At 58.1% G+C, this 43,513-nt stretch carries 28 protein-coding genes and 6 pseudogenes; 18 read left to right on the forward strand and 16 right to left on the reverse strand.

Annotated features, from left to right (window positions below; translation table 11 throughout):
* Positions 1 to 237 (reverse strand): annotated as a pseudogene (locus tag OWC48_RS44060) (IS3 family transposase); the annotation flags it as partial.
* A 62-nt stretch (positions 238 to 299) separates the two neighbouring features.
* On the opposite strand from OWC48_RS44060, the pseudogene OWC48_RS44065 reads away from it, so the two are divergent.
* Positions 300 to 1,351 (forward strand): annotated as a pseudogene (locus OWC48_RS44065) (IS110 family transposase).
* Between the two features lie 236 nt (positions 1,352 to 1,587).
* On the opposite strand, the pseudogene OWC48_RS44070 reads toward OWC48_RS44065, so the two are convergent.
* The 7 genes and pseudogenes from OWC48_RS44070 to OWC48_RS44100 all read right to left on the reverse strand — a co-directional run.
* A pseudogene (locus OWC48_RS44070) lies at positions 1,588 to 1,851 on the reverse strand (transposase); the annotation flags it as partial.
* Between the two features lie 231 nt (positions 1,852 to 2,082).
* Positions 2,083 to 2,814, reverse strand: a complete 732-nt coding sequence (locus OWC48_RS44075) for a peptidase C39 family protein (protein ID WP_282525631.1) — start codon at positions 2,812 to 2,814, stop codon at positions 2,083 to 2,085.
* A gap of 9 nt (positions 2,815 to 2,823) precedes the next feature.
* Positions 2,824 to 3,729 (reverse strand): ABC transporter permease, encoded by a 906-nt coding sequence (locus tag OWC48_RS44080; protein WP_282525632.1) that lies wholly within the window; start codon positions 3,727 to 3,729, stop codon positions 2,824 to 2,826.
* Positions 3,730 to 4,665, reverse strand: a complete 936-nt coding sequence (locus OWC48_RS44085) for an ABC transporter permease (protein ID WP_282525633.1) — start codon at positions 4,663 to 4,665, stop codon at positions 3,730 to 3,732. It lies immediately after the preceding gene.
* Between the two features lie 7 nt (positions 4,666 to 4,672).
* Positions 4,673 to 5,572, reverse strand: coding sequence for an ABC transporter ATP-binding protein (locus OWC48_RS44090; RefSeq protein ID WP_282525634.1), 900 nt, complete (start codon positions 5,570 to 5,572; stop codon positions 4,673 to 4,675).
* Positions 5,573 to 6,703, reverse strand: a complete 1,131-nt coding sequence (locus OWC48_RS44095; RefSeq protein WP_282525635.1) for an ABC transporter ATP-binding protein — start codon at positions 6,701 to 6,703, stop codon at positions 5,573 to 5,575.
* Complete coding sequence (locus OWC48_RS44100; protein WP_282525636.1) at positions 6,646 to 8,202, reverse strand: ABC transporter substrate-binding protein; 1,557 nt, start codon at positions 8,200 to 8,202, stop codon at positions 6,646 to 6,648. The genes OWC48_RS44095 and OWC48_RS44100 overlap by 58 nt, the downstream gene beginning before the upstream one ends.
* Positions 8,203 to 8,445: 243 nt before the next feature.
* Between OWC48_RS44100 and OWC48_RS44105 the strand changes: the two genes are divergently transcribed.
* Entirely contained in the window at positions 8,446 to 9,945 is a 1,500-nt protein-coding gene (locus OWC48_RS44105) for an alkaline phosphatase family protein (RefSeq protein ID WP_282525637.1), read from the forward strand.
* A 19-nt stretch (positions 9,946 to 9,964) separates the two neighbouring features.
* Entirely contained in the window at positions 9,965 to 10,765 is an 801-nt protein-coding gene (gene phnF / locus OWC48_RS44110) for a phosphonate metabolism transcriptional regulator PhnF (RefSeq protein ID WP_282525638.1), read from the forward strand.
* Positions 10,766 to 11,017: 252 nt separating this feature from the next.
* Here the strand turns inward: phnF and OWC48_RS44115 are convergent, their stop codons facing one another.
* A complete protein-coding gene (locus OWC48_RS44115; RefSeq protein WP_282525655.1) occupies positions 11,018 to 11,809 on the reverse strand; it encodes a phosphocholine cytidylyltransferase family protein in 792 nt (263 codons plus the stop codon).
* A gap of 321 nt (positions 11,810 to 12,130) precedes the next feature.
* Positions 12,131 to 12,988 carry a phosphoenolpyruvate mutase gene (gene aepX, locus OWC48_RS44120; protein WP_282525656.1) on the reverse strand — a complete coding sequence of 286 codons (858 nt, stop codon included), beginning with the start codon at positions 12,986 to 12,988 and terminating at the stop codon, positions 12,131 to 12,133.
* Positions 12,989 to 13,590: 602 nt separating this feature from the next.
* Here aepX and OWC48_RS44125 point away from each other — a divergent pair.
* Together OWC48_RS44125 and OWC48_RS44130 are read left to right on the forward strand one after the other, a co-directional pair.
* A pseudogene (locus OWC48_RS44125) lies at positions 13,591 to 13,791 on the forward strand (helix-turn-helix transcriptional regulator); the annotation flags it as partial.
* 775 nt (positions 13,792 to 14,566) lie between these two features.
* The gene (locus tag OWC48_RS44130; RefSeq protein ID WP_282525639.1) at positions 14,567 to 14,773 is read left to right on the forward strand and encodes a cold-shock protein; all 207 of its coding nucleotides are present in this window, start codon (positions 14,567 to 14,569) and stop codon (positions 14,771 to 14,773) included.
* A gap of 1,199 nt (positions 14,774 to 15,972) precedes the next feature.
* Here OWC48_RS44130 and rpoN read toward each other — a convergent pair.
* On the reverse strand, positions 15,973 to 17,424 hold the full coding sequence (gene rpoN, locus OWC48_RS44135; RefSeq protein WP_282525640.1) for an RNA polymerase factor sigma-54: 1,452 nt from the start codon (positions 17,422 to 17,424) through the stop codon (positions 15,973 to 15,975).
* Between the two features lie 1,050 nt (positions 17,425 to 18,474).
* On the opposite strand from rpoN, the gene OWC48_RS44140 reads away from it, so the two are divergent.
* Positions 18,475 to 18,732: a hypothetical protein gene (locus OWC48_RS44140; RefSeq protein ID WP_282525658.1), complete on the forward strand. Its 258-nt coding sequence runs from the start codon at positions 18,475 to 18,477 to the stop codon at positions 18,730 to 18,732.
* A gap of 839 nt (positions 18,733 to 19,571) precedes the next feature.
* Here the strand turns inward: OWC48_RS44140 and OWC48_RS44145 are convergent.
* The 3 genes from OWC48_RS44145 to OWC48_RS44155 all read right to left on the reverse strand — a co-directional run bounded on the left by OWC48_RS44145 (position 19,572) and on the right by OWC48_RS44155 (position 22,917).
* Positions 19,572 to 21,458 (reverse strand): trehalose-6-phosphate synthase, encoded by a 1,887-nt coding sequence (locus OWC48_RS44145; RefSeq protein ID WP_282525641.1) that lies wholly within the window; start codon positions 21,456 to 21,458, stop codon positions 19,572 to 19,574.
* Between the two features lie 374 nt (positions 21,459 to 21,832).
* A protein-coding gene (locus OWC48_RS44150; RefSeq protein WP_282525642.1) for an IS5 family transposase occupies positions 21,833 to 22,601 on the reverse strand; the annotation gives its coding sequence in 2 pieces (ribosomal slippage) (positions 21,833 to 22,277 and positions 22,276 to 22,601; 771 coding nt in all).
* Between the two features lie 58 nt (positions 22,602 to 22,659).
* Complete coding sequence (locus tag OWC48_RS44155) at positions 22,660 to 22,917, reverse strand: hypothetical protein (protein ID WP_282525643.1); 258 nt, start codon at positions 22,915 to 22,917, stop codon at positions 22,660 to 22,662.
* Between the two features lie 1,017 nt (positions 22,918 to 23,934).
* On the opposite strand from OWC48_RS44155, the gene OWC48_RS44160 reads away from it, so the two are divergent.
* The 4 genes from OWC48_RS44160 to OWC48_RS44175 all read left to right on the forward strand — a co-directional run bounded on the left by OWC48_RS44160 (position 23,935) and on the right by OWC48_RS44175 (position 29,772).
* Positions 23,935 to 24,234: a hypothetical protein gene (locus OWC48_RS44160; RefSeq protein ID WP_282525644.1), complete on the forward strand. Its 300-nt coding sequence runs from the start codon at positions 23,935 to 23,937 to the stop codon at positions 24,232 to 24,234.
* Positions 24,235 to 24,880: 646 nt separating this feature from the next.
* Complete coding sequence (locus OWC48_RS44165; protein ID WP_282525645.1) at positions 24,881 to 26,716, forward strand: hypothetical protein; 1,836 nt, start codon at positions 24,881 to 24,883, stop codon at positions 26,714 to 26,716.
* A gap of 510 nt (positions 26,717 to 27,226) precedes the next feature.
* Positions 27,227 to 28,525, forward strand: coding sequence for a glycoside hydrolase family 28 protein (locus OWC48_RS44170; RefSeq protein ID WP_282525646.1), 1,299 nt, complete (start codon positions 27,227 to 27,229; stop codon positions 28,523 to 28,525).
* A gap of 242 nt (positions 28,526 to 28,767) precedes the next feature.
* Positions 28,768 to 29,772 (forward strand): pectinesterase family protein, encoded by a 1,005-nt coding sequence (locus OWC48_RS44175; protein ID WP_282525647.1) that lies wholly within the window; start codon positions 28,768 to 28,770, stop codon positions 29,770 to 29,772.
* An 823-nt stretch (positions 29,773 to 30,595) separates the two neighbouring features.
* Here OWC48_RS44175 and OWC48_RS44180 read toward each other — a convergent pair.
* Positions 30,596 to 31,219 carry a J domain-containing protein gene (locus tag OWC48_RS44180; RefSeq protein ID WP_282525648.1) on the reverse strand — a complete coding sequence of 208 codons (624 nt, stop codon included), beginning with the start codon at positions 31,217 to 31,219 and terminating at the stop codon, positions 30,596 to 30,598.
* A gap of 923 nt (positions 31,220 to 32,142) precedes the next feature.
* On the opposite strand from OWC48_RS44180, the gene OWC48_RS44185 reads away from it, so the two are divergent.
* From OWC48_RS44185 to OWC48_RS44205, 5 genes are all read left to right on the forward strand, one after another.
* On the forward strand, positions 32,143 to 32,334 hold the full coding sequence (locus tag OWC48_RS44185) for a hypothetical protein (RefSeq protein ID WP_282525649.1): 192 nt from the start codon (positions 32,143 to 32,145) through the stop codon (positions 32,332 to 32,334).
* Between the two features lie 950 nt (positions 32,335 to 33,284).
* Positions 33,285 to 33,611 (forward strand): hypothetical protein, encoded by a 327-nt coding sequence (locus OWC48_RS44190; protein WP_282525650.1) that lies wholly within the window; start codon positions 33,285 to 33,287, stop codon positions 33,609 to 33,611.
* Positions 33,612 to 33,697: 86 nt separating this feature from the next.
* Positions 33,698 to 33,955 carry a hypothetical protein gene (locus tag OWC48_RS44195; RefSeq protein ID WP_282525651.1) on the forward strand — a complete coding sequence of 86 codons (258 nt, stop codon included), beginning with the start codon at positions 33,698 to 33,700 and terminating at the stop codon, positions 33,953 to 33,955.
* A gap of 212 nt (positions 33,956 to 34,167) precedes the next feature.
* Positions 34,168 to 34,761 carry a DUF6088 family protein gene (locus tag OWC48_RS44200; protein WP_282525652.1) on the forward strand — a complete coding sequence of 198 codons (594 nt, stop codon included), beginning with the start codon at positions 34,168 to 34,170 and terminating at the stop codon, positions 34,759 to 34,761.
* Complete coding sequence (locus OWC48_RS44205) at positions 34,751 to 35,767, forward strand: nucleotidyl transferase AbiEii/AbiGii toxin family protein (protein ID WP_282525653.1); 1,017 nt, start codon at positions 34,751 to 34,753, stop codon at positions 35,765 to 35,767. Before OWC48_RS44200 ends, OWC48_RS44205 begins: the two co-directional genes overlap by 11 nt.
* A gap of 230 nt (positions 35,768 to 35,997) precedes the next feature.
* Here the strand turns inward: OWC48_RS44205 and OWC48_RS44210 are convergent, their stop codons facing one another.
* The gene (locus tag OWC48_RS44210) at positions 35,998 to 37,824 is read right to left on the reverse strand and encodes an NEL-type E3 ubiquitin ligase domain-containing protein (protein ID WP_282525654.1); all 1,827 of its coding nucleotides are present in this window, start codon (positions 37,822 to 37,824) and stop codon (positions 35,998 to 36,000) included.
* 740 nt (positions 37,825 to 38,564) lie between these two features.
* Between OWC48_RS44210 and nopM the strand changes: the two genes are divergently transcribed.
* The 3 genes and pseudogenes from nopM (at position 38,565) to OWC48_RS44225 (ending at position 43,232) form a co-directional block, all read left to right on the forward strand.
* Positions 38,565 to 40,310 carry a T3SS effector NEL-type E3 ubiquitin ligase NopM gene (gene nopM / locus OWC48_RS44215; RefSeq protein ID WP_282525657.1) on the forward strand — a complete coding sequence of 582 codons (1,746 nt, stop codon included), beginning with the start codon at positions 38,565 to 38,567 and terminating at the stop codon, positions 40,308 to 40,310.
* Positions 40,311 to 40,525: 215 nt separating this feature from the next.
* Positions 40,526 to 42,081 (forward strand): annotated as a pseudogene (locus OWC48_RS44220) (ISL3 family transposase).
* Between the two features lie 127 nt (positions 42,082 to 42,208).
* A pseudogene (locus OWC48_RS44225) lies at positions 42,209 to 43,232 on the forward strand (IS110 family transposase).
* Positions 43,233 to 43,513 lie beyond the last annotated feature (281 nt).

Below are 43,513 nucleotides of genomic sequence, written 5' to 3' on the forward strand. Positions count from 1 at the left end.
GGTTGATAAGCACGCCTTCACTGCGGATCATGAGAAGCAGACGGCGATAGCCAAAGCGCCGGCGCACCGACGCCAACTCGCGCAGCCGGACGCGAATGGTCGCGTCGTCAGGCCGAAGGCTGAGATACGCACCGAGGACCGATCAGCCCCAACCACTTCACACGCCCGCCGCTGACTGACCTCAAAACTCGAACAAAGGTGAGCCACAGCCTGCCGCCTTGCAACGGGCGTCACCATTAATGGGATGACCCGCCCCATCCTCTCGGTCAGACTGAGTTGGCTTTTAAAAGGAGGAAGCAATGAGGACACGGAACAAACCCAGGCCGGCAACGGTGTTTGGGATCGATATTGGCAAGAACCTTTTCCACGTCGTTGGGCTCGACGCCGCCGGAATGCCGATCCAGAAGGCGACGTTTCGGCGCGATACACTCTTGCAGTTCTTCGAACGCGCCGGGCCGGCTCTGGTGGGGATGGAAGCCTGCTCCGGCTCGCAATGGTTGGCACGCAAGATCGCCGCGATGGGGCATACCGTCCGCATTATTCCGGCTCAATTCGTCAAGCCTTATGTAAAGTCCAACAAAAGTGACATCATCGATGCCGCAGCGATCGCGGAAGCAGTGACGCGACCAACAATGCGCTTCGTCGAGATACGGTCGCCTGAACACATTGACCTACAAGCGCTGCATCGTGTTCGCGATAGGATGATTTCGCAACGGACGTGTCTCATAAATCAGATGCGCGCTTTTTGCCTGAAATATGGGATCGCTATTCACCAGGGCGCCGGCAAGTTCAAGGCAGATCTGCCGAGGGTTTTGGCAGATGAATCGAATGATCTAACGTCGGCCATGCGTCGCATTCTGGCATCTACATTCGACGAGCTGCGGCGGCTGGAGCTGCGGATTGCTGAAGTCAACCGCGAGATTGAGGCGGTTGCCTCTCAAAGCGATACCGCACGTCGATTAATGACTATCCCGGGCATTGGTCCACTGCGGCGACCGCGCTTTTGGCAGCAGCTGGATCTGCCCGACAGTTCAAAAAGGCCCGCGATATGGCAGCTTGGCTGGGTCTTGTTCCCAGAGAATACTCTACGGGAGGCAAAACGAAGCTGCTGGGGATAAGCAAGCGCGGCAACCGATATCTGCGCCGGATGATCATCCACGGCGCCCGCTCCTGCGTGACACATCTTGATCGCTCGCGATATCACCTTGGCGCCTGGCTTGATGGACTTCAGGCACGCATGCACACCAACAAAGTCACCGTCGCCTTGGCGGCAAAGATTGCGCGGATCGCATGGGTAGTGATGACTAAGCCCGGCGCAAGCTACGAACGGCGGGATCCGGCCTTTAGCTGATCCCGTTTGTTCCAGACTGCGAGGCTCGTGAAAGTGATGACGAGACAGTCGATCGGCGCGCCGTAAGCCCTGTGCAAAAAAGCGGGTTTTGAGCCCGGACCATTTATCTGGGAACGGCACGCGCGGATCTCATCATGGCCTGGCCGCAACAGCGGCCCACTTGCAAGAGGCCGGATACATTTGTGCAGGCTGCATCGTCCTGATCGAAACGACCCTTGCACGGGCGGGGCGGGTCATACATTTTTTGAATTGAGGTCCTTTAGCATGGCGTTGTCGAGCATCGCCTCGGCCAACAGCTTCTTCAGCTTCGCATTCTCGTCGGCAAGGACCTTGAGGCGTCGAGCTTCGGATACGTCCAGGCCACCATACTTGGCCTTCCACTTGTAGAACGTCGCGCTGCTGATCCCGTGCTTCCGGCAAACATCACCGGTCTTCGATCCTGCCTCGTGCTCCCGCAGCACCGCAATGATCCGCTCTTCCGTGAACCTCGACTGCTTCATCTCCGTCTCCCTCAAGGTGGACGGATTCTACCCATTTTTGGAGGAAGTTCAGGGGCTCAGGTCAGCTCAGGTCAGGGCGCGCGGAAAAACGCTGGGCGGGCGTCCTGGTGGCTGTTTATGCTGCTTCCTAACTCGGTGTATACCGGTGCTGCTTACCGAGGCCACTCGATGGCATTATGCTAGAACTGCTGATGGTGGGTATGTTGGGCTTTTAGCGGCTACCAAAATGCATCAGCGTCCGAAGCCAGGAGCGCTCGGCGTGTCAGGCCGTGGTTGATGGCTAGCATAAATCCTGGGAAGAGGAAGCGCGACATTCGCCATTTTTGGAAGGCCCGCAAGAATGACCGCCTTTTCCCGGCTGGGACCGAACTCGGTCATGCTGGCAAAGCTCGCGTGATCGACGCGCTTGGCAGCATCTTCCTCAGCGGGATCTTTGAGAGGATCATTGAAGAACACGTGATCGGCGTCGGCCCCGGTCACCACCACCCAATGAGTGATCGTCTTAGCTTCGAACTCAATGCTGACCATCACGATGGGATACCAGCCCACCGCCATCCATTTCGAGAGGTCGTCAAGGCTGTAAGTTCCAACATGGACAGGGATGCCGCGCTGGTCTGCTTCGGCGAGATCTCGTTCCTGGAGAATCTGCATCACCTCAATCTCGCCGTCTTGTGAGGCGCGAGACTTAAGAAAAAGCCCATCATGGCTCACGACAACAAGCGCTGCGAACCCGCGGCGTTTGAGGGCCAAGGCCAGACCAACCGGTCCGCAGCCGCCGTGAATGGTCGTTGCCTCTCGCCAGATCTCGAGCTCAGCTGTTTCATTCGGCCGATAGCGCTCGTCCAGCGCGGACATCACCATCATCAGGGAAGATGGTCCACAAGTGAACTTCCTCCTTTGCCGATACAGGGGCACGTTTTTGACCGTTTTATTCGTTGAGCCGTCGAGGTCGGGATGCGGCATGACTTCGTCTCAGATAGGCATGAAAGAAGCTACGCGAGGTCCCGTCCGGCGCAGAGACTCGCTGATTGTCATGAGCGACATCGCTGTCGCTGCGATGACGAGCCCGGGCGCGAGGGCGATCCACCAGGCGGTCATCAAATAGTCTCTCCCGTATCCTACCATATTGCCTAAGCTCGACATCGGCGGTTGTATCCCTAGTCCCAGAAAGCTCAGGGTGCTTTCCAGGAGAACCGTCTCGGTGAGCCCAAGGGTCATGCCGACCACGATGGTCGGTGCACACGCTGGGAGAATATGGCGTGCGTAGATATGAACCCGCGAAGCGTTATAGGTCCGCGCCGCCGTTACATGGAGCCGGTTGCGTGCGGTCAAAGCCAGTCCTCTCGCGATGCGGGCGTGGCGCTCCCACCCGTGCAAGCCCACAAGACACACAAAGAGGGCCAGCGAATTGCCAAATATCGTTATGATAAGCAGTGCGGTCATCATGAACGGCACAGCAGCCTGCATATCGACCAGTGCCATGACTCCCTCGTCCACCAATCCGCCAAGCTCGGCAGAGAGGAAGCCTAACGAAACGCCGAGTAGCGTACTAATGAAGGTCCCGCCCACCGCAACGAGCATGCTGATCTGGATCGAATATATCAAGCGAGCCAGCACGTCGCGACCGAGCTCGTCAGTGCCCAATAAATGGTCCAGCGTGCCACCAAAGAACAGTGGTGGCGAAAGCCGAGCATCCAGGGAGATCTGTGCGGGATGATAGGGCGAGATCACCTGGGCCAGCGCGGCAATCAACAGACATCCGACAATCCATATGGCGGCGCCATGGAATCCCATTTTGGGCGGCTTACGCGGGCCGAGTCGAGCTTTCGAAGACCGAAAGATGTTCCAGGTCCATTCATACGCCCAGGCGATGCTCATCTATGTCTCCGAGGATTTCGAGCGCGGATCGAGCCAGGTGTAACCGAGATCGACGGCCAGGTTGGTCATGATCATCGCAGTGCCAGCAAGGAGGACAATTGCCTGCACCACTGGAATATCTCTGTTTCCGACGGAAGTGACGAAGAGATTTCCGATACCCGGCCATGAGAAGACCGTCTCGACCACGGTCGAGCCGGTTACCGCTCCGCCGATGAGCAGGCCAAGTATGGTGAGGATCGGCACCGCCGCATTGGGCAGTACGTGGTGGATCAATATCCGCCAGAACGGAATGCCGCGCGCAAACGCAGCCAACACATACCGGCTGTCCAGCGATTCGCGAACGGCCACGCGGGTGTAGCGGGCAAGCACGGCGGAGCTTGCGGCCGCCATGGTTACTGCCGGCAGAACCAAGCTGCGCCAGCTCTCCGCACCGCCGGTCGGCAGCCAATTGAGCTGAATTGAGAACACCAGCATCAGGACGATCGCCAGGAAGAAGCTGGGAACACACAGTCCCACGACGGTTCCGACCGTGCACGCACGGCCTATGAAGCTCGAGGGAAATACCGCGGCAGCTATTCCTGCCGCAACGCCTGCGAGCGCCGCCAAAGTAAGAGCAGAGCAGGTGAGTGTCAGCGTCAGTGGAAGGTGGCTGAGGACGACACCGAGTGCATCCTGTCGATAGACGTAAGAGACGCCTAAGCTTCCTCGGACGATGTTATGAAGATAGGCCAGATACTGCGCTAGGATAGGGCGGTCGAGCCCCAATTCGCCGGAGTATGCGGCCCGCATGTCCGCCGTCGCGTCCGGCCCGAGTAAGACGGTGACCGGATCGCCCGCGCAGCGCATAAGAACGAATACGCTTGTTACCATCAAAACGACTGTGACCAATGCGCGAGCAATTTTGCTCGCAAATATCTTCCGCGTGTTGCGCCTCATGCGGCTATCACCCCTCCGCCGGCAAGTCGCGACGCCCTGCTGGCTGCGAACAAGGCTTTGAAGGTGATGCCGTTTGAAGGCCGAGCCCAGAATTGGGCACCGCCTCGAGTAGGGACTTCATGTAACCCGTCTTTGGGTCGAGCAGCACCTCATCGCGTGAACCGCTCTCAACGATGCTTCCGCGCTTCAGGACGGTGATCTCTGAGCAGAGATAGGCAACGGATCTGATATCATGACTGATGAACAAGAGGGACAGGCCCCGGCTCTCGCGCAGATCCGACAGAAGATTTAGGATCTGAGCCTGAACGGTCATGTCAAGCGCGGAGACGGGCTCGTCACAAATCAGAACCTCGGGATGGAGAATAAGTGCTCGAGCTATGTTGACCCGCTGCGCCTGTCCGCCGCTTATCTGATGGGGCAATTTGCCAAGGATCTCGCCCGATAGGCCGACGGCGGAAATTGCTGCAGCGAGCCGAGCCTGACACTCGGAAGATTTCATTTTGAAGTTCACGAGCAGAGGCGCGATGATTTGTTTGCCGATCGGGGTAATTGGGTCCAGTGCGTCGAGAGGGCTCTGAAAGACAGGTTGGACACGAAGGCGGAACGCAGCCAATCGATCCGGCGTCAGCAGCTCGCCGTCAAAAAAGATCTGACCCGCTTCTGGCGCTATCAGCCCAAGCAGAAGCTTGGCGATGGTGCTTTTGCCGCTGCCGGACTCTCCTATCAGCCCATGGGCCTTGCCACGACGGATGATCATGTTGATCTTATGCAGCCTCGAGCCGCCAAGGACCTGCGCAGCGGAGCGCCGAGCAGCCGGGTAGGAAAAATCGACATTGCGCAGCTCGAGAATGGGTTCGGACGACGCGCGCGCTGTATGAACGTGAGGAGGCTCGATCGGTAATGCCATTCATGCCTCCAAGTTGTGGCATGCCACCACTTGTTGTGGAATGCCCTGCAAGGTAGGCCTTGTGTGCCGGCAAATGTCCAACCTTCCGGAGCACCGAGATGCGAAATTGCAGCCGGCCTGGCGCTGAGTAGGTTCAGGGAGGCTGCCTGCTGGGCTGTGCAGACGCCGGGGACGCCCTGAGAGTGGGGGGACAGCGGAGAAGAGCGCGCGCGTATAGGGATGCAGGGGAGTTCGAGCGACGAGATCGGCGCGCCCGATTTCGACCAACTGGCCGGCATAGAGAACGCCGATGCGGTCCGATCGTTGCAGGGCAACGCCCAGGTCATGGGTCACGAAGAGGATTGCCATGTCTGAGCGGAGCCGTTCGAGCAAGTCAAGGATCTGCTTTTGCGTAGTGACGTCGAGGGCCGAGGTCGGCTCGTCAGCGATGAGAAGCTTCGGCTTCATCGCCAGCGCCATTGCAATCATGACGCGCTGATTCATTCCGCCCGACATCTCGTGCGGGTATTTTCTCATCGTCTCATTGGGGTCATTGATCCCCACATCGCGGAGTAGATCTGCAGCCCTTTCGCTCGCCTCTTTCTTGCTCAAGCCGTCGAGCACCTGGACCGTCTCGCGAAGCTGGAAACCAATGTTCCGGACAGGGTTAAGATATAGACTTGGCTGTTGGTAGATCATTGCACGCTGGCGCCGATCGACATCAGAAAGACGCCTGCCTTCGATATGGATGTCGCCGAGACATCTCAGTTCGGAACTAGCTACTCCCATGATGGTCGAACACAGCACGCTCTTTCCGCTGCCGCTTTCGCCGACAAGCGCGAAAAACTCACCCTTCCGCAGCTCGAACTGAACGGCCTCCAGGAGGCGCGTCTCGGGCTGCTCTGCGAGAACAACAGTCAATCCAGTAATGCTAAGAATCGGCGCGCCGCCAGCCGCGATGGCCGGGCGTCCGGCACTCCCGTGCTCAAGAGTTCGAGCATAAGGTGCTTCAAGTGCATGCGAACTGGTTTGGTCCATGATTCCACCTTCCGAGCAGACCATAGTCTTCTGCGTCTGGCCCAGGGCGTTCTCGGCTAGACGTTGATTGCGCCTGGCCGAAAATCCATCAAACCGGTTGGCGTCGGTGTCCACTTGATGTTGGCGCGCTTCCCGAAGAACTCGCCAAGCGAATGGAGCACCGTTCCTGGTGGATCAATCTCGTCGAATATGTCCAGCATCTCTTGATAGGCGACTCGCCTTTGGGCCGGGTCCTGCGCCGTCAGCAAAGTCGTCTCCAGCATATTGAATCTGTCGTTCCGCCAATACCCACCCCTTTGAAAATTGCTCTGAGACCCCCAGCGCGAGACGAAAGATGCGGTGGGGTCGGGATAGTATGTGCCGTCTGACGAGTTGTTCACGCCGCGGCCCAAACGCTCTTCGACTTGGGCCCAATTCTCTTTCATTTGAATATCGACGTTCAGGCCGATAGCCCTCCACATTGCCGCGATAGCTTGGGTTTCGATAAGCTCGGCCGTGTAATAGTTGCCGACCGTTTTGAAAGGAATTGCTGCCCCATTGTAACCAGCTTCGGCGAGCAGCCGCTTGCCCTCTTCCGGATTGTACCGCGGGATTGGCCGGTCAGGATTGTAGAGAGCGCCGTAAGCAGGGTGTTGATGGGAGGGCGGCACACTTATGCGCTTGCGCCAGATACTATTGACAATGGTCTGCCTGTCGATCGCCAGATTCATGGCGCGCCTGATGCGTGGATCCCGCAACACCTCATTTGTGGTCGGATCATAGACCAGCGTGCGGAAGGACATCGTGTCGCCGCCAACCACGTCCAAGCGGTTGTCAGCGGCGAGGGTATCGAACTGATCCGGCGCTACGGTTGTGATGATATCGAAGTCGCCAGCGCGAAGGCCGGCAACGCGTGCCGCCGGCTCCCGCACCATCCGAAACTCGATTCCCTTCAGCGGCGGCCTTCCACCCCAGTACCCGTCATGCGCCTCGAGGCGTATGTAGCGGTTTTCGACGGCCTCAACGACGCGGTAAGGCCCCGCCGCGACGGGTGCTCTGGCCCATTGATCGAATGTCGCCGCCTTCAGATAGGCCGATTTCGAGACGATGCCGCCTCCATAGGAGGTCAGTCGTTTGACGAAGACAGGATCGGGCGCCTTCGTGCTGAACTCGACAGTGTGTCGACCGGTTGCCCGCACCGCGCTCATCGACGGAAGGCTGATCTGGCCAACACCATAACCCGGGCTGTCCTTTGCCAGCATACGCTCCGCACCGAAGGTAAATGCGACGTCCTCTGCCGTTAACTCTTCACCATCGTGGAATTGAACCCCTTTCCGCAGAGACACGCGATATGTGGTGCTGTCGAGAGCCTCGATGCTTTCAGCCAACATCGGCCGAATCTGCCCGTCCCGTTGATAGTCGATTGCAAAGAGCTTGTCGTAAATGCTCTCGAGCACCCGAAAGCTCACGAGCGCCGTGGCACGGGGATGGAGCGGATCGAGCTCGACGCGCAGATCCTGCATTGCGATCCGCAGTGCCGTCCGGCCAGCGTTTTGGGCAAAGACAGAGGTCGATGGAAGCAAGCTCAGCCCACCGACCAATTTGAGAACCGTGCGTCGATCACAGGTCTTCATCACACATCTCTTCTTAGTTGCACAAACCATTGCGTGCCGAGCTCTGAACCATGCAGCTTTGCGTGCTCACGCTCGGGCCGGGCGGACTCGGACAATGGTTTTCTGAGGAGCGGTTCGATTGGTGCGAGATATAATTCACACCGTGTGACACCATCATGACAGGCCTAGGTGCCTAGGTAGCTGGACAAGGAGGCTGCCGCTCCCGTAGGCTAAGTCTCGGAATCGGAGCTGGAAGGTGGCCGAATGAAATTTGTAATTGTCATGCTGGATGGTCTTCGTCCTGACCAGCTACACGAAGCAGTTACGCCCAATCTCGCCGAGCTGTCCAAAATCGGCCTTCGACTTGCCCGCCATACCTCATCTTTTCCCAGTGAGACGCGGGTTTCATCGGCCGCGCTGGCCACGGGCGGACATAGCGCGGCGCATGGAATCATCGGCAACCGCTTTGTGGCGAACGGTCGATCGATCGACGGATCTTCGCTCTCGGCACTCCTGACGCTCGGCAGCGAAAGCGGTGGCGTTCTCACCGCCACGACGATCGGCGAAGTCTTGGCGGCTCATGGAAGGGCGATGTTGTCGATCGGATCTCAATCACAGGGCTCTTTTGGACTTTCCAGCTGGGGGAGTTGGCAGGCGGGGGCGCCGGCGTTCTGGGTCCATGACCCGTCAATGTTCGGTGGCAACGCTGCCGTCCGCCGGATTGCGCCGTCGTTTCCGATGCTCCCTCCCGACGAGCGACCGGCGCGTGCGACCATTGAACGCGTCGTCGACCTATTCTTCTCGTTCCTGAAGAAAGAAACACTTCCGGAGGTCAGCCTGCTCTGGCTTTCCGAGCCGGACATTACATATCACATGTTCGGACTTCAGCATCCTAGAGCGCGTGAGGTGCTCCACGAGGTCGATCGCCAGTTTGGGCGTATTTTCGCTTGGTGGAACGAGAAAGGAGAGCGGGAAGGAGTACAGCTTATTGCTGCATCCGATCACGGACACGCCATCATTGGAGAAAAGGTCTCCGTATTGAAACACCTGCGGCGGTCGGGATTCAAGGTCGGATACGAACTCACGCCCGACGTAGACGCCGCAATAACAGCTCAACGGGTTGTAAACATTTGGGCCCGGGACAGAGAGGGCCATCTTCTGACAGAGATGTATCACACCCTGTCCGAGGAGCCATGGTTTGGTGTGGCCTTCTCACCTAAGGGCGCTGATGGCTCTCCACTTATCGCCAACACCCTCCCGCTTTCCGCTGTCATGGCCGAACACCAACGAAGTGCGGACCTGTCGTTTATTCTCGCCGATTGTGGCGCAGCCAATCAGAGCGCTTCGCCCGACGCCGTGTACTACGATGGGACCTATCCGACCGGCGTTGGCATGCACGGAGGGCTTTCGGCACACGAGCTGTCTTCATTATGCATCCTTGGTGGCGATGCCTTTAGAAGCGGAGTTGTTGCTGCCCCAACCAGCATCGTTGATCTGGTGCCGACGATCCTTTCCAGCTTGGGACTGCCGCTACCGTCGACGGTGCACGGCCGTATCATCGATGAAGCTTTGCAAGATCGCGAGGACACAGGCCAGTATGATGTCGAAGATGCGAGCGTCTCAATTGCCTCTTCAGCGCGCCGGTCAACTGTCTTCCGGGAACTTTACCGACAACGTCTTTATCTTAGGGGAGCGACCGTAACCCGGCTGGCGCAGGCTAAGAATGATAAACCTGGCGCTAATCCGACGCAATTCAAAGCCTGAACCACGGACCATTTGACCTATGTATCAAGGAAAGCGCTGGGAGTTTGTTCGGTCGAACATCGAAGAAGCCATTGTCTCGAGCCGATTTCGGCCAGGCGAAAAACTTCCGAACGACGTAGAGCTTGCTCTCGAATATGGTGTCAACCGGCACACCGTAAGATACGCCATTCGGGCACTTGAGCAGGAAGGACTGCTACGTGTCGAGCAGGGGAGGGGCACCTTCGTTGTCGAACATCCAATACCCTATCTGCTCTCCCCTCAAACCCGGCTGACCGATAATCTCATCTCGCAAGGCCGCTTGGCGCGTCGTAAGATCCTGTCTGCTGCAACGATAAAGGCAGACGAGCGGCTTGCCGGCTACCTCGACTTGCAAGCTCGTGACGATGTGCTGCGCATCGACACGCTGAGCTATCAGGACGAGATCCCAATCGTCATTGCGCATAGCTACTTTCCGGCGAAACGCACTCCCGGACTGCTGGACAAATTCTCTGGCGCCAACTCGATCTCGACGGCTCTCAGGCGCATTGGAATCGATGACTACTCGCAGCAATGGGTGACGATAAGTGCGCGTCTGCCCTCTGCGCAGGAGGCGCGCCTGCTTGAAATGTCGACTTCGGCGCCGGTCTTCGTCAAAGAGAGCCTTGATTGCTCCGGCCGTATTCCGATCAAATTTGGCGAGAATGTACTTTGCGCACCGAGAATCAGCTTCAGGTTCGACTTTAAAGAGATTAGTTCCGCGGAGCAGTCGCTTGCAGGAAAGCCTCGATCCGGAAGAGCGCAAGCGAGCAAATCGAAGTCATCTGCCTCTTTCAAGGTCTAGGTACCGTCCCATTCCTGCGGTCAAAGCGGCTGGCGGCGAAATAACTGTCTCGCTACCACCATCGCCTGTGGGTGTGTGTTTCACGCTTCATGCCGAGACGAGCCGCTCGCGTTCTGCTGAAGCAATAGGCGGCCGCTTTGGTTGCGGCCCCCGACAAGCTTGCGGGTTTTGGCGTTGTTACGCAGCCTGTGTCAGAGGCAGCCGCGCAGGTCGTGAGGTGCAGCGTCAAACCTTCCGTGATCGTCGTGAACCTCACCCCCAGGCGGTTGGATCAGACGTATCGGCTCTTGCGAAGATGCGCTCGGCGGTGCGCAGATCTTCCGCATCATCGATTTCGTACCACCTGAGATCATCGCATCGCACGGCAGCAAGCTGCAGACCTCGTGTTTCCACGAGATAGGAAAGAAGCTCCTCGGTGTAGGCCTGGGTAGCTCCGGCCCTGATCATATCATCTAGGGCCGGAATGACCTCTGTCCGCAGAGTAGACGCGGACAGCCGCAATAGATTCATCGTCTTGTAAAGAGGAGGGCCATCCGCGATGAGATTTCTCGCTGTTTGTTTCAAACGAAATTCTGAAATGAAGCCAAGATCCGACAACAGGACCGCTGATCCCTGCATCAGCTCATCGAAGGGAGCGACAGCCGCTGCGTCGGGCGCTTCACTGATGAGCAGCTGCCGCAATACGTTTTCCTCGAAGAAGACGTCGCCCTCAAGGAGGAAGTGGTCCCCAGAAACGAGCGCGTCACGCGCCAGCCAGAGCGAATAGGCGCTCCCAGTACGGTCGTAAACGGGGGATTCGACGTATTTGATTGCAAGACCGCCAAAGCGGCTGCCGCAGGCGTCTTGGATCGCCTCTTTGCGATACCCCACAACAATCGTCACCTGTTCCACGCCGACACGCCCAAGGTTATGTAGCGCGTTGTGCAGGATGGGAGTGCCATGGAGTTGGACTAAAGGTTTCGGGTTTAGATCCGTTAGCGGCCGCAGCCGAGAGCCCACTCCAGCGGCGAGAATGAGAGCATGCTTGGGAGCATTCAGAGGCATTTCATTCGCCTTCTTCATCCCGAGTGTCGCACCGCAAGCATCGTGAACGCCTCTGTTCAGTGTTACGTGCCGCAGACTTGTCCGACCACCCCAAATATTGAAGCGGGTAGGTGTGAATTGTCATCAGCGCATACAGCTGAATCAGCCGCTGTGTGAGCTTCCTTAAGCGTCAGGGACAGATGTTTAGCCATGTCCGGAGCTGTCCAGGATGTTAGGTCGCGGCCTTGCTGGGTGACACTGGACGAGACCGGGGAGAGGCGAGGGGCGCATCGGGCGAGTTTAGAAGAAAGGAAACTTTTGTGCCAATCCTGCTGCCATGAACTAGCTGGGCTGCAGATATTGCTTTTCGGCCACGGCAAGTTCGTCATACCTCAGGAGCTCGAATATCTCGCTCAGCGGTGCGATATGAGATTCAATGCTCGCAACGCTCTCTTGAGCCGCGATGCTATCGCAAACGCGTCGCATTGCAGCTGCCGCAGCTCGCATGGAGTGATTGGCCCAGACGACTGTGGAGATGCGCGCATCGCGATAGGCAGAGACCGGCGTTCGATAGTATGTCGTCGGAACAATCACGACAGGGAGCCGGTTCCGCCACTCGTTCACGAACGAAAGAATCTCGTCCGCGGTACTCTTTCGCGAGTGAATCAAGATTGCATCGGCTCCCGCGTCGGCATAAGCGTGAGCACGCAAGATAGCTTCGTTCAATCCATGGCCAGCGATCAGCGCTTCGATCCTGGCAACGAGAACGAGAGTTTCGGCGACTGCATCCTTTACAGCCCGCAGACGACCGGAGAATTCATCGATATCGGCGAGCGGATGCCGCTCACCAATGAGCGAGTTCAGCTTCGGAAAGCAGCTGTCCTCAAGCGACACGCCCGCCGCACCCGCCTGATGAAGTTTGCGTGCGAGGAGGCGAGCATTGTTGAAATTACCGAAGCCGCCATCCCCGTCAACGAGCACAGGGAGCTCTGTCGAGTCCACAATGCATTCGACGCTCTGGACGAGCTGGGTCCATGAAGCTTCATTGGCATCGCGATAGCCGAGCGAACTGGCAATCGACAAACCAGAGGCCCAGAGCCCCTTGAATCCTGAGCGCTGGGCGATCGTGGCAGACAGGCCATCATGGGCTTCCATCAGAAACGAGAGCTCATCTTTCGAGCAGACCTGGGCGCGAAGCATTTCGGCAGGTGACGGTCGTGCGCATTGACGACCTGCGGTAGGCCGAATTGCTTGTGGTTGACACTGCATGCCTAAATCCCGGAAGAGGAGCGTCGATTGCAACGGCATCACTGCTCATACGTTTTGGCGTGATGCCGATCAATCACCAGCATTGGTAGTTTATTGGGACGCAAATACTTGCATGCTCGCCGTAGGATTGGCGCCGAACGCAAAGCTTTCGCTATGAGTTGATTGGCCTCGTGCCTAAATGCTGGAAAAAGGGCTGTGGATGCAAATGAATCACCTGGGGTTCGCGAGCCTTGCTACAGGCCCCGGAAAGAATTCCTCTACTCCTTGCTGCAGTGCTTAAGTGAAAGGGGGATATCCGGCTCTTTGTCGCAAATATCGACAGCCACGATCGTCATAATGCTGCTGTCGGGTTTCCGACATATGCCGCAAGCCTTGACAGGAGCTGCAGTAGGATGGGCGCCTCGCGCATATGGAGCGGCAATCGCCGAGGAATTTGTCCTGCCTCGCCGGTAGTTTGCTGGCGCCACTGGATGGTATGGCATTTGCTGATGCCTTTCCTGTTCTCTCAATCACAGGAGAAAGTCATGGCGGATGAGCAAGAGGTTGTGCTGTCGGAACGGGAAAGACAGTGTTTGCGATGGGTCGAGGAAGGGAAGTCATCCTGGGCTATTGGAGTCATCCTGAAAGTGAGCGAGAATACGGTCAACTTTCATGTCAAGAACGCGATGCGAAAGCTGGAGACGTCTAGCCGGACCCAGTGCGTCGTCAAGGCGCGACGTCGGTGTCTTATCTAGGCCGCGGTTGGCGGTTTAATAAGACCGTGAATTGCTGTGGCGAAGTGCAAAGCGAGTTATGCAGCTGACAGCTGCACAGCGATAATAGTGGCACTGATACCATACAGACGGCTTCTATCTCGATGCTGGCCGTAACGGTGACGCGCCACGCGGACACAGCGAGCCGATATAACGCCGCAGGCGCATCACACGCTTAGAGCTCGACGGCGGGGCGGATCGCAAATGTCGTTTACCCTGTTTTGAGCTTGGCGGTCGTATACGTGTCGCAGGTTGAAGTCTGGTAATCATAGCGGCCGACGTGCTGAAGCTGTGACCTACCACGGCGGCTTGGAGGGGGGCGACGCGCAGCCGGCAAATGATAGTCGGCAGACGCATTTCGAAAACGTGCTGCTGGTAGACGTTGCTCGAACGCTAAGGTTCTAAACGCCTAGCGACCTTCGGGTAGTACTCACGGGGCTTTGCTGGCTAAGTGAACGATCTTCCCGAGCCACCAATCCTGAGCTCGTATTTTTGGATGATTTGAGCGGCACGTTCGATGCATGCAACTCTCCCGTGAACCGTTAGCGACAGCAACTGAAGCACAGACAAAGGGTCATTCCAGACAGGCCTTTCGTCGCGCCAGGGGCGTTTCTATTATTTGCATATTGGGCGACCACTAGGCCATCCGACAAGAGCACGAGACCTTCACATCGGGGCCGCGACGTTAGTTGCCGCTGCTCTTTATGATCGGAAGACTCTTCGCTAGATCACAAGCGTTCACTATGGAGGTGCCGCCGTGGCAATGGGTATTGTGAAGTGGTTCAATCCGACCAAGGGTTATGGGTTCATCAGGCCCGAGGATGGAGGCCCCGATGTCTTCGTGCACCTCGGTGCCGTTGAAAAGGCTGGTTTGGCCACCCTCGAAGAGGGAGCCCGCGTAAGTTATGAGCTTAAGGCCGGGCGTACGGGCAGGATGTTAGCTGAGGATATCCGGGTTGGCTGATCCGAGCAAGCCGATGACGTCCTAAACGAGAGCACGGCTTGTCTCGAACTGATGAGGATAGTTGTCCGGTAGTGGTGACCTCTCGCTGACGTGACCACCCCTTTTCCGCGTAAGCAACATAGATTCGGCTTGCACCGCCGGAGCATGAGGATTGTGATGGAGGTGAAGTGCTGGTAACGCAGGCGCCATCAGCTCGTCGCGGGACAAAAAAGGTCTCTCAGCGAGCGCCAGCACGTGATCGTGGTCCAGTGCAGCGATCTTCTCACCACGAGATCTGAGTTAGAAGTACGCGTCAGCATAGCTCCGCACCGCGCTCTGGCTCGGGGGTCAGCGCGTTTTCTTTGGCTGGATTGTCTGCTGAAGATGGTCCGGACATTTATCGCTTGGCAACGATGCTGAGAAGCGGGCCCTCCTCCGCGGGAGTTTCAGGAGCAATCGCTAACTGCTGATCAAGAGGCTCTTGCGACTCCTCGCCGGCCTCATGATCGTCCCACGCAGTGTTGGACCTTCATCAAAGCCGCCCTCCTAGATTGGGATGATCGTCCGCGCTCACCACGTCTTCCGTAAACAAGGACGACACCGCTACACCGGAAACCTTGCGAGAAGCTGACGGGCTTCCGCGGGCTGCAGAAAAAAGCGACGCGCCAGTTGCCGCCTCCGGTCTTGCCGTTCGCGGGCTCCGATTATCCTAACGCTATTGTTTGGACAACTACCGGCGGCTTTGCCAACCCGCTTACGGGGGCGGGAATGTGCAAACGCGCGAGAATGTTGCCAACTGTGTTCTGCTTTTCTCGTGATTGACCTTCAGCGCAAAGTCTCTGTGGCGAAGAGGCCGCGCCTCGTCGTGATCGGCGATGTTGCCTCGAGCAAAGTCACTCGATCGAATCTAAAGCCGCGCGTCGGTAGCGGCGGCCGGCCGTGATCATCATGTAAACGTCCTCGAATCGCACCTACAGAGCCGCCATCCACTGTCCAGCCCATCGCCATCAACGTACTTCATGTCGATGATTAGATCGAGCCGCGCCGGGAAACGTCCTGTTCTCCTATCCCGCACCATTCTAGTCGTCGCCTCCCGCTCCTCGCGAACGCAGTCCGAGGCGAGTAAATAGCGCCCGACGAACTCCAAGGCCGCTTTTCGATAGATCCAGTTACGACAAAACGTCGATTTCGGAATTACGGATCGACGGCTTGGGAGTTCTTCACTGATGGCGAGCTCCGGCCGATGCTCGGCTATTGATTGTTACCCACTCATTGTCACGGCGGCGTTGTACCGACGAGGGAATGCGCATGGCTTCGCGGTACTTCGCGACCGTGCGGCGGGCAATATCAATTCCTGAGGCGCGTAAGCGTTCCACGATGGTGTCATCCGACAGGATCGCCGACGGCGCTTCCGAATCGATCAGCTGCTTGATGTGGTGGCGCACGGCCTCGGCGGAATGCGCCTCGCCGCCGTCGGCGGAGGCGATCGAGGCCGTGAAGAAATATTTCAACTCGAATGTGCCGCGATTTGTCGCCATGTACTTGTTGGCGGTGACGCGCGACACCGTGGATTCATGCATCTGGATGGCGTCGGCAACGGCCTTCAGATTCAGCGGCCGCAGGTGCGCCACGCCGTGGGTGAAGAAACCGTCCTGCTGGCGAACGATTTCCGTCGCAACTTTCAGGATGGTGCGGGCGCGCTGATCGAGCGCGCGCACCAGCCAGGTCGCGTTCTGGAGCGCGTCGGTGAAATAGGACTTGTCGCCGTCCTTGCCGACCTTCTTCGAGAGTTGCGAATAATAGGTCTGGTTGACCAGCACGCGCGGCAAGGTGTCGCTGTTGAGCTCGACATGCCAGCCGCTATCCGGGCCCGGGCGGACATAGACGTCGGGCATCATGGTCTGGAGCCGCGCCGAGCCGAACTTCATGCCGGGCTTGGGATTGAGGCGGCGGATCTCGCCGATCATGTCGGCGATGTCCTCGTCGTCGACGCCGCAGAGCTTGCGCAACGACGCGATGTCGCGCTTCGCGAGCAGATCGAGGTGCTCGACGAGGGCCTGCATCGCAGGATCGTAGCGGTCGAGCTCGCGGAGCTGGATCGCCAGGCATTCGCTCAAATTGCGCGCGCAGACGCCGGGCGGATCGAATTTTTGCAGCACGGCAAGGACGGCATCGACGTCGGCTTGCGATGCGCCAAGGCGCTCGGCGGCCTGGCCGAGATCGGGCGGCAGGTAGCCGGCTTCGTCGACGAGGTCGATCAGGTACTGCCCGATCATTCGCTGCGTGGGTGCGGTGACGGCGACCGAGAGCTGCTCGGCGAGATAGTCCAACAATGTTGTCTCGGCTGCGACAAAAGCTTCAAGATTGTAGTCTTCGTCACCTGAGGCGCCCCCGCCCCATTCGGTATAGGTGGTCGGCGCCGGGTCCTGCGCGTTGCGCGCGGCCGCTTCGGCCGGCTGTTCGGCGCTGACCTGATCAACCTCAGTCGGGGATTCGACGCCTGCTGTATCGCCACTGGCGCGCTCGAGCAGAGGATTGCGCTCGAGCTCCTCCTCCACGAAGGTCGTGAGATCGAGATGGGACAATTGCAGCAGCTTAATCGCCTGCATCAATTGCGGCGACATGATCAACGACTGCGAATGCCGGAACTCTAATCTCTGTGTGAGCGCCATGAAGCGAGAACCAATACTGAACTTAGCCGCGTTTTGCTCATCTAGTCAGGAGCTGATCCACGCGCCTTGATGTCGCGCAAAAGCAGATTCGAGGTGCGATTTCTGGCGCGAACGACTGGAAGGACGGCAGATCTTATCGGGACTTCCCTACCGAGAGCCTATGTGCGCGCCACCACTTGGGAACTAGATATTAGCTGCGGCACTGTGACTCGAGCGCATGAGCTAGCCCAGCGTGCTTCGGGATGGCGATAATCCTGCAGACCGCGAACGGTCAGTACGGCAGAGGTCCTCAGAATTACCCTAGAGCGACTACAATATTGCAAGATGAGCTCGCCACCAGGAAGTAGCGCGGCATACTTGTTTCGAATATCCTGAAAGTCGCTTCCAACAGGCGCTTGCGTCTGCTTGGCATTGACACCAAAACTGATCATCATGCCGACGGGGACGGAATGCCGCACGAGCGGAAATTGGGGCTGATCGAGTGCGCGAGCCTTCGCGTAGATCACTTCAAACATTAGCGTCGGGTTTCTAACATTGCTTGCGAAAGCGATTGCAAAAGAGCCTGCCACTCGCACGGCTGATCATGAATGCAGGGCAGGCATAGTCCTTGCTGAAGCCACCCGGACGACGAAGATGCGGATGTGCTGCGAGCCCATATCCTTGGTGTTGTCGCTGGGCGGGGGTCGTCCGGGCGGCTCGGCTAAAAGGAGAAAGACCTTGGTGAACACAGTCGTACAGGCTTTGGCTCTTCTGTTGAAGACGACAGCCGCGCTAACGCAACAAGGCAGCGCGGATAGAAATTCAAGCTGCGGAACAAGGCAGCACACCGAAACCGTTTCACCACCACTACCGCGAGTCTCCAATGGATAAAGTTCTCAGTGACGCCAAGACTGTTCAGCTTGTTTTTCACAACGGCGGCCGCACACCTTTTGATTTCGTGATGGATTTGTTACGGGAGAAATCCGGCGGGCATGAGCGTCACGCCTGCGCAGTGGCCATGCTCGACAGGGCAAGGTCTCCTGCGGTCCCTTTAAGTCGTCAGTCGCAAGGGTGCTTCTCGATAAGGCGCGGGAACGCATCCAGGCTGCGGGACATCCGCTGCAGATCACCAGCGAGCCAGCTGGCGAAACAGAGGCGCCTCATTCATCGGAAATGCAATTCAAATGGGCGATTGATGCGCTTAGCTGGCATTTCGCGGATATCCCGCTGAACAAGCTGATGACAACGGTGCGCCTGTGTCCCGGCCACCGCTTCTGCAACCTTCGGGTTCTTGGTAAAGTGTGTCCGGTCCCAGACCGGATCGACTAGCAACAGTCCCACGAACCGGCGGTGCAAAAGATTGTAGTCCAGTTGCTCTGTATCTTCCCCCAATGGGCCATCCCGTCTGGTGGTGCCATCTTGCTTGAACAGAACGACGAATAGACGGTCCAGCGCGGCGCTACGTGACACCGGAACGATCGCGCGGCTGGCGATGATCCTGTCGTCAGCTTCCCGGCGTCGTCGGCTAACCGGCGTATACCGGCGAATGCGGTGACCCCCGCCAGTTGCACCCCAGTGACACGATCTTACGCCTTTGTCAGAAAGACTGTCCGGGCATAATTACGGCTCGCAGACAGGGTATCGCGAGATCGCTCTGTCGGGGAGAGGGTCAGTGGAAGCGCTACCAGCACCTGTGGAGTCAGCGCTGAGCATCGCCGCGTCTTTCTCTTGGATCCAGCAAGCGCGAAGTCGTCGGCCCACAAGGGGCCGGTGCAGGAGCTTGAAGTCTTTACCGTAACTGGCGTGGGGAAGGCGGTTCGATTAGCTTTGGGGGCCAAGCCTGCTTCACGTCGGACTACAAACCTGACGCAGATCGATCAACTGGCGGATCTGGTAGCAGCCACGTTTGCGCTAGCTACGCCAAATTCTTGCCGCATGGCCTTGAGACTGGGCTGTTCGTATGAGCGTGCACAAACGAAGAAAGCGAAATCTCAGAGAGTTGCGGCGGGTAGAGCAGATTTGCCGGGCTGAAGCGGAGCGTGCCCACTTGGATCTCGAGCGCAGTGGGTTAATGAACATCGCAGAAGACTGCCAACGCGCGCCCGAGGAGAGCGAAAGGGCTTTGCGAATGTCGACATTGATCGGGCCGCTTGTGTGGACGTTCGGTCTTATGGCCTTGGCACTGTTCGTCGCGCTGTATCTTCCATGGTAGGCCTTGTCGAACTCTGCAAGGTTGGCGTCGAGGCAATATCTTGTGAAGCCGGTGGCGCGGGAGAATCCCAGAGTCTGTCCTGTGTATGCTTCAGCGGGGCCGCTAAAACCTCAAAGGCCGACTTCACGTCTGCGTAGGCAGCCTCCTTCAAGGCGGCGGCCGCGGGCTCGATCTCGTTATAGGCGGTCAGCGCCGCTGCATAATCTTGATGGAGCGGCATTTTGGCCTCGTTGGTCCAGCCGAGACCGAGATGGTGGAACTGATCAGCCGGAACGGTGATGCGGCTTTTATCCAGCTCCCGGAGGTAGTCAGCCGACCAGTCGTGGATAGTATAGGACTCGATCTTATCCATCATGGACCGCCAGCGCATGACACGCTCCTCCAGCGGCATGTTGGTCGCTTTCGAAATGGCGTCTGCAATCTCTTCGGGATTGTTTGGGTCAATCAGCAGCGCCTCGTCGTCACTGAAATCTTCAGCCGCCCCGGCAAACTTCGATAGTACCAGAACTCCGGGATCATTTGGGTCTTGGGCCGCGACGTACTCTTTCGCCACGAGATTCATGCCATCACGCAACGGCGTGACGAGACCTACATGTGCGGCGCGGTAGAGGCGCGCGAGTGCAGCCTGGCTGAACGAGTCATTCGTGTAGTGGATCGCCTTCCGCTCGTCCGTGCCATGCTCAGCATTGACGAGGCTGATCGCATTCTCCACGTCCTCCTTGTACTTCTGATATTCGCCCACGTCCGCACGCGAGGACGGCGCGATCTGCAACAACGAGATGCTGCCAGGGTTCGCAGCTAAAACGTGGTTGAACGCTTGGACCCTCTTATCGATACCCTTCGTGTAGTCGAGACGGTCCACGCCGATCGCAAACTTGGAGCCCTCGAATTTCTCCAATAATGAAGAGAGTTTTTCTTCTTCTACGGGCGAAAGGTCTGCCGCAAGATACTCCGCGAACTGCTTGGGATCGATGCCGATCGGGAATTGTTGGAGCCGCGTCTGGCCACGCTCCGTTGTCACGATGCCATCCTTGCTCTCCAGCCCGAAATAAACGCGCAGGCCAGCCAGAAAATTGTTGAGATCCCGGTTTGTTTGAAAGCCGAGCAGATCGTACTCCAGCATCATCTTCATAAGTTCGCGATGGTGGGGTACGCGTTCTATCATGTCGGGTGCCGGCCATGGCGTGTGCAGAAAAAAGCCGGTGGGCCGATCGATGCCGAGCCTATGCAGTTCAGCCGCGAGCGGAAGTAAATGATAGTCATGCACCCAGAATGCGTCGAGATCCCGGACGTCGAAGGCGGCTTGCGCTATAAACGCGTTGACATTTCGATAGCTGTCATAATCGCCTTCGGAGCCCGACATCCGCTGGCGCAGGGAGTGCAGCGCTGGCCACAGTGTCGAATTCGAAAAGCCGCGATAATAGCCGGGATAGTCCGCCTCTGGCAGGTCCAGCCTAGCTACGGCGCCCGCACCAGTTTTCACCAGCGGCAAGGGCTGCTCGGTCCCATCGCCGCGGGTATCCGAGGACCCCATCCAGAGTGCACCGGAACGTTCCACGACCGGCTCAAGGCCCGCCGCAAGCCCGCCGGTCTGGGGCTTATTAGGGTCGAAGGGGGCAACCCGATTCGAGATGACGACCAGCTTCATATCGGGCTGCCGGTTTACGGCGTCGAGGCGGTCCTCCGTGTCTCTTGAGACAACAGCAGCGGAAGGTCCTGCTCCTTCGTGTTGCCCTTGCTCCAGCGGCACGCCGTCCAGGTGCATGTCGAAGGCAGTCTGGCCTCCATCTTGCTCCGTAGCGCCCGAAGTTGCGGTGTCCAGCGCGTCATGGATTCGAACCATCTCGTAACTCCGTTTGACGAGGTTTCCGCTTGATGCATTCGCAAATCACCGAGATATCTCCACCATGCCAGACTGGCAGGTCCAGCTTTCTGAAAGCTGACCATTCGCCGGGCCAGATAGCCGCATAGACGCCCTCCCATCGGTGGCCCGAAAGGCGCCGCGAGGCTTGCTGGCAGGGTGAATGCGCGGTTCGGCGAGAGTCGCGCTCAAATCGAATGGCAGGAAGCGAAGCGGCGGGCCTATGATCTTGACGGCCATCGCACGTGGGCAAGCTTTCGTGATCCTCAATGACGAGCACGCTTGGGTCGAGCACGTTTTCATCAGCCAGGCAGACGGGGGCCCCGCGCAAGATGCCCAGGCGAGCCCGAAGAGAGTTAGGCCGTAGACTCATAAGTGCGGAGCCACAGACGCATTGAGGCGAGTTGAACCATCGCGAGGAAGTTTTCGGCGAGTTTGTCGTAACGGGTGGCGATGCGCCGGAAGTGTTTGAGCTTGCTGAAGAAGCGTTCGACCAGATTACGCTCGCGATAGAGCCGCTTGCTGAAGCATGGCTTCCATTTGCGATTGGATTTGGCTGGGATGTTGGGCACTGCGTTCTGGGCGTGGATCAGGTCGCGGATGCCATCGGCATCGTAGGCTTTGTCGGCCAGAACGATGGTGCGCGGATCGAGGCGGTCGAGCAGGCCATATGCGGCTGGCGCGTCATGTGCCTGCCCAGCAGTCAGGCCGAGCCGGATCGGGAGGCCCTGGGCATCGACGACGGCATGGATTTTGGTCGTGAGACCACCTCGGGAGAGCGACCGAGACAACGATCTCGATCCCCCTTTTTGCCGTCGCAGCCTGCTGATGCGCCCGGATAGAAGTGCTGTCGATCATCTGGATTTCGCCGTCGTGCGCGACGGATATGGCATCCATTAGCCGGTCCCACACACCTGCTTTCCGCCATCGCACGAAACGGTTGTAGCAGGTGGTGCGCGGCCCGTATCGCTCAGGCAGGTCACGCCACGGTGCACCAGACCGAAGCACCCAGAAGATGCCGTTCAGCACTCGTCGATCATCGACACGGGCCACGCCTCGCGGCTTGTTGGGTAGAAGCGGCGCGATGACGCGCCATTCGAAGTCGGTCAAATCGTATCGGCTCATGCCGATACTGAATCAGCATACGTCCCGATATGAAAGCCACCGGTCGCCGGTTAGGCGTTCAAGCCGGTCGATCGGTCGCATCAAGCTCTCTTGCCGGCACGTACTCAGTTACAAAACCTTCCTGCCACCCGGTGGCTCCGAGCGTGACAGGGTAGATATTGAATCCTTCGGGAAAGTCTCGAAATCCTGGCTGATCGCGCAAACGGCCAATGGCTTCGGACGCATCGGTTTCAGTCGCGTAGATGCCAATATGCAGTTCTGTATCCTCGCGATCTGGATACTCGCGCTCGAACCAAAGATCATAAACTACCGTCATGGCATCCAATCTACCCGATGGCCCCCGACCGTGACAATCATATCCGCGCCAAACAGTCCTTGATTTACGGGTTCACGGCCTAGCCCGCCGCGCGATGATAAGCCGCGCCCGAGCGCAAATACAACACGTCCGCGCAAAACTAGGAATTCGCGCCCGCAGCATGATAGCAACCAATGGCCTGAACCGATCCCGGCCAGATCTGTCGCCCTCATCACGATCTGTCCAAGTTTGCGGGAGCGCGATCTGAGTTGCGATCGCTACAGTTGCGTTCAGTTCGTCGATAATTTGATGGCCAGCTACCCTTCTCACCGGCCACGAGGCCACATACGGCGCTCTGTCCGATATTTGCTCATTTGACGCCCGGATTGCGCGCGCTTCAGCTATCCTTTTCGACGCGGTCCTGTCGCTGCAGGCGCGTTCACTTGTTCTCACACCGCAATGCCCCGTGCAAAATGGCGATCATTCTGGCCGACATGCCTAAAATCGTCTCTTTCAATGAGTGCTGTCGTAGTGAGCGCTGCTAGGGACGTCGCGGTTGCGGTTTTCTGTATTGTTCAAAACATTGATTGTTTCAGACGCGACAAATGGGGGCCGGAAACCTGAGGGCGTGGGAAGACCTACGTTGTTTTCTCACACAAAGATGCTCGATTGCATTGGCATGCCGGTTGCTTTCATCTGCGATGAAATCACTTTTGACCTGATGCTCAGTAGGACCGGATGAAGTATTAAGATGAGACACTTCATCAATGGCGAAGATCTTCCGATGCGGGTATCAAACCGCGAGCCCTCATCGGGAACTCTATCATCTATCGAGCTTCGCTTTGTCGGCCAGAAGCCGACTATCAGGGGGCTCGCAACGAATGGCGGTCCTCAACTAGATGAGGCACACCAGGGTGAGACGTTATGCTTTAGGCGGATCGTTTGCGTCACTATTAGTCCTAGCTGACGCCGTGCATTGGCGAGATGCCGAGCCGGGATTGTTGGAATTAAGCACCGGCCTTGCATTGGCGGTCGCAGATGGTCAATGAGCTGATGCAGGACGATTGGGATCTAGAGAAATTAGTCAGGCAAAAGGACGAGCTGAAGGTCAAGCTGCTTCATGCACAGTCGGTTGTTGCCGAATGTAAGGCAGGATTGGCGGACTTGGAGAGGAGGCTTGAGCGTCGAGCAGTCTCATCGACTTTCGATGAACGCCACCGCAACTCTTCGGCAAACAATTCAATACGTAACGCACGATCACGCAAGTCAGGAAGCGTCGATGTTCCTGTTGACCAGAATACTGCCGTGGCGTTCTCGAGTCGATCATGGGACCGTTGAAATCTGCCGCCACGCACGTTAAGAGCGACAAGTGTTCCCACCGATCTGGGCGGAGAATCTCGAGACTCGGTTTCAGAATCGGGCGGGCAAACCGAGTGTTCTGCCTTTAGGCTCGGCTTTTTGGTGATTGCGGTTTGCATTGGCTAGCGGGATTGGCGCGGAGTAACGCCAAAGGCGGGAGGCCGCGCCTTTGACTCCAGCCTCCCGTCTCGGGGCTGCTCACGCAGAGTTCCTGGATTGAATGTCATTAGCTCTCCACCTTCACCCAGGGCCAGTTCGGTCGTTTTGTTTGTCTCCTGGGCGTTCAAATTCCGGTAAGCCTGCCTGGACGGGGCGTGCTCAACATTGCACGGTCCGCTATGGCGCGTGGGCGCTAGGCATACGATGGCCCCGGCGGTGCTGATCGCAGACGTCGACCTTGCCTGTCCGGCATCGCGTGGATGATGACGAGAGCTGGCTGACTATGTCCGGAAAGCGGTCACAATGCGCCCCGCGAGAGAGCGGGTAGTGGCAGTCAGTCGTTCGTGAGACATCAGGCAGGAGGTTCCCGGTGCGAATGCAATCTAGTGCGGCTGTAAACTCGTCAGCTTCTCGAAAGCTTCTCCGGGTACCGAGCAATCCAACTGATCCCGGACGAGAGGCTGATGTGGATTCGCGCAATTTCAAGATATCCAATGCAGCGCTTGCGCCATCGGTGCAGCATGCCGTTTTGGATGATCAGCAACCGAACCTAGCTGAACAAGGCGCCTTTGAGCAGCGACGGGATGCAGCGCGCGTCGCCGATCCCCTTGGGCTTGCCCGACGCCCGGGCCGCAAACCGCCGCCGAATGTGTCTGGCGCGGATTATGATTACATTCACGAGATAGTGGCCCGTGTCAGTACTCACCGAAAACTGTCAGCGTCGACGGCTGAGAAGTATCTTCAAATGCTTTACAAGGTGGCGGCTTTCCTCGGCAAGCGCGGCCGGTCGCTCGAAGGCACTGATGATAGTGTACTAAATCAGCTCTCTGATACGGTGTTCAAGGAGAACAAGCACGTCGGTATGGCTTTGCGGGCGCTTCAAGAACAGCGCGGAGGTTCACCTGCAGTCAATGTCAGGCGCGTGCGGGCCGCGGCATCGGTGGGTACTGGGCGTACACCTGTTGCTCCAACTGAAGCTGATGCACCGCTTATCGAAAGCGTCATAGATGAAGGTATCAAGAGCAAACATTGGGCGCCGGCTACTGCCCAGCATCATGATATTGCCCTCCGGAAGCTGTCGCACAGTCTCGGCTTGCGGGGCGAGACGCTTGCTGGGACGAGCGATGATGCGCTGGTCGAATTCATCAAGGAGGACTTCCCGAAAAATTGGAGGAGAATGACCGGTTCAATCTTGGCGCTCGGCAAGCATCGAGGCGGCTCGGAAGGTTCGAAGAAGGGCGCATTCGCATCAGACGGCGTTGATCAGACGAAAAACAGCCCGGTGGCCGGGCCGTCGAGATTGGATGCCGACCCTGGGGCGCTTTGGCGGCTCCTGGATGATCACGGCGCCCAGCGGCCCGTGATGTCCGAGGATCCCGCACGTCTGAGACAAGAACAGGAGCTTCGTGATCCAATTGAGGGTGGGTGTGATGACCAATCCACCCTTCTGCCGGCTTCCGTCGATCCGGAGGAATTCACTTCCGGCCCAGAGAATCTCATCGAGCAACCGGCGAAGCGCAGGCGAGCACTGGAGAGTCAATCATTGCCTTGTTCGGCCTCCGTCGATTCAGGGGGGCTCAGCGTGGGCGCCGGGCAGTTTGCAGTTGTGGAGCCTTCCCAGTTGCTCGATTATGATTCTGCGCGCTTGGAGCCGGATCGGTTCGCCGGCCACGTCGCAGAATCGGCAGAGCTAGACGCGTTTACTTTCGTTCCACCGTCGCTGTCTCCGGGGGAGCCGTCGCGCCTGATGAACAATGAACCGGCGCTGTCGGAGCCGGATCAACACGCGCAGGAGGGTGCACGGTCGCTAGATGCAGAAGCGTCGGGTGTTGATCGAGCGCACCTTTCTCCTGGGGAGCTTTGGCGGTTGCTAGACGATGAACCCACGCTACCGCTGCCGGATCTGCTATTTCATCGTCACGCAGGCTCGATAGATCCCAATGTTTTCAGTTCTGAGTTCCTGCCGCCTCCAAGGGAGCTTACTCGGCTGCGCGATGATACGCCCGCACCAGATGGACTGAACGAGTTAGGCGGCCACATGCTGGTTATGGCCGATCGCAAGGCACTCGATTTCGAGTATCTGCCATTCTCACCAGGCGAACTCCGCGGACTGTTGGATGATGAGCGCGCAACGTCCAGCCTGGATCAGCCGGCCAGCAATTTGCCGGCTTCGACTGATCCAGATGCGCTTCTACTCAGCGAGGAGCAGATGCCGCCAGGAGAGCTCTGGCGACTGCTTGATGATGAGCCGGCGTCCTCGGCGGCCGATCAAGCGCCTCGCCTCTTGCCCGGGGACTATTAGAAGTGCGAGCCACTGTCCAAGACGCTGAACTTGGATCGCTAAAGCTCCAGCAAACTGCAACGCTTTTGGCTTGTATTGGTCGTAGTGCGTTAGGTTTCGGCGATTTAACTCGCGCCATCACTTGCCGAGCGAGCGTCAGACAGTGCGCTTTAATGGCTGAACCGCAGCGACTGTGTCGGCTGAGGGGCGGTCCCGTTAATTCTTTTGGTTTGAGGCTTCGGCCGAACGTAGATGCGATGGAGCGCGCGGATTCCATATAGTTGTGCCTATAATTAAATGCGCAGGCATAATTCATGAAGCGCTTCGAGTTCTCGAAGCAGCGCACAACGCCTTATCTATTTGGGCGCACATGCAAGGTGCTACTGCGCGACCGCAAGGTCCGGACTTCTGCTGCGTCTTACAAATGTCATCTTGCGCAGGCCACTGACACGCGCGACGGCTCGATTGAGCCAGCGCTCCATACCAGATCGCAACGGGCACAGATGCCCGTGACAAAGCACGAGGAGGTCGATGACAAAGCGTTTTCGCAACTGGGCCCTATTGTCCATACTCACTTCCATGCTTGTCTTCCCCGCCGCGAAAGCGCAAGACCGCCGGATTATCAGCGAACCTGTTGCACCTCATACGGTGTGCGACCGTCCCGTGCCGTCTGGGAAGCAAGATACGGCCATGTTGCAAGATGCCATCGACCAATGCCCTTCCGGAGCCGCCGTGTATTTAGGGCGTGGTGAGTTCCGGTCAGGCCCACTCGAGATGAAGTCGGGCGTGACCTTATGGGTCGGACGCGGTGCGACGCTGATCGCCATCCCAGAACCTGCTGCTTACGACAAGGGTCTCGGACAATGTGGGCGCATTGCGCAAAAGGGCGACGGTTGCCGGCCATTCATCAGCTTTACTAAAACCCGTGGCGGCGGCATCTACGGAGAGGGCATCATCGATGGTCAGGGCGGCGCATTGATTGCCGGCAGTGCGGAAACATGGTGGCAGCTAGCCCGGCGCGCCCAAGCCGAGGGCGGCAACCAGAACGCCCCGCGCTTGATCCAGATCGATCAAGCGCAGGACATCACGTTCTCTGGTGTCACCTTGCGCAACGCGCCCAATTTTCATGTCGCGATGAACCGGGGCGAAAGTGCCACGTTTTGGGGCCTCACGATCGATTCGCCGGCGGATGCCCGCAACACTGATGGCATCGACCTTGGCGCGAGTCAGGATGTGACCATCACCCACAGCTTAATCCGTACGGGGGACGACAACGTCGCAATCAAGGCCGGGGACAATGGCTCAAGCAGGCATATCTCGGTCATTGATAATTATTTCGGCTGGGGGCATGGCATGTCGATCGGCAGTGAAGTGAATTCCGGAGCCAGAGACATATTGGTACGTAATCTGACGTTGGATGGTACGACGTCGGGCCTGCGCATCAAGAGCGATGTTAGTCGAGGCGGTCTCGTCGAAGGTGTGACTTACGAGTACGTGTGCCTGAGGGGCAACCGGTGGCCGGTGTCTTTCGACGCAAAATATGATCCGCGCGCTCAAGGCACGAGGATTCCGGTCTATCGGCAAATCGTTCTTCGTCATGTGCATGGTGACACGGGTGTATTGCTGATGCGCGGCCTAGACGAGGGGCATGCACTTGACGTGACACTCGAAGATGTCCGATTTTCCAGCTCCGCGACTTGGCAAGTTGAGCATGCGAAAGTCACCGCAAATCACTCTGACGTATCGCCGCCGCTGCCGGGGCGAGCGACGGGGCCGCTGCTGCGCGGGTCGGAGGTATGTTCCAGCGCATTCCGCGACGGCAAACGGTAAGCACGACATCAGCCGCCGTAATCGGGCGGTGAGTTCCGCATTTGGTCCAAAACTACCGGTGTTGACAAAAGTGAGCCTCATGTACCGACTTCGTTGCGATTGTCCGATGGGGAATGCGAAGGCGACGTGCAGAGTCTGATTTGGCGTGAAAATGTGTCGGCTGGGCTCGGCGGCTGTCCCGCTGAGATACGCCCTATCAACTGCGCCCAAGGTGCCGCTGACTCAACGAAGTGTAAGATCACATGGGGATTTTCGTTCGCCGCGCTGTACTTCTGGCGGGATGTTTCTGCATCCCGTCGGCGTCCGCTCAGCCACTGTTGGTGTCGCATGCTGAAAATGCAGACTATCATTCCGTACAGCAAGCCATCGACGCATTGCCGGCGGAAGGCGGAGATGTCCTGATCAAGCCGGGCATCTATCGTGAGAAGGTCAAAATCTCCAAATCCGGCGTTCATCTCTCAGGGACTGGTAGCAATCCGGAGGATACCGTCATTGTGTATGGCGACGGCGCCATCAATGTAGGAGGAACCGTCCGCTCGGCGACGTTGAGTGCCACTGGCGATGACATCCGGCTCGAGAATCTGACCATACAGAACGACTACGCCCTCAATCCGGCCAATCCACCCTCGCAAGGGGTTGCACTGTCCCTTACCGGAGACAAGGACGTCGTTACGCGCGTCCGCCTGCTCGGCGCCCAGGACACGCTGTTTGCCGGCAAGGGTCCAAACGGCAGAATGTCACGCCAATACTTCTCGAACTGCTACATCGAAGGGCATGTCGATTTCGTGTTTGGCAACGCCAAGGCCTGGTTCCGGCAATGTGAGTTGCACGGCATCGCCAATCAAGCGGTCGTCTTTACCGCACAGAGCAAGGCTGCTCCCGATGAGGACAGCGGCTATGTTTTTGATCATTGCAGCCTAAGTGCCGACCCTGCCGCGCGCGACATCGCGCTTGGCCGCCCTTGGCGGCCCTACGCCACAGTGGTTTTCCTGTCGACAAAGATAGATGCGCAGGTCGTTGCGGAAGGCTGGCGCGAATGGGCTCCCGGCAAGACCAACTCCTTGAGCACGAGCTATTATGCCGAATATAGATCCTTCGGGGCCGGGGCTAACCCCTCAGGCCGCGAACCTCACTCCCATCAACTGACCGATAGCGAAGCCTCGAGATGGTCGCTAAGCGTGTTCTTCGGAGGTGCCACAGATTGGCTGCCAACGGAACGACATCGAGGGAACACAAAGCAACACTGACGGTGAGGAAACGACGGTGCTCCTTGGATAAATGACGGAGGAGAGGAGATAGACAGCGGCGCGGGCTATCACGCCTCACCGACATCGCTGGGCTCCGTCGTCAGAGGACAATTTGTGGGAATTCGAAACCCTTCAAACGGTTAATCACGAAAGGGGACCCCCCTCAGCAGCGTTCGATAGCCGAGTGCTTGATGAACGCGATGTACGTTGTAGAAGGCGATCAAGTTCACGATGCCTGCCTTGCCTTGCCTCGCGGCGATCGGCAGAGCCCTTGAGATAGGTGAGTGGCGCGGGGCGCTGCAGCCCCGGGCTATGTCAGAAGCGGCCGTGACCCCCGCGATTTCATCGGGGTCTCATGATCAATCGTTGATCCGGCACCACCGAGCCAATAGGCTTGGACGGGTCGCTTCAGCGTCGAACCCCTTTCATACAGCCACCGAGTGTGCCGGAAAGGCTTGTACTTTTCATGTTGCCCCTCGAACAGCGGAGGGATCGATCGTGCGCAACTCCTGTTGAAGCTTCGAAAATGGAACTGCGGGTAGTAGCGACTCAGCCGTCCTGGATAGAACCGTTTGGCATTTCCACGAACTCACCGCTGGGGCCGGCAGCCGCCACGTGCGCACGGTCTTGCTGTATCCTTTTTCCTGCCCTTCTTCCTGATCGCTGCGCGGAACGAAACGAACCGCTCATCATTCGATTGTTCGCCATGCTCGGCCGAAAGCGTTAGCCAGCGAAGTCAAACTGCCGCGTAGCCAGAGCAAAGCTCTGGGTGGTTCCGTCCGCCACTTCCGATGCGCCGTTGAAGCCCACTGAGACGTTCGGGCTAGCTCGCGCGTACCACGGTCTTCAGGTACTGGTAGGCCTTGATGATCTCGACCAGGCGATCCTCCGTGGAGCGGTCGCCGCCATTGGCATCGGGATGGTGCCGCTTGGCCAACGCCTTGTACTTCGCCTTGATCTCGCCGAGCGTCGCATTGGCATTCAGGCCCATCACTTGCAACGCTTTGCCTTCGGCATTGAAAATCTTGCGCGCCCCGGGCTTGGCCTCCGCGCGCTGGCGGGCACCGGCGCGTCCGTTCAGCTCGACGAGCGTGCAGAGGGCATGCCAGTCGTCCTCGTAATTGGCAGTGCTGCCGGTTATTTTGCGGGCGCTGATGTTCTCGCCGATCTTCCAGGTCGGACGATGGCCAGTCAGCGCGTCTTTCTGGTAGCGCGCGACCGCTTCAGCGTCCATCCCCGAGAAGAAATTGTAGGACTGATTGTATTGGCGAACATGGTCGATGCAGAAGCGCCAATAGGCGCGCGCATTCTCGCGGCCCTTGGGCGCGGGATGGGTAGCCTTGTTCTGGCAACCAGGCCATTCGCATAGCGCCGCGGTCTGGCGCTCCCGCGCTTTCTGCTTATTGATACGAATGGAGGCGAAGATTTCGGATGTGTCGATCAACATGACCTGGCTCCGTTGGCGGAGCGGCAGTTAACAGCGCCGCTTCTATGCTTGTGACCTGGTTGACGGCAAGTTCGGTCTGACTCGGCCTCTGCGTCTAGTTAGTGGCATGATGTAGCAGGCACGTCCTAGCAATCGACGTGCCAGGGCTCGCGAGCTTGATTCAGACCATCATCTCTTTGAAATTTCAGATCGACTCAGAGGCAATTTGCTGTCGGGTTCTGGACATGGAGGTCTTGAACGGCACGGGGGGAGTGCTCTCAAAAGCCAAGCGAAGGCAATGCTCGGCGGTAATCTGCGCCGCGAGGAACGCGAGCGGCGTCTTCTTAATCCTGTTTAGAAGCTCTGAAAGTCTTCCGTCTTCGTAGCGAAACAGAAAGCGCATTGTCTCGATTTCAAAGGCATTCGGAGCCACTCGTTCACGAATCAACGCAAGTCACAGCATCCGCCGCCGCTGAAGAAGCCCCGGCTCACCAGCCTACTCAGCAAAGTCTCGAACGATTCGCTGTTGGAGCGGGTGGATGCTGGCGCTGGCACGGCAGCCGGGATCGTAGGAGGTGCTTGGCAAGGCGCTGGTCCACGTCCCGGATGCAGCTCTATATGGTTATGTCGAGACAATTCGTTTGCGGGGCGGGTTGGTGCAGCTGGATCCCATGCAACACCAGTTTATCACCAATTGCCTCAGAGCATCGGGTGCCGAAGCGTCACCCAGCGCGGCGATGTCGCCTTTGGACAACCGCTTTCGAGCCCTCGCGCCTTTGGCGACGACGGGAAATGCACCGTGAATCAGAAATTGGATCTCGATTATGCCGTCGTCGGGTACTGGAATGCATGACCCAAAACAAGCGAGACGAAATGATCGTGTCGATCACTCAGCGAATATCCGTCCTTGAGGATCGGGCAGGAGAGCATTTCAGACATCGTGCATGAGCACAACCAGCTTGCTGTCGGAGTTGCACCCCTATGCGCATGCAGGACTGCCGGCCCGCAGCGGCGGCGATTGGCTGTCGGCAGCGGCACTGTATTTGCCCGAAAAGTTGCAGAGCCCGGACCTCACGCTTCTGTACGAAACAGTTCTGCGAATCTATAAAGCGAGCCTCGGCCAACACGTGAAATAGCAATCGGTGCGAGTTCGTCATTAAGTCGAAGCCCATGATCGATTCAAACTCTCCCTCCGCGGCTTTGCCCGCGCAAATCATCGTTGCCGCCGGTAGCCCTGCCCAATAGAGACCAGAAGGTCGCCTTGACCGAAGGTGTCGCGTTTGCCTGTCGCGCCGTCGCCCGTATTCTTATTTGCAGATCGGTATCTGCGGTGATCCGGCGGACCAGAGCAGGACCCCCTTAGGGCATGGCGCTCGGCCTGCGAGGCGATTCCGGCTGGCAACCCGTCAAACAACTGCTTTGCATCCGGAAGACCGGCGCAGCGATCCCCGGGACCTTTCTGCCCGTTATGTACAAGTGCCCCCATCGCCTGCAGGTCTGCCTGCACCGTCTCATCATCGGATGCCGAACTAGCTAGCTTCCCCGCAGCAAGAAGTCATATCGAGAGACATAGGCTTGCATGCCGCGTGGTATGCGGCGCGGTCGCCGACCATGAGGGGGCAGCCCGGCCGTCGGGCTGCTTCGAAATTGGTCGCTAACTTCCAAACTGAATGCGTCGGTCAATTCACTGCTTTCGTCGACTGCCTGTCGGCAACGCAATAATTTTTTGTCGGGTGTCGGTGGCAGGATTAACCGCTTGCACCCACGTGGTACATGCTCGGAGATACTATAATGCGTTGTGAGTGCGTTTTTCCGCCCGCCATGAAGATTTTCTGCACAGCTTAGGCTGTGGGCGCGGTTATTCAACGTTCGTGCTGCCAGTGCACCCCGCAAATCTAAGACGAGGTATGCAGTCAGTCGTTGATGCGCGCAAAGCGGACGACTGCATTTAAAGAAATTTGTTAACTTTGGCCGACTTACAACCGGAGCGAACACGCAGCCGCTGCGCATGTATGTCGAGTTATCCGCAGAACCATTCGCATGACTGCGCGCTCGTATTTTTGAGACACTTTGGTCGAGGTTCGAAATGCTCAATGTCGTGGAGTTTCGTCGACCTGGTGCGCCCATGCGGGCAATACAAACGATGGCAATTGCTAAGCGTGACGCGCCACTAGCGCCGTTCGCAATGCCATGTGATTCCGGTCGAGGTGCAAATCAGCGGCTCAAAGCCGCCCGCGCCAGCGCCAAGCTCACGATCGAGCGTGCGATCGCAACGCTGGAGCAGAACCATCGTCAGATACGAGCGGCCATACACAAGATTGCCGATGCTTCAGCTAGGGCCAGGCTGGAAACCGATCTCGATCTAATCGAGCGAGAGCTTGCTCTCGCCAAACGGAAATCTTCCAGCCTTTAGGGCTGACGTTCCTAGCCAGGCGATGCGATCGCTGCACAAGTCCATTCAAGGTAAGACAACCACCCTTTAGCGGAGAGCCACAAGAAGTGTTTGCAAACATCAAAATCACAGGTCGATTGATGGCCGGCTTTGGATCGCTTCTTCTGATGTCCGTGGCAATTGTCGATTACTCGAACCATGCCGTCCGGAGCGCGAGCGGATCGCTGGCGACTGTGGTTCGCCAGAAAGACCACGTAGCTGAAGATGAGCGCATCGAAAAACACGTATTTGAAGCTCGGATGCATGTATGGATGGCCTTGGCAGCCGATGATCCGTCGCATTGGGAGAAGGCCGCAGACACCTAGGGCCGCAAACACCTGGCGGGCTGAGACAACGAACCGGGTTGAGGACGGCCTAGGAGTGGCCGGGGCCGGAATGTGCTCTATTTGGCTCGCTCAAAAGGACCGATTCGGGACGATGCTGGTAAGTCATTGATGTTATGGTAAAATTGTTTCGTAACTTAGCTCTTGTAGAGTGTCAGAAGTCCTCCTATGTTTCTGACACTGGAGTATGTGCCATGACCCCGCTGAGCAGCCAAATTCTAGAATTCACCAAAGAACTGCCCGAAGGCGCGCCCATTGCTGCCAAGGCCCTGTTGCATCTTGGAAAGCGGGCTGCCGTCGATCAGGCTCTTTCGCGTCTTACCGAGCGAGGAAAGCTCCTGCGCGCGAGGCGAGGGGTCTATTTGCGGCCGGTCGAAAGCCGTTTCGGAGTTAGAGCTCCGTCGGTTGAGAAGGTCGTCGAAGAGACCAAGGTTCGTAGCGGTGAAACCATTGTGTCCAGCGGAGCTGCGGCAGCTAACCGTCTCGGTTTGACAACGCAGGTCCCTGTTCGCCAGGTTTATCTGACGTCCGGTCCTTCTCGTGAGCTTCACCTCGGCAAGCAGATCGTGGAGCTCAAGCATGCGCCCGGTTGGCAGCTGGCTCTCGCAAACCGTCGAGCAGGTGAGGTGGTGCGCGCGCTTGCCTGGATTGGTCCCAAGACGGCACGACAAGCGCTGCGGTCCGTCAGCCAGAAACTCACTCCGGTTGAAGTGAGCGAGCTGAAGTCCGCCGCCTTTTCATTACCAACTTGGCTTGCTAAACCGGTAAGCGAACTGCGTGTCGGATAAGTTCTTAAATCTATCAGACACCGAGCGTCGAGAGGCGCTCGGTGTTGCTGCCTCAAACTCCGGACGGCCGGCCCATCTGCTTGAAAAGGATGTTTGGGTCGTCTGGTGTTTGGACACGCTCTTTTCCTCGCCGTTGGGCGAGCATCTCGTCTTCAAGGGCGGAACGTCCCTCTCAAAGGCATACGGCGCAATCCGCCGTTTCTCGGAAGATGTCGATCTCACTTACGACATCCGGGCGATCGCACCTGATCTCGTGAATACAAACGAGGATTATCCTGTTCCCCAGAATCGTAGTCAGGGCAGGAAGTGGAGCGCCCATGCTCGAGAGCGTCTTCCAATCTGGGTCAGAGACAAAGCGTTACCCGTTCTCAATCAACGCTTGCAGGAAGATAAGCTCAACGCAAAGGCTGAAGCCAAGGACGACAAGATCTTTGTTACCTACCATCCCTTGGAAACCGGCAGCGGTTATGTGAGCTCCGCTGTCATGCTCGAATTCGGCGCACGATCAACGGGCGAGCCGAGCGAAGTTCATGACGTCGTTTGCGATGCTGCCCAATATCTTGAGACGCTCAAATTTCCGACGGCCAAGCCGAAGACGATGAAGGCAGAGCGTACCTTCTGGGAGAAGGCTACTGCAATCCATGTTTTTTGCGTTCAGGGCAAATTGAAGGGCGAGCGCTTTGCGCGCCATTGGTACGATCTTGTACGATTGGACGAGGCCGGTATAGCAGAGAAGGGTCTGAAAGACCGGAAGCTGGCTGGGATTGTCGCAGAACACAAGTCGTGGTTTTTCTCAGAAAAGGACGCTACGGGCTCGGTCATCGATTATCGTGTGGCCGTCGGCGGTGCATTGAATCTTGTTCCCGAAGGAGAGTCCCGAACCGTCTTGGAGCAGGATTACCAGCATATGATTGATGACGGGTTGTTGTTAGATGTGCCGGACACGTTTGACCAATTGATGCACCGCTGCGCGGAGATCGAAACGCGCGCGAATAAGCCGGCTTGACCTTCTCTTGAATTGCAGGCCTGGCCGATAAACGTCTGTGTGCTCCGCATGGAGAGTGGGTATCGCTGACGAACCAGCTATTGGGCATAGGAGCCTCAGTAGAGAGTTAGCAGCCAGTCTGCTCCAAGCGTCTACCTGACCAGCATCTAGTGGCAGCATAATAAACAGGAGCAACGCTGGCTTCTCCACCAGAGGTGCAACAGAATAACAGAGTCTAGGGCAAAGGCCGCTCATAGGGTGAGGCCGTGCTTATTGAGCACCTTGTCTCTAAGAGCCCCCTTGATCTCACGGGCGATCTCTTTGCGAATTGCGGGGCCCAACGTTCGCTTGGCATCTTCAACCAGGTCAGCTTCAGCCCCGGTCAACCCTTGGTCGGCGAGCTGTTGCTCCAGTCTGCTGTCGAACTCCGTCCCCATTGCATCAATGAGCTGGTCCTGCGCCTTGGCGTGGTCTTCAGGTGCGATGCGACGCACCACATCGTCCCAAGGCTGCCAGTCCATTGCTAAGTAGTCGGCAAATTCAACCGCCTCCCTGTTCCTCACGGATGTCTCTGCGCGGTCAACGTCGGCGTCGGTGACGCCAGAGACCTCAAAGAAGCGCATCTCCGGTGCGAGGTGTTGCAGGCCCAGCCGCTCGCGCAGCTTGTTCTGATAGGCAAGGAAGATCTCAATATCCTCGATGTCTTCGACATCGTCAGCCGAGCCGAGAGAGTGAGCCTTCTCGCGCGCAATCGCCTCGAGCGCGTCCATGCGGAACATGACGCGCCCCAAATCGACGAGATCGGCAAGTCGTGCCTTGTCGTCATAGAAGCCGTTCTCGACTTTTGCGATGAGGCGCGCGGTCCGCATGCCGTTCCACGTTAAAGTTCTACGATCCTCGCAGCTTTGGTTGGCATCCCACGCCAGTTGAAAGTACTGCGCACGCAATTGCGGGTCTTTTGCCGCCTGCCGCAGATCATTGGCCACCGATTGCTGGAATCCTTCATTGCTAGAGTTGATGGAATTGAACAGCTTGCCGAGGAAGAGCCCGTACTCCCGGGCTCCCGGCTCTTCTGCAAAGTTCTGCCAAGCGGCGAGCACCTCCCGATCGCCCACCTGTGGATCGCTCTTGAGCCATTCTGCAATCGTTGCAGCGAGGGCCTCCCCCTGCTCATCGTCTGTCTCGGACGCTTCACTTTCGTCGGCGCGCGAGAGATGGACCGTTGGACCGGCATAACCCTCCGCGCTTAAGACTGTATTCAGGTCCGTCAGCACGTGCTCGGATAACGGATTTTCAGTCAGCACTATGGTGGTGCCGGCGCCCAACCCCGTCAGTAGGTCCTCGGGCAAACTAGTCAACTGGTTTAGGCTCGCGTCGAGAAACTCGAGCGAAGCGGGGAGAGTCTGAGGCAGCTCCGTCAGCTGGTTTTCGCTGACATCGAGATACCGGAGCGTAGCAGGAAGGAGCTCTGGCAGATTTGTTAGATGATTGTGGCTGGCGTGGAGAAATCGCAGCGAAGAAGGGAGGCCTTCGGGCAGGTTTGGCAACCGATTGTGGTTGGCGGACAGAAACTGGAGCCCGGCAGGCAGTACGCTCGGGAGACTCTCCAGCCGGTTGGAGTTTACGTCGAGGCCTCTGAGCCCGCTTGGCAGCGCGGGCAGTCTGCTCAGCTGATTGCCACTGACATTGAGACGCTGGAGCGAAGCAGGAAGTTCGTCAGGCAAATTCGCAAGCCGATTGAAGGGCACATCGAGCACAACGATCTGGCTTGGAAGTCTGGGCAGACTGGTAAGGGACAGCGACTCGAGATCCAGTATGGCGTCTTCGCCCACGTTATTGACCCGTCTCGCGGCTTCTTCCCGGTCCTCGAGAGGACCCAGGTCCTGTTCAGCAGCCCAATTCTCAAGCGCCTCGCCTTCTTCGGCTGCCGCATGGGCTGAATGCCCGGAGTTTTCTGCGAAACCCGTTACGACTGCATCCCATTGTGCCTCCATTCCATTTTGCTGGCCCTGTTGTCCGGAAGATGCAGCAGGAATGCCACCGCTGCGCCCAATCCGTCCTGCCTCAAAAGGATCCATTCCACTCCCCTTACAACACTGAGCCAACCTAGCCCGTCACAACGCGCTCTAGGACCTAGGCCACTTATCTTTCGACAAGCTGACAGACCTATAGCCGTAAGGCTGCGATGGCATCGACGCCGGAGCTCAATTTCTGTGCCGCTATGGGAAGTGAATCGATCGCAGCCGCGGGAAGTTATCTTCCGCCTACACGTTTCTGCGGATGCCAAGGGCCCGCGGCTTGAGTATAGAGCGCCAGAGCCGCGATGGTGCTTTATCTTGGAAGGCCAGCGGAGCCTTTTCGGCCGAGTAGCTGGAAGCCAAGGGCCGCAGGCGGTCCGAACGGCCAAGCTCACGGCGCCCCTCTCAGATGCATACGCAGTCGGTGTCGAGCTGGTCTTTGCGAAGCTTGACCGGTTTACCCGCAAGCTGGATTGCTTCGCTCATCAGTGCCAACCTGAGCAACTCTGAGGTTCTGCAGCGCCACTCGTCAGCTGATTGACAGGTCGGCCTGCTAACGGCAGAACGTTACGCCACCCCGTTGACTGCCCCCGGGCTTATCTGGTCCACGAGGGCAGCGAACTCGCGCAGTATCGATCCCTTTGCCGCAGTCGGGCTCGTGTGAACCTGTACCCACTTAAGCCGGGCGGGAGCCGCAGAGCACGTGCACCGGCGGTCGAATGACCATCGCGCCGCGCAACCACCCGCTTCGCGAGCTTGAGAAGCGGGGGGCTATTCCTATTCTGACGATGGAGAAATTGATGAACACGGGACAGGCGCAGTGGAGTGCAGGTTCTTCCTCGGCGCCTTCTGAAGACGCGGACCAGGAAAGCTACTTCGGCGGCTTCAATCGTGCCGTGGCGAATTTGGTCGAAACCTTGACAGGGTATCGGACCGCAGCCTCCGCGCGGGCGCAGATCCTGGACAATTGGGTCGCCGAAGAGGCGCAGGGCGAAGCGGAGAATAGGCGACAGGGGCGCCGACGAATCAGGAATTCGGATAACACAGGCTCGCGCTCGCTGGATTTGTCTTCGCTCTCGCTGACCGCTCTGCCCGCCGCCCTGCCGCCAAGGTTGCTGGAACTGCGCGCCAGGCGCAACGAGCTGAGCAGCCTGCCAGCTATGTTCCCACCCGGCCTCCAGCATCTTCTCATTAGCCATAATCGCTTGACCAGTTTGCCGGACGATCTTCCGGCGACCCTCTCTGAGCTGGAGGTCGCTGACAACAGCTTGACCGGTCTGCCGGCAAACCTTCCGGCCGGCCTCGAGATGCTGAACGCAAACGATAACCGGCTAACCAGCCTGCCGGACGCTCTCCCGAGCGGGCTCATCTCGCTTGCGGTCAGTGGCAATCAGCTGACCGACCTCCCGGAGTCCCTCCCCTCGTGGCTCATTGAACTCAATGTCAGCGGCAATCAATTGGCCAACCTGCCCGACCCTCTTCCGAGCACGCTCCAATCACTCAATGTCAGCGGTAACCGGCTGACCAGCCTGCCTGAAGGCCTTTTAGATGCTCTTGTACCGCATAATAGCGTCTACTACCCGCATCTGGAGAGCCTCGAGTTGGGGGATAACGCGCTGCCGGACGACGTCCTCGCTCATCTGGCGGCAGCTGGAGCGCCACCGCAGCTTGCGCAGCAATCCCTGCATGAGGCTGCCGCACACTGGCTCGCAGACGACCCGGCCGCGCTGGCCGAATGGCAGCACTTCGCGGATGAGCCCGGCGCCCAAGACTACGCACAGTTCCTGGAGAGGCTACGAGGCACCGTGAACTACGGCAATGACGAGTTTCGGCAGGCGGTGGCTGATGATCTGCGCCAGGCAGCGGCAAATCCAGGACTGCGCGAGCAATTTTTCACACAGGCTTCCGAGGCCAACGCGAGTTGCGAGGATCGTGTCACCTTGCACTGGAATGGTATGCAGACCGCGCGCCTTAACGCTGATGTCGAGGACGGGGTATACGACGACCGCCTAGGTGAACTGATCCAGCGCGGCCGCGTTGCGTTCCTCCTGGAGGCGCTGGACGGGATCGCGCGCGACCGGGTGAACTCGCTCCTCACCCTGCATCCAAACGTAGACGACGTCGAAGTCTACTTGGCCTATCAACATCTTCTACGCGAGCCGCTGGAGCTGATCCACGTCGCCCCTGACATGCGCTTTCTGACGGTTTCTCACGTGACGTCCGACGATGCGGCGCGCGCTCTGGAATTGGTTCGCGAGCAAGAAGCGAACCAGTTTACCGACTACATGGCAACGCGCTGGCAACCCTGGGAGACGGTGCTGAGACGAATCGCTCCTGATGAATATGAAGCGATGCAAGAACGGCTCGTCGAAGCCATGGGCGAGGAGTTTCAAACCCGCTTGAATCAGCGACTGGTTGAGCATGGTCTTCTAGGCGATCCGGATGCCGAGCGGGTGCTCGGAGCCCAAGTCCGAAACGAGATCGCTGGCGAGATCAAAGGCGAGGTCATGCACCGTGTGCTCGCAGAGCGTGGCCTCGAACTATGAGGCTCCCAAACCGCCGCAGAGATGTTTATCATTGCTCTGCGGCGGCACGTAAAATCGATCGTGAAGCCTCGCCCATCGCTGCCAACGTGCTTTTGCACCTTGGAAAGTGCGCTGCCGTCGATCAGGGTGTCATTCGGCCTGCAATATTGGCTCTGACTCACTTTTGATGCAGTTGGGGGGATGTCTGGCGCTTTGATCGGGGGAGAATCAGCGCCATGCAGCAGGCACTCCAGCGCTCCAATCTGGTGCCGAGTGGGTTTGTTGTAGAGAGTGCATACTTCGAAGGTAATAAGGCCGTTATTGCGGTCCGGGCGCTGGGGAGTGTCGGTCTGTGTCCATCGTGCGGAACGGTTTCCCGACGTGTCCATAGCCGGTATCGACGACGCGTGACCGATCTGCCGCTCTCTGGGCGGATCGTCCAGCTCCTGGTAATCGCCCGCCGCTTCCGCTGCGATGCCGTCACATGCGGGCGCCAAATCTTCACCGAGCGCTTTGCCGAAGGGGTGCTGGCTCCATCGGCGCGGCGTACTGCAAGGATGGAGTCTATCGTTCATCACCTCGGCCTGGCGCTTGGTGGTCGACCAGCGGCAGGCTTCGCAAAAAGGCTGATGCTCCCGGTGAGCAAGGATACGTTGCTGCGCGTCGTCCGGCGCCGTAGCCGCCCGCCGACTGATCCGCTCCGAGTTATCGGCATTGATGATTGGGCTTGGCGTCGCAATCACCGATACGCCAGTATCATCTGCAACCTGGAACGCCGCCGGGTCGTCACCTTGCTGCCGGATCGGGAGCCTGCGACCGCCCAAGCCTGGCTTGCTGCCCATCCTGCGATCTCGATCGTCGCCCGCGATCGTGGCGGAGGCTATGGCAAGCGGCAGCAAAGGCCTTGCCGCACGCGGTACAGGTCGCGGATCGTTGGCATCTGATGGAGAATGCCAGCCGAGCCTTCCTTGATGCCGTCCGCAAATCGATGCGACAGATACGCACCGTCATCGGTGCGACCACGATCGATCCCAAACTGCTCACAGCCGCCGAGCGGATCCAGTATGAGGGCTATCTTCGCCGCGAGGAGACCAATGCGGCCATCCTGTCTCTTTCGAAGAATGGCTTACCTATCAAGCAGATCGTGCGCCAAACTGGCCATAGCAGGAAGCTGGTTCGGCACGTGATCCGCGGTGAGCGCAACGATGTCTTCCGGACCCGAGAAAGTTCGTTGGACGTGCATTTGCCATGGCTTGACGATCAATGGGCGTCCGGCTGTCGAAACGGAGCTGAACTTTGGCGTCGCCTGAAGGCGCGAGGTTTCCGAGGCTCGCTTCGCGTGATCAGCGAGTGGGCCACCCGCAGACGACGGGCTGAAAAGGCCGACACGCAAAACCTTCAGCGGATTCCGTCGGCCAGAACGATCGCACGCTTTCTGACAATCGGCCGGGACTTGCTGACGAAAGCGGAGGCCGTCACGGTCGCGGCGATCGAATTTGGCGTTCCAAGCCTGGTCGATGCCCGCGAGATAATCACCGAATTCCACACGATGATCCGTCGCAAGGCCGACATGGCGCTCGCTTCATGGATCGAGCGCGCCCGCGTTAGTCTTGTCGCTTCGTTCGCCAACGGCGTGACCAAGGATGAAGCGGCGGTTCGGGCGGCAATTACTTCGCCCTGGTCGAACGGGCAGACTGAAGGTCAAATCACACGCCTCAAGCTCGTCAGACGTCAGATGTATGGCCGAGGGAAAATCGATCTGCTTCAAGCCAGACTAATCGGCGCAGAATAATCGGAGCTGCATCAAAATTGCGTCAGAGCCAAAATTGCAAACGATGACGTAATTGCGGTCAGCGTGCGAGGCCCAAAAGCTCCGTTATCGTCGAGCTCTCGCAATCAAGCGATTCGTAGGAGCTGTCATGAGGCAATATGTCGGCCTGGATGTCTCGCAAAGAGAGACTTCGGTTTGCGTGGTCAACGAGATTGGTCAAACGATTTTTGAAGGAAAGGCCAAATCTGATCCCGGTGATCTGTCCAAGCTGCTTCGTAAACATGCGCCATTGGCGGAGCGCATCGGCTTTGAGACGGGCGCGATGGCAAGCTGGCTTTGGCACGAGCTTCGGAGGGTTGAACTCCCCGTCGTTTGCATCGATGCTAGGCATGCACACGCAGCACTGTCGGTCCGCATGAACAAGAGCGACCGGAATGATGCTCGGGGCCTTGCCGAACTGGTGCGGGTTGGATGGTATCGAGAAGTCAAGATCAAGAGCGAGGAGAGCCAGAAGGTTCGATCGATCCTTCGCGCGATTCCGCCTTGTATCCATACGCCGGGATATTGAGAACCAGGTCCGCAGTCTGATCAAGGAATGTGGGTTACTCTTCCCTCGCGCGATTGGACAACAGTTCCGTAACCAGGTCGGCGAGCTATTGGGCGAAGATCATCAACTCTTCAACGTGATCGCGCCGCTCCTGTCGATTCATGAGCATATCTGCCAGCAGCAGAGCAAATTCGACGACGAGGTCCGCCGATTGGCGAAGTCTGACGAGACGACGCGTCGCCTGATGACGGTCCCTGGTGTTGGCGTGGTGACTGCCTTGACGTTCCGCCATACGATCGATGACCCGTCCCGCTTCCGATCGGCCTCGGCAGTCGGCGCATATCTCGGCCTCACACCTCGGCGCAACCAGTCTGGTGAAACAGACACTAGTGGCAAGATATCCAGATGGGGCGACAGGCTTCTCCGAACTTACTTGTTCGAGGCAGCGACCGTCCTTCTCTATCGGACCAAAAAATGGTCTTCCCTCAAGGCCTGGGGAATGAAGCTGGCGAAGCGCATCGGTATGAAAAAGGCAAAGGTCGCCATTGCCCGCAAGATCGCAGTGATCCTCCACTGCATTTGGGTCGATGGCACGTCGTTCGACTGGGGCCACGCGCCGGCCTGACCTTATTTTGTAAGCTCCTGGCCTGGTCCGCCGGGCCGGCGATGTCCCGCTGGGGCGGTGGTCGTGGTGACCTCGGTCAATCGGCTGGTGGCGGCCCGTCCGCACGCCGTTGCAAACGATGAGGCGCCCGATCCGGACATCATCATGAGGCGCGTGCGACCTCGGAAAATGAAATGGACGCCTCCCTCCCAAATCGGTAGGAGCGGCAACGAGCGAGCCAACTGGGCAGAGAGGCATCAAAGATGCCCGAGTCAGCGAGCTCTTGAAGCAAAATCGGAGGA

It is taken from the genome of Bradyrhizobium sp. Arg816, assembly GCF_029989365.1.
Taxonomy (GTDB): domain Bacteria; phylum Pseudomonadota; class Alphaproteobacteria; order Rhizobiales; family Xanthobacteraceae; genus Bradyrhizobium.

Coding starts and splice junctions, on each gene's coding strand:
- OWC48_RS44075 (WP_282525631.1), bottom strand. CDS start 2,814: ATGCCGCATCCCGACCTCGACGGCTCAACGAATAAAACGGTCAAAAAC.
- OWC48_RS44080 (WP_282525632.1), bottom strand. CDS start 3,729: ATGAGCATCGCCTGGGCGTATGAATGGACCTGGAACATCTTTCGGTCT.
- OWC48_RS44085 (WP_282525633.1), bottom strand. CDS start 4,665: ATGAGGCGCAACACGCGGAAGATATTTGCGAGCAAAATTGCTCGCGCA.
- OWC48_RS44090 (WP_282525634.1), bottom strand. CDS start 5,572: ATGGCATTACCGATCGAGCCTCCTCACGTTCATACAGCGCGCGCGTCG.
- OWC48_RS44100 (WP_282525636.1), bottom strand. CDS start 8,202: ATGAAGACCTGTGATCGACGCACGGTTCTCAAATTGGTCGGTGGGCTG.
- OWC48_RS44105 (WP_282525637.1), top strand. CDS start 8,446: ATGAAATTTGTAATTGTCATGCTGGATGGTCTTCGTCCTGACCAGCTA.
- phnF (WP_282525638.1), top strand. CDS start 9,965: ATGTATCAAGGAAAGCGCTGGGAGTTTGTTCGGTCGAACATCGAAGAA.
- OWC48_RS44115 (WP_282525655.1), bottom strand. CDS start 11,809: ATGCCTCTGAATGCTCCCAAGCATGCTCTCATTCTCGCCGCTGGAGTG.
- aepX (WP_282525656.1), bottom strand. CDS start 12,988: ATGCTTCGCGCCCAGGTCTGCTCGAAAGATGAGCTCTCGTTTCTGATG.
- rpoN (WP_282525640.1), bottom strand. CDS start 17,424: ATGGCGCTCACACAGAGATTAGAGTTCCGGCATTCGCAGTCGTTGATC.
- OWC48_RS44145 (WP_282525641.1), bottom strand. CDS start 21,458: ATGGTTCGAATCCATGACGCGCTGGACACCGCAACTTCGGGCGCTACG.
- OWC48_RS44155 (WP_282525643.1), bottom strand. CDS start 22,917: ATGACGGTAGTTTATGATCTTTGGTTCGAGCGCGAGTATCCAGATCGC.
- OWC48_RS44160 (WP_282525644.1), top strand. CDS start 23,935: ATGGTCAATGAGCTGATGCAGGACGATTGGGATCTAGAGAAATTAGTC.
- OWC48_RS44170 (WP_282525646.1), top strand. CDS start 27,227: ATGACAAAGCGTTTTCGCAACTGGGCCCTATTGTCCATACTCACTTCC.
- OWC48_RS44175 (WP_282525647.1), top strand. CDS start 28,768: ATGGGGATTTTCGTTCGCCGCGCTGTACTTCTGGCGGGATGTTTCTGC.
- OWC48_RS44180 (WP_282525648.1), bottom strand. CDS start 31,219: ATGTTGATCGACACATCCGAAATCTTCGCCTCCATTCGTATCAATAAG.
- OWC48_RS44185 (WP_282525649.1), top strand. CDS start 32,143: ATGAGCACAACCAGCTTGCTGTCGGAGTTGCACCCCTATGCGCATGCA.
- OWC48_RS44190 (WP_282525650.1), top strand. CDS start 33,285: ATGCTCAATGTCGTGGAGTTTCGTCGACCTGGTGCGCCCATGCGGGCA.
- OWC48_RS44200 (WP_282525652.1), top strand. CDS start 34,168: ATGACCCCGCTGAGCAGCCAAATTCTAGAATTCACCAAAGAACTGCCC.
- OWC48_RS44210 (WP_282525654.1), bottom strand. CDS start 37,824: ATGGATCCTTTTGAGGCAGGACGGATTGGGCGCAGCGGTGGCATTCCT.
- nopM (WP_282525657.1), top strand. CDS start 38,565: ATGAACACGGGACAGGCGCAGTGGAGTGCAGGTTCTTCCTCGGCGCCT.